The 57,671-nt window shown below is 32.0% G+C and carries 40 protein-coding genes and 1 pseudogene (2 of these 41 running past the window's edge); 19 read left to right on the top strand and 22 right to left on the bottom strand.

The genetic code is table 11. The annotated features are described in order from the left end of the window. Nucleotides 1-2,719, bottom strand: the 5' portion of a protein-coding gene (locus IM744_RS18940; protein ID WP_194509746.1) for a PAS domain-containing sensor histidine kinase. The gene continues 1,412 nt to the left of window position 1, outside the view; 2,719 of the gene's 4,131 nt are visible here — the first part of the coding sequence; the start codon lies at nt 2,717-2,719; its stop codon lies beyond the left edge, outside the window. Nucleotides 2,720-4,095: 1,376 nt separating this feature from the next. Here IM744_RS18940 and IM744_RS18935 point away from each other — a divergent pair. Beyond that, entirely contained in the window at nt 4,096-4,827 is a 732-nt protein-coding gene (locus IM744_RS18935) for an energy transducer TonB (RefSeq protein WP_194509745.1), read from the top strand. Nucleotides 4,828-5,119: 292 nt separating this feature from the next. Here IM744_RS18935 and IM744_RS18930 read toward each other — a convergent pair whose 3' ends face one another. Both IM744_RS18930 and IM744_RS18925 read right to left on the bottom strand, forming a co-directional pair. Further along, nucleotides 5,120-5,704, bottom strand: a complete 585-nt coding sequence (locus IM744_RS18930; protein ID WP_379660218.1) for a contractile injection system tape measure protein — start codon at nt 5,702-5,704, stop codon at nt 5,120-5,122. Nucleotides 5,705-5,963: 259 nt separating this feature from the next. Then, entirely contained in the window at nt 5,964-6,836 is an 873-nt protein-coding gene (locus IM744_RS18925; RefSeq protein WP_194509770.1) for an RluA family pseudouridine synthase, read from the bottom strand. Between the two features lie 164 nt (nt 6,837-7,000). On the opposite strand from IM744_RS18925, the gene IM744_RS18920 reads away from it, so the two are divergent. Next, nucleotides 7,001-8,068: a Rossmann-like fold-containing protein gene (locus IM744_RS18920; RefSeq protein WP_194509743.1), complete on the top strand. Its 1,068-nt coding sequence runs from the start codon at nt 7,001-7,003 to the stop codon at nt 8,066-8,068. 160 nt (nt 8,069-8,228) lie between these two features. Here the strand turns inward: IM744_RS18920 and IM744_RS18915 are convergent, their stop codons facing one another. Continuing rightward, nucleotides 8,229-8,903, bottom strand: coding sequence for a YceI family protein (locus IM744_RS18915; RefSeq protein WP_194509742.1), 675 nt, complete (start codon nt 8,901-8,903; stop codon nt 8,229-8,231). Between the two features lie 320 nt (nt 8,904-9,223). Here IM744_RS18915 and IM744_RS18910 point away from each other — a divergent pair, with 320 nt between their 5' ends. From IM744_RS18910 to IM744_RS18850, 13 genes are all read left to right on the top strand, one after another. Continuing rightward, complete coding sequence (locus tag IM744_RS18910) at nt 9,224-9,769, top strand: nucleotide exchange factor GrpE (RefSeq protein ID WP_194509741.1); 546 nt, start codon at nt 9,224-9,226, stop codon at nt 9,767-9,769. Nucleotides 9,770-9,822: 53 nt separating this feature from the next. Beyond that, the gene (dnaJ, locus tag IM744_RS18905; RefSeq protein WP_194509740.1) at nt 9,823-10,959 is read left to right on the top strand and encodes a molecular chaperone DnaJ; all 1,137 of its coding nucleotides are present in this window, start codon (nt 9,823-9,825) and stop codon (nt 10,957-10,959) included. Between the two features lie 279 nt (nt 10,960-11,238). After that, nucleotides 11,239-12,165: an ABC transporter ATP-binding protein gene (locus tag IM744_RS18900; RefSeq protein ID WP_194509739.1), complete on the top strand. Its 927-nt coding sequence runs from the start codon at nt 11,239-11,241 to the stop codon at nt 12,163-12,165. A 1-nt stretch (nt 12,166) separates the two neighbouring features. Further along, nucleotides 12,167-13,480, top strand: a complete 1,314-nt coding sequence (locus tag IM744_RS18895; protein ID WP_194509738.1) for an ABC transporter permease — start codon at nt 12,167-12,169, stop codon at nt 13,478-13,480. Nucleotides 13,481-13,482: 2 nt separating this feature from the next. Next, nucleotides 13,483-14,364 carry a mechanosensitive ion channel family protein gene (locus tag IM744_RS18890; RefSeq protein ID WP_194509769.1) on the top strand — a complete coding sequence of 294 codons (882 nt, stop codon included), beginning with the start codon at nt 13,483-13,485 and terminating at the stop codon, nt 14,362-14,364. Between the two features lie 76 nt (nt 14,365-14,440). Next, entirely contained in the window at nt 14,441-15,277 is an 837-nt protein-coding gene (locus tag IM744_RS18885) for a DUF6268 family outer membrane beta-barrel protein (RefSeq protein WP_241738373.1), read from the top strand. A gap of 2 nt (nt 15,278-15,279) precedes the next feature. Further along, nucleotides 15,280-16,443 (top strand): sigma-54-dependent transcriptional regulator, encoded by a 1,164-nt coding sequence (locus tag IM744_RS18880; RefSeq protein WP_194509736.1) that lies wholly within the window; start codon nt 15,280-15,282, stop codon nt 16,441-16,443. Between the two features lie 7 nt (nt 16,444-16,450). After that, complete coding sequence (locus tag IM744_RS18875; RefSeq protein WP_194509735.1) at nt 16,451-16,750, top strand: hypothetical protein; 300 nt, start codon at nt 16,451-16,453, stop codon at nt 16,748-16,750. A 31-nt stretch (nt 16,751-16,781) separates the two neighbouring features. Beyond that, nucleotides 16,782-17,663 carry a polyphosphate kinase 2 family protein gene (locus tag IM744_RS18870; protein WP_194509734.1) on the top strand — a complete coding sequence of 294 codons (882 nt, stop codon included), beginning with the start codon at nt 16,782-16,784 and terminating at the stop codon, nt 17,661-17,663. Nucleotides 17,664-17,740: 77 nt separating this feature from the next. Next, nucleotides 17,741-19,144 carry a M20/M25/M40 family metallo-hydrolase gene (locus tag IM744_RS18865; RefSeq protein WP_194509733.1) on the top strand — a complete coding sequence of 468 codons (1,404 nt, stop codon included), beginning with the start codon at nt 17,741-17,743 and terminating at the stop codon, nt 19,142-19,144. Between the two features lie 17 nt (nt 19,145-19,161). Then, nucleotides 19,162-19,638, top strand: coding sequence for a type II secretion system protein GspG (locus IM744_RS18860; RefSeq protein WP_194509732.1), 477 nt, complete (start codon nt 19,162-19,164; stop codon nt 19,636-19,638). Further along, nucleotides 19,635-20,210 (top strand): hypothetical protein, encoded by a 576-nt coding sequence (locus IM744_RS18855; RefSeq protein ID WP_194509731.1) that lies wholly within the window; start codon nt 19,635-19,637, stop codon nt 20,208-20,210. Before IM744_RS18860 ends, IM744_RS18855 begins: the two co-directional genes overlap by 4 nt. A gap of 65 nt (nt 20,211-20,275) precedes the next feature. Further along, nucleotides 20,276-21,814, top strand: coding sequence for a carboxypeptidase-like regulatory domain-containing protein (locus IM744_RS18850; protein WP_194509730.1), 1,539 nt, complete (start codon nt 20,276-20,278; stop codon nt 21,812-21,814). 51 nt (nt 21,815-21,865) lie between these two features. On the opposite strand, the gene IM744_RS18845 is transcribed toward IM744_RS18850, so the two are convergent. After that, entirely contained in the window at nt 21,866-22,903 is a 1,038-nt protein-coding gene (locus tag IM744_RS18845) for an AI-2E family transporter (protein ID WP_194509729.1), read from the bottom strand. Between the two features lie 147 nt (nt 22,904-23,050). Further along, nucleotides 23,051-24,256, bottom strand: a complete 1,206-nt coding sequence (gene lysA / locus IM744_RS18840) for a diaminopimelate decarboxylase (RefSeq protein WP_194509728.1) — start codon at nt 24,254-24,256, stop codon at nt 23,051-23,053. Between the two features lie 115 nt (nt 24,257-24,371). Here lysA and IM744_RS18835 point away from each other — a divergent pair, with 115 nt between their 5' ends. The 3 genes from IM744_RS18835 to IM744_RS18825 all read left to right on the top strand — a co-directional run bounded on the left by IM744_RS18835 (nt 24,372) and on the right by IM744_RS18825 (nt 26,960). Beyond that, nucleotides 24,372-25,028: a hypothetical protein gene (locus IM744_RS18835; RefSeq protein WP_194509727.1), complete on the top strand. Its 657-nt coding sequence runs from the start codon at nt 24,372-24,374 to the stop codon at nt 25,026-25,028. 185 nt (nt 25,029-25,213) lie between these two features. Then, on the top strand, nt 25,214-26,404 hold the full coding sequence (gene sucC / locus IM744_RS18830) for an ADP-forming succinate--CoA ligase subunit beta (protein WP_194509726.1): 1,191 nt from the start codon (nt 25,214-25,216) through the stop codon (nt 26,402-26,404). A gap of 154 nt (nt 26,405-26,558) precedes the next feature. Next, the gene (locus IM744_RS18825) at nt 26,559-26,960 is read left to right on the top strand and encodes a hypothetical protein (RefSeq protein WP_194509725.1); all 402 of its coding nucleotides are present in this window, start codon (nt 26,559-26,561) and stop codon (nt 26,958-26,960) included. A 14-nt stretch (nt 26,961-26,974) separates the two neighbouring features. Here IM744_RS18825 and IM744_RS18820 read toward each other — a convergent pair whose 3' ends face one another. The 3 genes from IM744_RS18820 to IM744_RS18810 are packed head-to-tail and all read right to left on the bottom strand — an operon-like array spanning nt 26,975 to nt 28,772. Further along, nucleotides 26,975-27,655: a hypothetical protein gene (locus tag IM744_RS18820; RefSeq protein WP_194509724.1), complete on the bottom strand. Its 681-nt coding sequence runs from the start codon at nt 27,653-27,655 to the stop codon at nt 26,975-26,977. A 44-nt stretch (nt 27,656-27,699) separates the two neighbouring features. Then, complete coding sequence (locus IM744_RS18815) at nt 27,700-27,945, bottom strand: DUF1456 family protein (RefSeq protein WP_194509723.1); 246 nt, start codon at nt 27,943-27,945, stop codon at nt 27,700-27,702. A gap of 23 nt (nt 27,946-27,968) precedes the next feature. Then, nucleotides 27,969-28,772 (bottom strand): alpha/beta hydrolase, encoded by an 804-nt coding sequence (locus IM744_RS18810; protein ID WP_194509722.1) that lies wholly within the window; start codon nt 28,770-28,772, stop codon nt 27,969-27,971. Between the two features lie 271 nt (nt 28,773-29,043). Here IM744_RS18810 and IM744_RS18805 point away from each other — a divergent pair, with 271 nt between their 5' ends. Further along, a complete protein-coding gene (locus IM744_RS18805) occupies nt 29,044-29,445 on the top strand; it encodes a TerB family tellurite resistance protein (RefSeq protein WP_194509721.1) in 402 nt (133 codons plus the stop codon). Nucleotides 29,446-29,528: 83 nt separating this feature from the next. On the opposite strand, the gene uvrB is transcribed toward IM744_RS18805, so the two are convergent. From uvrB to IM744_RS18745, 13 genes and pseudogenes are all read right to left on the bottom strand, one after another. After that, nucleotides 29,529-31,535 (bottom strand): excinuclease ABC subunit UvrB, encoded by a 2,007-nt coding sequence (gene uvrB, locus IM744_RS18800; protein WP_194509720.1) that lies wholly within the window; start codon nt 31,533-31,535, stop codon nt 29,529-29,531. A 35-nt stretch (nt 31,536-31,570) separates the two neighbouring features. Next, the gene (locus tag IM744_RS18795; RefSeq protein WP_194509719.1) at nt 31,571-34,282 is read right to left on the bottom strand and encodes a T9SS type B sorting domain-containing protein; all 2,712 of its coding nucleotides are present in this window, start codon (nt 34,280-34,282) and stop codon (nt 31,571-31,573) included. A gap of 140 nt (nt 34,283-34,422) precedes the next feature. Beyond that, entirely contained in the window at nt 34,423-36,501 is a 2,079-nt protein-coding gene (locus IM744_RS18790; RefSeq protein ID WP_241738372.1) for a T9SS type B sorting domain-containing protein, read from the bottom strand. A 208-nt stretch (nt 36,502-36,709) separates the two neighbouring features. Continuing rightward, nucleotides 36,710-36,850, bottom strand: coding sequence for a hypothetical protein (locus IM744_RS18785; RefSeq protein WP_194509718.1), 141 nt, complete (start codon nt 36,848-36,850; stop codon nt 36,710-36,712). Between the two features lie 78 nt (nt 36,851-36,928). Then, nucleotides 36,929-37,186 (bottom strand): annotated as a pseudogene (locus tag IM744_RS18780) (lipocalin family protein); the annotation flags it as partial. 21 nt (nt 37,187-37,207) lie between these two features. After that, a complete protein-coding gene (locus tag IM744_RS20820; protein ID WP_262893017.1) occupies nt 37,208-37,339 on the bottom strand; it encodes a hypothetical protein in 132 nt (43 codons plus the stop codon). Nucleotides 37,340-37,351: 12 nt separating this feature from the next. Further along, nucleotides 37,352-38,146 carry a T9SS type A sorting domain-containing protein gene (locus tag IM744_RS18775; RefSeq protein ID WP_194509716.1) on the bottom strand — a complete coding sequence of 265 codons (795 nt, stop codon included), beginning with the start codon at nt 38,144-38,146 and terminating at the stop codon, nt 37,352-37,354. A 5-nt stretch (nt 38,147-38,151) separates the two neighbouring features. After that, nucleotides 38,152-39,126, bottom strand: coding sequence for a hemagglutinin protein (locus IM744_RS18770; protein ID WP_194509715.1), 975 nt, complete (start codon nt 39,124-39,126; stop codon nt 38,152-38,154). 4 nt (nt 39,127-39,130) lie between these two features. Further along, complete coding sequence (locus IM744_RS18765) at nt 39,131-40,849, bottom strand: tail fiber domain-containing protein (protein ID WP_194509714.1); 1,719 nt, start codon at nt 40,847-40,849, stop codon at nt 39,131-39,133. A gap of 370 nt (nt 40,850-41,219) precedes the next feature. Beyond that, nucleotides 41,220-45,095, bottom strand: coding sequence for a hybrid sensor histidine kinase/response regulator transcription factor (locus IM744_RS18760; protein ID WP_194509713.1), 3,876 nt, complete (start codon nt 45,093-45,095; stop codon nt 41,220-41,222). A 64-nt stretch (nt 45,096-45,159) separates the two neighbouring features. Further along, nucleotides 45,160-47,493 carry a choice-of-anchor L domain-containing protein gene (locus tag IM744_RS18755; protein ID WP_194509712.1) on the bottom strand — a complete coding sequence of 778 codons (2,334 nt, stop codon included), beginning with the start codon at nt 47,491-47,493 and terminating at the stop codon, nt 45,160-45,162. Between the two features lie 70 nt (nt 47,494-47,563). Further along, complete coding sequence (locus IM744_RS18750) at nt 47,564-53,230, bottom strand: T9SS type B sorting domain-containing protein (protein ID WP_194509711.1); 5,667 nt, start codon at nt 53,228-53,230, stop codon at nt 47,564-47,566. A gap of 170 nt (nt 53,231-53,400) precedes the next feature. Further along, nucleotides 53,401-57,671: the 3' portion of a T9SS type B sorting domain-containing protein gene (locus tag IM744_RS18745; protein ID WP_194509710.1), read on the bottom strand. Its footprint extends 571 nt past the window's final position; the window shows 4,271 of its 4,842 coding nt (coding positions 572-4,842); its start codon lies off the right edge, out of view — the gene reads right to left on this strand; it ends in the stop codon at nt 53,401-53,403.

The following is a 57,671-nucleotide window of genomic DNA, read 5'->3' as shown; positions in this document are numbered from 1 at the left end:
CCATCAAAGTAATCTCTTCGGCAAAATTCAATAACTTATTTTTTCGTAACAGTTCATCTTGAGCAATTCTTTTTTCTGAAATATCTACTGCAATTCCTAAATAGCCAATAAGTTCACCTTTCTCATCTTTCATAGATGTTAAGGTTAATTGAGCTGGTAAAAGTGATCCATCTTTTCTAAGGTAATGCCATTCTCGGGTATCGAAAGCATTATGTTTTGACATTTCTTTTTGAGCACTAAATCCTACAGGACTTTTACCGTATTTCTTTGCCATATCAATTCTAAAATCGTCTAATTCTTCACGTAGATGAAAAGCAATGGGTCTTTGCAAGCCGACCATTTCAGATGCTGAATATCCTGTTAAAATTTCTGCACCACGATTAAATTGACTAATGATTCCATCAACTTGAGTAGCAACAATAGCTACAGATTCAGAATTAAATATCGCCTCTAATTCTGTATGCGCTTTGTTTAAAGCTAATTGAGAAAGCTTCTTGTCGTTTATATCCTGAAATACTCCAAAAAGGCGTATGCATTTACCATCTACAAATTCTGCTTGTCCAATAGCTCGTGTCCAAAGGATATTCCCATTTAAAGTTACAAGCTCTATTTCTATATCATAAGGCGTGCCATTCTCTATAGCTTTTTGAACGACTTTTTGAATGGTATTCCTGCTTTCTCCTTCTTTAAAAAAATTAATAGCTGTTTCTAAGTCGGGTTCATAATCTTCAGTGACTTCATGTATATCACGAACCATTTTACTCCAAAAAATTCTATCTTTTACCAAGTTTATTTCCCAAGCTCCAATACGTGCAACTTCATTTGTTTTATCTAGTATTTTTTGAATTTGAATTTTTTCCTGTTCATTTTCTTTTATATGAGTAATATCTCCTGTTTGCATTAATATGCCACCAATATTACCATCTGAATCATACCAAGGTCGTACATCCCAAGTTATCCATTGCAAAGACCCGTCTGTACGAATAAAAGGCTCTTCATTATTAATATCAATAGCACCATTTAAACATCTTTGATGCATTGCCTTCCAATCATCTCCAATTTCAGGGAAGAGCTCATAATGAGAACGTCCAATAAATTCCTGACCTTCCATGTCATAATCTGTAATCCAGCGCTGTGATACTGCTAAGTATCGCATATTATTATCAACCATAGCAATGGCCATTGGAGCTTGCTCAATAAAAATTTTGTTATGAGCTTGTTGAACCTTCAACTCGGCATTGGCTTTATTTAACTCTATTTCTGAATTTTTCTTACTACTTATATCTTGAAACACTCCAAAAAGGCGGATACATTGACCATCTACAATTTCTGCTTGTGCCATAGCTCGGACCCAAACGGAATTTCCTTTAAACGTTACAAGCTCTAATTCTACATCAAAAGAGCGACCTAGCTCTATGGCTTCATTAATTACCTTTTTAATTGTATTTCTGTTTTCTCCTTCCTTATAAAAATGAATACCTGTTTCTAAATCTGGCACAAAATCATCGGTCACTTCATGTATTTCGAAAATTATTTTACTCCAAAAAACGGTATTTTTTATCAGGTCTATATCCCATGTTCCTATTCGGGCAACTTCGTTCGTTTTATCTAATATTTTCTCGATACGAATCTTTTCTTCCTCTTTTTCTTTTATGTGAGTAATATCTCCTGTGTGCATTATTAGACCACCTACATTACCTTCTGAAATGTACCAAGGTCTTACATCCCAAAAAATCCATTGTGTGGTTCCATCAGCACGAACAAAAGGGGCTTCATCACAAATGTCAATAGCACCTCTAAGGCATTTTTGATGATTAGCTTTCCAGTCATCACCTATTTCTGGAAAGAGATCATAATGAGAACGACCAATAATGTCTTGTCTTTCCATTTTATAATCTGTTATCCAACGTTGAGAAGCTGCTATGTAACACATATTACTGTCAAGCATAGCAATAGCAGTTGGAGCTTGCTCAATAAAAACTTTGTTGTATGTCTCTCTTGTTTCTAAATCTGTTTTGAGATTTGTTAACTCTAATATATTAGCTTTTACCTTACTTTCAGATTTAGCTAAGTCTTTATTTGCCTTTGTAAGTTTATCGTTTTGTTTAAATAATTGTTTAAGAGCAGGCACTAAAATAAATAGGAACTCTCCCGTTAATATTAATCCAGCGATAAATGCAAGAAAGTACATCGTACTTTTTAAACTGTCAAGATTTTTTTCTGCAGCTTTTTGATATTCTCTAATAGCAGTCTGCATCGTCAAAAAATAAGGGGATTCCGTTTCTGCAATAATTTTAATATCTCGTGAAATTAACTGCGTGTTGGGATTATTTATAATGTTTTTGCTAGAAGTGACTATGGTTGTTAAATAGGTGTTACTACGTTTTAATAAGGAATCTAGAGTGTTATTCTCTCCTTTTTGTTTATTTATTGAATAAAGATAATTATGTGAATTTTCAAACGCATTGATAAGGTTTTTTAACGAACTTATGGAGTCTGAACTTATAGTATTGCTTGGATTATTCTCAAAAGAAAACACCAACCTGGTGATGCTCTCGCTTAGCATGCATTGATTTGATGCTTTATTAATTAATAACGAAGCATTTTTTTGCGTACTGACACTATTCTGGATAATAATCAAACCAAAAATAATTATTATTACAATTGTAGATATAAATAATAAATATCTTTTTTTAATAGATCTTTCTAGGTTTTTCATTTATAGTTTTTTCTATAATCAAATACTCATTCGTCTCCAAATCACTTAATTTGAGACAAGATTATTTATTTCGTTTTAGTATTATCTTTATAAAATAAGACACCTTAGTTTATAAAGTGTCACATGTTATTTTACCGAAAAACCACTTAAAATATTAATAGAAAGAGTGTTATTATGATTTGGGTTAATTTATGTATTGTAAACAAATATGCATAAAAAGTATAATGTAAAAAGAAAAAAATCATTTTTTTTCTTTTTACATTATACTTTTCGATGAAAATTCTCACATATTTTGAATTAAAAGTGGTTGTATTCTTTTATTTCACTATTAATCAATTAGTAATAATTGTTTTTATTCCATGTAATTTAAGTTCTCTAGTTTAACTATATTATTTTATTAAGCGTTGTAATGCATTTTTCGATTTTCCTGATAGACACAGAGCAAGCAATTATTTTCTCAATGATTCTGTTGGTTATTAATGGAGTAGAAAGGTAGTGTATAGAAAGTTGAGGATTTACGTGCTAGGAATTTCCGTAGGAAAATGAGAAGTTAGTAAGCAAACAACTAACTTTGGTCTAGCTAAAAATAGAAACCATTTAGATACTGCGTTGTTCGCTTGTTTTTATTTTCTTGAATATTTTTTCTTCAACGAGACTAATTTTATTTCGTGCTTTTTTTTTGCCAGTTTTTCCGTTCCTTTTGTTTAGATATTCTTCAATTATAACGTTGTGTATTCTAGCTCTACGTACTTCATAAATAGACGTTTTATCTTATTTGACTTGCTAAAAAAAACATCCACATAAAAGAAAAAACAGCACCTAAAACAAAGAGTGCATTTCGAATATTATTTCCGAAGAAAGAAGTTTTAAAATAATAGTTTAGCAATGCTTCAAAAGCCCAACCGCAAGTGTAAAAAATATTTGCTCCAAATAACCAGAATAATATGATTGTGAAATCTGAATAAGGTGAAATTCCATTTGGAACATCACCTCTAATGAAAATAACTAATAGCCCTCCAATAAGAGTTATAATGTTATAAATTAATCTTTTTCTTTCCCACCATTTAATGGCTGTACTAAAATTATTATGTACTTGCTCTGTTTCGATACTATTGTGTTTTTCTAAATTGAAGCTAATGCGCTAGGATGTTAACTGTTTTGATACTGAAATAAATTAAGTACAAGTTGTCAATATCCAAAGTTAAACGAAGTTCGACTATTTTTTTTATAAAGTCAAATTTTGAGATTTCAGGCTTATTTTGAACAAATAATAAGGATGGAATAAATAACCAATTGAAAAATCTTTAACATGATAATTGTCATTTTTTTTCAGACTGTTATTAAGTAATTTAGAGTAAATTTAAAATTACAAAGTTATGCAAGTCAAGAAAAATCCTGCAGTAGATGTTGGCAGAAATAGTAGTATATATTTTGCTATTGGTTTAAACTTAATGTTATTATCAACGTATTTGATGTTTGAGCATAAATCATATAAAAAAGACGATATAGTTATTGAAACACTTAATCTTGATGATTATGTTGATGAAGATATAAAAATTATAAATCTAAACATTCCACCACCTCCACCGCCTCCACCAGCTCTAGCAATTGTTTCTGAAGATATTAAAGTTGTTGAAGATATTGTTGAAATTGAAGAAACTGTTATTGAAAGTAGTGAGGTTAATCAAACAGATGTTATTGCTGAGGTAGTGAGAGTTGAAGATGTAGAAGTAGAAGAGGTCGAAGAAGATATTGAAGTGCCTTTTGCTGTTATTGAAAATATTCCAGTATTTCCAGGTTGCGAAAATGTTGCAAAAGCAGAGCAGTTAAAGTGTTTTGAAAACTCAATAAAATCGCATGTTAAAAATAATTTTAATTATCCAGAGACAGCTTCAGATCTTGGAATATATGGTAAAGTATATGTGTTATTCGTTATAGACAATACTGGACACGTAGCAAAGATTAAAAGTAGAGGTCCAGATAAAATATTAGAAAAAGAAGCTGAGCGTATTATTGGTTTGTTACCCAAAATGATACCTGGTAAGCAACGTGGTAGAGCTGTAAGTGTGCCTTACAGTGTGCCTATTAGTTTTGTGCTTAAAAATTAATTGTTATATTTTTAAGTATAAAAGTAGCAGTAAATCAATTGTACTGTTCTTTTTTGATGATTAGTCAGGATAGATCGGTTAACTAATTGGGTGGTTTGTAGGAGTGTTTTAAGTTGAGATCTAGAAGTTTTTCGGGAGGTTCGTTTAACGATTTGTATTTGGTTAGTTGTGTGTTTGAACAACTGATTTAGTAAATAAATCACAGATAGAATATTCCGTAGAAATATTCGTAAGTAGGCTAAAACCAGTAATTAATTATGCAAGGTGTTAGTTGCTGGCTTCTCGATTCGTTTCAAAGCCACTCTATGTAGATTGGTCTCGACATCCATGGTAATTTTACAATAGATATGCTCCAAGATATAGTGTCTAACAAAATATCAACCCCTTTCTTTTCAACTTTTAATACAATCTTGTCTTCACTCAGTTTGAGTAAACCTTCGCGCTGTAAAAAGGTTTCTTGTATAGCTTCTGGAGTCGATGATCTTACTTTTTCCCAATTACTGATTAAACCATTTAATAGACTCTGGGATGTCTCCTTTTCTTGCTCTGAGACATCTTCAATAAATGTAAGGTGCTCTTTTTTAGACATTCCAACGAGTAGCTTGTTGAGCAATAACTCATGCTCTGGGAAATTAACCTCATTGTACACTAAATACTGTAATAAATACACCGCTTTGTTTCTACTTTCTTTATCGATGAATTTTGCGTTTTCTATCAAGCTAAGACGGTCAAAGTATGATACCAAAAATGGCCAGAGTATTATTAACCCTGCATTATAAATCTTGAAATTTATATCACCTTCTGTATTCATATTACTATTTGACTTATGGGGCTTTGTTGAATCATAATGTAAAAGTGTATGGAATTGGCATTTTATTATTTTAAGTTACAAATTAGCTAAATCTATTTAAATTCAATCAAGTTTTTAATAATTAATCTCAAGATTTCTGCTTGCCACTAACGTGTTAGAATATCAAATGTTTCAATTGTCGATATTCACAGTTAGACGAAGTTAGTTGATTTTTTTTATAAAGTCAATACGTAGTTCTACGTATATTTTAAATAAAAATATCAAATGATAGTTTGAGATTTTATAAATTTACTTCAGTATGGATGAGTTCTATTTCAGTTAAAACTTATAACTGTTCTATTGATTCAAATATCTTTCTAAACCGTTTAGGAAGTTCATCTTTTAAACAGAGTTCTTCATTTGTAAAAGGATGTACAAACCTCAAAGAATAAGCATGTAAATACAAACCTTTGCCATTTAGAATTAGAGGTTCAATTCCGTAGACCTTATCTCCTAAAATTGGATGTCCAAGTTGCGAGAGATGTTTACGTAATTGATGTCTTCTACCTGTTTGAGGTTCTAATTGTACCAAGTTGAGTGTGCCAAATCTTGATGAAGTGACGGTTTCGCAAACGGTATAACGAGATTGTGATGGCTTGTCATCAATGTCATGAGTAATGTCTCCACGACGTTCCATCTCACCAATCGTAATGGCGAAATACGTTTTCTTAATGGCTTTATTTTTAAATAATTTATTTAATGCGCGAATGCTACTACTTGTTTTACCTATCAATAAAATACCTGTAGTTTCAAAATCTAATCGATGTACAGGCTGTGGTTTAGTTGTATCAGAACGATTACTTTTTTTGATATTGCTAACCAGTGCGTTAGCAATGGTTTTAAAACTATTGCCACTCACCAAAATGCCAGCAGGTTTATGGATGACAGCTAAATAATCATCTTCAAATAATACATCCAGTTGAAGGATTAATTTTTTCTTCGAAATAGTTTCTTCGGAAATAGATAAACTAATACACTCTCCACCCTTGATATAAGTCGCAGTAGTTGCAACAACATCATTAACCATTATGAGCTTTTTCTTAAGAGCTTTTTTTAATGCAGACTTTGTTAAAGCAGCATTAAAAATCCCTACACCATATTCTTGTAATCGAATAGGAGCGATTAGAGAGGGGACAATATGAGTTTCGGTTGTTTGGATATTGTGTTTTATTGCGATATATAGTCAAACGAAGTTCGACTATTTCTTTTAGAAAGTCAAGTTCTATCATGTCTTAGTCCCTAAATAATTATTTTGAATATTAAATCATAAATACAGTAATAGACATTAAGGTTTACCTACCTTATCAAAAAAGTAAACCAAACATGATTACTGCTCAAGAAGTAAATAAACCAAAACCAATTGTGGTTGGTAAACAACTTAAATCGTTTCAACGAAACTCAGATGTTAAGGCTACTATAGAGGCTTTGAAAAAAGGTGAGTATATATTAATAAGTGAATTTTATAGCGACGGACTAACACTTCTTGAAGAGGTGCAAAAAGACATCAACTTAAGGTTGCGTAATTCATCATTTAAAGAACAACATTCTTATCGTGCAGAATATCAAAAATTGTCTAATCTAGTACTTCTAGAAATTGTTGATCAAGAACTAAATGTCAAGAAATCTCCAAGTATTGGTTGGTTAGAAAAATTATATCCAGAACAGGATAGTTTCTTATTGACCTTTCCTCAAGTACAAGGCATGAATAGTGCTTGGCAATGGCATGATAAAGGAGTGTCTCTACCTGTGCTTAGAAATAAACTGAAACCATACTATGGTACATACTTTCCAACACGTTTTGAACATTTGATACTTTTTGAGAATTTCTTGAATCATTATAAAGGAGAAAAAAAGACAGCTATAGATGTTGGAGTGGGTTGTGGTGTATTATCGTTACAAATGATAAATCATAAGTTTCAAAAAGTATTTGCTACAGATATTAACCCTAATGCGATTTTTGGATTGCAAGAATATATGGGAACCACAAAACTATCAAGAAAGATAGAATTGGACTGTGCCAACCTCTTTGGTAAATGGGAAAAACAAACAGAGTTAATTGTTTTTAATCCGCCTTGGTTGCCAGAAACTCGAGAACTAGAAAATATGGATCAAGCCATTTATTATAATGACACATTATTTGAAGATTTTTTTACTGAGGCAAAACAAAGATTATTACCAGATGGACAAATAGTACTCATCTTTTCAAACTTAGCTCAAATTACTAAGATGGCGAAAGTGCATCCTATAGAATTAGAATTAGCTAAAGGCAATAGATTTCAATTAGAGAGTTGTTTTAAAAAACAAGTAAAATCTGCTTCTAGTAAAACAAAACGAGATCAACATTGGCGAGATTTAGAAGAAGTAGAACTTTGGGTGTTAAAGCATATTTAAATGCCAATTGCAGTCAAGAGATTGTCTGTAGCAATTGTGAATTATAAGGAAATATATTTTCAAGTTTTAAAATTTCCGAAGACAACAAAAAAAGCATCCACGTTTGTGAATGCTTTTTAATATTGTATAAGGTTTGATTTGCAGTTAGTAGGCTGTTAATCTATGCTTTTTTAGCTTTTACTACAATTTTTAATTCCATATCATCATTGATGAACTTGTCACCAAGATTGTCAAATACAGATTTTGATCCGTAGTTAATTCCCCATTTTGTTCTATCAATAGTAAATGCTTCACTTTCAATAGTCATCATGTCACCTTCATTAGAAATAGTAACTGGAAAAGATATATTGTGTTTTTGACCTTTAATTGATAAGTTACCAGAAAGTCTTGTTTTTCCTGCTGCTAAAGCTTCAGTACCTGTAATTTCAAATGCAGCACTTGGGAATTTTGTGACATCAAAAAAGTCACCTTCTTTACCTTCAACAGTTCCTTTTAAATGCGACTCTAAATTTTCTTTACCATCACCAGCTTCAAGGTCTACCACAGTAATTGACGTCATGTCAATTAAAAACGTACCACTTTGTAGTTTACCATCATCTGTTTTAAAGATTCCGCTTTCAATATTAATAGTTCCGTTATGTGTTCCTGTTGGTTTGTAACCTTTCCATGTTATGGTAGATTCTCCAATGTTTGCAACGTATTTTTGAGAGGTACTCTCACTTACAGCAGCAGCTTCTGCATCACTTGTATTAGCTTCTGCAGCTTTATCTTTACAGCTCGTAAAAGCAATGGCAAGAGCTATAATCATTGAAAATTTTAAAAATTTCGTTTTCATAATTCTGTTTTTGTTTTAGTGTTTAATTCTAACAAAAATACGCATTGCTTGGAGTCTCTGCAATTCCGAAGAAAATATTTTATGACATTTTGACATTTTAATAATAATGGCAGTACTTTTGCCATCTTAAAATCGAAGATTCGAACTCTTTTAAACTTTTTGGATTGTGGCAAAATTAGCAATTTTCTGACGATTTGGAATCATTTTAAGTTTCATAGTATAGCTACGGAAGTAAAAAAAAGATGAAAAACGGACAGAAAAGAATAATTTTTAGTCAATTAAAAAAGGTTAAGGAGCTCTTTATAAAAATAATCAAGAAAATGAATAATACAGATAAAGATCAAAACACAGAAGGTTCACAGGTTCAAGACGATATAAATGAGACTATAGAAGAATCTCAAGCGCAAGAATTAACAGTAGAAGAGCAGCTTGGAGAAGATTTAGTAAAAGAGAAAGATAAATTTATGCGTCTTTTTGCTGAATTTGAAAATTACAAAAAACGTACTACTAAAGAACGAATAGATTTATTTAAAACTGCGAGTGAAGAGGTTATATTATCTATGCTACCCGTTTTAGATGATTTTGAGCGTGCTTTATTGCACATTGAAGATGATAAAGAAGCAGAAGAATTAAGAAAAGGAGTTTTATTAATTTACAATAAATTATTAACGACTTTAGAGAAAAAAGGTTTAGCTAAAATTGATGTTCGTCAAGGCGATGCATTTAATGCAGACAACCACGAAGCAATAACTCAAATTCCTGCACCAACAGATGATCTAAAAGGAAAAATTATTGATGTTGTTGAAAAAGGATATAAACTTGGAGACAAAGTAGTTCGTTTTCCTAAAGTTGTAATAGGTCAATAATTAATAAAATAAACTAAAAATCTTTTCTTCGGAAATGGATAAGGTATAGGAGTATGGCAAAAAGAGATTATTACGAAATATTAAGTATTACTAAAAATGCAACTGCAGTAGAAATTAAAAAAGCCTACCGTAAGATGGCAATCAAATTTCATCCAGATAAAAATCCAGATGATGCAGAAGCTGAAGCAAAATTTAAAGAAGCTGCTGAGGCTTACGAAGTTTTAAGTGATGCCGACAAAAAAGCACGTTACGACCAGTTTGGTCACCAAGCCTTTGATGGTGCTGGTGGATTTGGTGGTGGTGGAGGTGGTATGAATATGGATGACATATTCAGCCAGTTCGGTGATATTTTTGGTGGTGGAGGCTTTGGAGGTGGAGGAGGTTTCTCTGGCTTTGGAGGCGGTTTTGGTGGAGGTCAAAGACGTGTTAAAGGTAGTAACTTGAGAATTAGAGTATCTTTAACCTTAGAGGAAATTGCAAATGGTGTTGAGAAGAAAATTAAAGTAAAACGTAAAGTTCAAGCACCAGGAACAACTTATAAAACATGTGCAACATGTAATGGTCAAGGTCAAGTCACGAGAGTTACTAATACTATTTTGGGTCGTATGCAAACAGCATCTGCTTGTCCAACATGTGGTGGAGCAGGACAGAGCATTGATAAAAAACCAGCTGATGCTGATGCACAAGGATTAAAAGTGCAAGAAGAAACAGTATCTGTAAAAATACCTGCAGGTGTTGTAGATTCTATGCAACTTAAAGTTACTGGTAAAGGTAATGAGGCTCCAGGAAATGGAATCTCTGGAGATTTATTAGTCGTTATAGAAGAGAAAGAGCATGAGACATTAAAGCGCGAAGGTGATAACTTACATTATGATTTATATGTGAGCTTGCCAGATGCTGTTCTTGGTTCATCTACAGAAATAGATACCGTTACAGGAAAAGTTAGAATTAAGATAGATGCAGGTGTGCAATCTGGTAAAATATTGCGTTTACGTGGTAAAGGAATCCCAAGTATTAATGGCTACGGAAGCGGAGATTTGTTAGTTCATGTTAATGTATGGACTCCTAAAACACTAAATAAAGATCAAAAAGACTTTTTTGAAAGCATGAGAAACGATGAGCATTTTGATCCTAAACCAGAAAGCTCAGATAAATCATTTTTTGAAAAAGTAAAGGATATGTTCTCCTAAAAAGTTAAATTTTAATAAAAAACACTATATTTGATTTATCACTAATTTCAAATTAGTGGTAATTTTTCTTTTTCATAGCAATTTTTTCCCATCCTTGATTTGTTTTAAGGGTGGGTTTTGTTTTTTAATATAAAAGCCAGATTATGTGTGAATTGGCACTGCTGTTTCTTTATATTATAAATTAGTCTTAGAGTTAAAAAATTAAGCGAATAAGCATGCAATACTTCGTTAACATTTTTATCTTTACTGTTATTAAAACCAATCAATTTATCAATTAATATGAATGACTTATTAGTCGCTGATTCGGTATCTAAAAACTTCGGAGATTTTAGAGCCCTTAACGATGTCTCTATTTCAGTTCCAAAAGGAAGTATTTTTGGATTATTAGGTCCAAATGGCGCGGGAAAAACAACGCTTATCAGGATCATTAACCAAATCACAATGCCAGATACAGGTCGCGTTTTACTAGACGGAGAACCATTACAGCCTGAGCATGTTAGAAATATTGGCTATTTGCCAGAAGAACGCGGACTATACAAATCAATGAAAGTTGGTGAGCAAGCATTATACCTTGCACAACTTAAAGGTTTATCAAAAACTGAAGCAAAGCAACGCTTAAAATACTGGTTTGATAAATTAGAAATAGGAGATTGGTGGAACAAAAAAATACAAGAACTTAGTAAAGGTCAAGCTCAAAAAATACAATTTATAGTCACAGTTTTACATCAACCTAAGTTGTTGATTTTTGATGAACCATTTTCTGGGTTTGATCCCATTAATGCAAATTTGATTAAGGATGAGATTCTCCAGCTTAGAGATGAAGGTGCTACTGTGATTTTTTCAACTCACCGTATGGAGTCTGTAGAAGAATTGTGTGACCACATTGCTTTAATTCATAAGTCTAACAAAGTCTTAGATGGTAAATTAACAGATATTAAGCGTCAGTTTAAAACCAATACGTTTGAAGTAGGCTTGCAAACAGATAGAGTGGATGAAGTAACAAAAATTATAAAAGAAAAGTTTGAAGTGTTTCCATCTACATTTAGAAATCTTAATGATGATGTGAAACTCAATATTAAACTCAACGCAACAGACACTTCTAACGATTTATTGTCTTTTCTAACATCTAAAGCCCAAGTACATCATTTTGTAGAAGTGGTGCCAAGTGCAAATGACATTTTTATTCAAACTGTAAAGAACAACTAAAATGAACCATTTACCACTCATAATAAAAAGAGAGTATATCACGAAGGTCAAGAACAAATCGTTCATTGTTATGACGTTTGTGAGTCCGTTAATTATGGTCGCTTTATTTGCAGTTGTTGCTTATTTGTCGCAATTAAATAATGATAAAGAACGTACCATCGCAGTATTAGATGAAACAGGCGTTTTAAGCGAAGAGTTTGTAAATACAGAGCATACAACGTATACTATTTTAACAGATACCAATCTGGAAACAGCAAAAGAGCTCACAAAGGCTAAAGAAGATTTTGGGTTGCTCTACATCTCAAAAAGTAATGATACTGTAAATGTTATTTCTAGTGTGCAATTTTTCTCAGATGAATCACCTTCACTAGGTATTATGACTAGTTTAGAGAAAAAAATAGAAAAGAAATTAGAAGATGCTAAGTTAATTAAAAACGGAGTAGATATTGAACAAATAGAAGCTTCAAAAACAGATATTACTATTGCTCAAGAAACATTCACAGGAGAAAAAACGTCTAAAATTGATAGCTATTTAAAATTAGCTTTTGGAGGTGCAGCAGGTTATTTATTGTTCATGTTTATTATTATCTACGGAAACATGATCATGCGAAGTGTCATCGAAGAAAAGACCAGTAGAATTATTGAAGTCATCATATCCTCTGTAAAACCTATTCAGTTAATGATGGGGAAAATTATAGGAACCTCTTTAGCAGGAATCACACAATTTGCAATTTGGGTGATTTTAGGAAGTATCTTGACACTAGTAGCATCTGCAGTTTTAGGTATTAACTTGTCAGAGTTACAAACACCACAGCAAGAGATGATGAATGAAGCGATGAAAAACCCTGAAATTGCCAATGAGATTCAATTAGGATTGCAATCCTTTTTTAACTTACCAATTGCGAATTTAGTTATTGCATTTATGTTCTTTTTTATTGGTGGCTTTTTACTCTATAGCTCATTGTATGCAGCAGTTGGAGCAGCAGTTGATAATGAAACAGATACTCAACAATTTATGATGCCAATTTTAATGCCATTAATTTTAGCTGTTTATGTTGGTATTTTTACGGTAATTGAAGATCCTCATGGTACAGTCTCTACCGTATTTTCGTTTATACCATTTACATCTCCAGTGGTGATGCTAATGCGTATTCCGTTTGGTGTACCAATATGGCAACAAGTTTTATCGTTTGCGATATTGCTATGTACATTTGTATTCACAGTATGGTTCGCAGCTAAAATTTACAGGGTAGGTATTTTAATGTATGGTAAAAAACCGAGTTATAAGGAATTATACAAATGGATTAAATATTAATGATGATTCAAGATCTATCCAAAATAGAAGAAACAATTATAGAGAGTTCTGCTTGGGGAAACATTAAAGAATTCATGGGTCAACATGTTGATTTTGGAAATGATATTAGCATCTCCATTTTTGATGTACTCATTGTTATTACAGTAATTTTTATAACCACTTTAATTCTTAGACTCGTTTTGAGAATTATTACAAGAAATTTACCGCCAGACGATAAAGGTAAATTTAATGTCGTTTTTGGGTATTTTAGATGGCTAATATATCTAGTGATTTTGTTAGTTACTCTAAATACAGTAGGTATTAATATAACCGCTGTTTTTGCTGCTTCTGCTGCCTTATTAATTGGTATTGGTTTAGCCTTACAGACGTTATTTCAAGATATTATTTCTGGTGTCTTTATTTTGGTAGATCAAACTGTTCATGTTGGAGATATTATTGAGATTGATGGTAAAGTGGGTCGTGTAGAAGAAATTAAATTAAGAACTACAAGAGCAGTAACCATAGATAATAAAGTATTGGTAATCCCTAATCATTTGTATTTAGAGAATAGTCTATATAATTGGACACAAAACGGAACCACTACAAGAGAAAACGTTGAAGTTGGAGTTGCTTATGGTAGCGATGTGCAATTAGTTAAAAAGTTGTTATTACAAGCAGCAAGAACACATCCAGATGTGATAAGCTCTCCAGAGCCAACAGTAGTTTTTACAAATTTTGGAGATAGTTCTTTAGATTTTAAATTAGTATTTACACTAGCCGATAGTTTTAAAGCACAATTTCCTAAGAGTGATATACGTTTTGAGATTGATAAGTTATTTAGAGAAAATAATGTTTCAATTCCTTTTCCTCAAAGAGATATTCATATCATTCAAAAGCCTAAATAAAAGTTTAAAACGAGTAATAAAAAGAAATATGATTATTAAATCTGGTAAATGTTTTTGTATTGTTTTGTTGTGTTTTATGTCACAATTCACAAATGCACAACTTACAGATTTAGCTCGATTAGAATATTCATTTATACCAAAGAGTAACTCAGAAGATCAATATACCAGATTAAGAGCATTAGTAAATTTCCCAATCGAAACTACTAAGGATTGTTATCTCATAATTGGTGCAGAGTATAACCGCGTCATATTAAATTTAGAAGATGAATATGCTTTTGATACATCGCTTTTTGAGACCATAAATATCATAGATTTAAATGTAGGTTATACATTTAAAACCAGTGAAAAATGGCGACTAGGTTTTAAATTCAATCCTAGAATAGCTTCTACATTGACTTCCAAAATTACTTCAGATGATTTTTTTATAAATGGAGGTGCTTTTGCTATTAATGATAGAACAAAGGATTCCACAGCAAAACGTCCTTATCGGTTAATTTTAGGATTGACTTATAATGCAACTACAGGTATTCCTTTCCCTTTACCGTTTGTGAGTTATTACAGACGAGTTAATGAGAAATGGTCATTTAGTGCAGGTGTTCCAAAATCTAATTTAAAGTATTTTTTTACTGAAAGTAGCATGCTACAAACCTTTGTAAGTTTAGATGGATATTTTGCACATCTACAAAGACCTCAGGAGATTAACGGAAAAGAAGTAGATAATATTTCTTTATCTGTTGTAATTGGAGGACTTGGGTACGAATATTGTTTTACTAAACATTTAGTAGCATACATGTATACAGGTTATACATTTAGATTAAATAATGTGTTGCGTGATGAAAATAGAGATGAAGTTTTTAAATTAGACGATGTAAACGCGTTTTATTTAAGAACAGGTATAAAATTTAAAATATAAAAATGGCGAAGATATTAGTAATAGAAGACGAAGCATCAATAAGAAGAGTATTGGTTAAAATTCTTTCCGAAGAAAATGATACCTATCAAGTAGATGAAGCAGAAGATGGACTTGTAGGAATAGAAAAAATTAAAAAGGAAGATTTTGATTTAGTGCTTTGCGATATCAAAATGCCAAAAATGGATGGTGTTGAAGTTTTAGAAGCAGTTAAAAAAATCAAACCAGAAATACCTATGGTTATGATTTCAGGTCATGGTGATTTGGACACAGCAGTGAACACAATGCGTTTAGGTGCTTTTGATTACATTTCAAAGCCACCGGATTTAAATAGATTACTTAACACAGTTAGAATAGCATTAGATACTAAAGTTTTAGTCGTAGAGAATAAAATGCTCAAAAAGAAAGTGAGCAAAAAATATGAGATGATTGGTGAGAGTGATGCCATTTCTCATATTAAAGACATGATTGAAAAAGTAGCAGCCACAGATGCAAGAGTTTTAATTACTGGACCAAATGGTACAGGAAAAGAACTCGTGGCACATTGGTTACACCAAAAAAGTGATCGCTCTAAAGGACCGTTAATTGAAGTGAATTGTGCTGCAATACCATCTGAGTTAATTGAAAGTGAGTTATTCGGTCATGTTAAAGGTGCTTTTACAAGTGCTGTAAAAGACAGAGCAGGAAAGTTTGAAGCTGCAAATGGTGGTACAATTTTTCTAGATGAAATTGGAGACATGAGTTTATCTGCTCAAGCTAAAGTATTGAGAGCTTTGCAAGAAAGTAGAATTCAACGTGTTGGTAACGATAAAGATATTAAAGTAGATGTTCGCGTTGTAGCAGCTACCAATAAGAACTTAAAAACAGAAATTGCCGAAGGTCGTTTTAGAGAAGATTTATACCATAGACTAGCAGTTATTTTAATTAAAGTACCAGCTTTAAATGATAGACGTGATGATATTCCGTTGTTGATTAATCATTTTTCAACTAAAATTTCCGAAGAACAAGGAACAGCTAAAAAGGAATTTTCTTCTAAAGCTATAAAATTACTTCAGGAGTATGATTGGACTGGAAATATTCGTGAATTACGAAATGTTATTGAACGTTTAATTATTTTGGGAGAGAAAGAAGTTAGTGAGAATGATGTGAAATTGTTTGCATCTAAATAATGAGATTTTGAAATATGCGGTAGCATCCATAATTTTGGCTGTCTTGGCACTCGTTATCATTGTTGTATGTAATCAGTCACTGTCTGAGCTCTATATTGAACAATTATCAAAAGAATCTATAGATCCATCTCCAAAACTATTTACGGTTAATTCGATTTACAAATTAGCTTTTGCATCTATTGGTTTAATAAGTTTTTTATTAGGTTTAAAGGCTTATAAAATCATTAAAAGTTGGTCTGTAGTAGCATTATGTTTAGCAATTTTTGTCATGATATTGGCATTCACTCCTTTATATATGTATTTTTAATTCTGAAATCTGATAATTTAAGAACTGTCTTATGAAAAACAATATCAATACAAACAAATTTAAAATTACAACTCCAATTCAGTTGAAAAATATTTCAACAACCTTTGATCTAGATGCTGATAAGGATACTATCGAAAACGAACTAGAAGACGTTTGTGAGGATTTGGCTAAAATCCAAAACAGGATGTATGCTCATGGTAAATATGCAGTTCTTATCTGTATTCAAGGCATGGATACTGCTGGGAAAGATAGTATGATTCGAGAAGTGTTTAAAGATCTTAATGCAAGAGGTGTTGTGGTGCATAGCTTTAAAGTTCCTACGGAATTAGAGCGCAAACACGATTATCTATGGCGTCATTATATTGCACTTCCTGCTCGCGGAAAATTTGGTGTTTTTAATAGAACACATTATGAAAATGTATTGGTAACTCGTGTGCATCCAGAATATATCTTGGGAGAAAACTTACCAGATGTCAATTCTGTATCAGATGTTGATGAAGCCTTTTGGGATAAACGTTTTGAACAAATCAATAATTTTGAAAAACATATTGCAGACAATGGAACCATCATTTTTAAATTCTTCTTGCATCTCTCAAAAGAAGAACAAAAAAACAGATTGTTAAGACGTTTACACAAACCTGAAAAAAACTGGAAATTCTCACCTGGAGATATTGAAGAACGAAAACTTTGGGATGATTATCAAGCGTGCTATAATGATGCCATAAATAGAACGTCTAAAGACCATGCACCTTGGTATACAATTCCTGCAGATGATAAACCTACTGCACGATTTATCGTTGCTAAAATTTTGCATGATACACTAGTTCAGTATAAAGATATTGTTGAACCAGAATTAGATGCTAAAGTAAAAGCTAATCTAGACGAGTATATCAAAGAATTAGAAAACGAGTAATCCATTTTTTAAGTTTTCTTTTTAATTGTTACTTGTATAAAATGCTATCTTTAAGCTTCAATGAAAAAAAAGGTCTCATGAAGCACATACTTATTGTTGTATTTCTTTTTACAACGGTTCAATTTTCAGCACAAACAGATGCAGAAAATCTTAAAAAAATCTATTCTAATTCTTTAACAAACGGAATGAGTTACCAATGGTTAGATCATTTGTCTAATCAAATTGGCGGACGACTCTCTGGCTCATTAAATGCCGAAAAAGCGGTTCAATACACCAAAGAAGAATTAGAGAAATTAGGTCTTGATAAAGTCTGGTTGCAACCTGTTATGGTGCCTCGTTGGGTTAGAGGAGCTCCAGAGTTTGCATACTTTGAAACATCTCCAGGCGTTACTACAAATGTAAATATTTGTGCTTTAGGTGGTTCTGTGGCAACACCAACTGGAGGTATAAAAGCTAAAATTATTGAAGTAGGAAGTTATACAGAATTAAAAGCTTTGGGTGAAGACAAAATTAAAGGTAAAATTGTTTTTATCAATAGACCAATGCAAGCAGATTTAATAAATACTTTTGAAGCTTATGGTGGCTGTTCTGTTGAGCGTTATGCTGGAGCTGCAGAAGCTGCAAAATATGGAGCTGTAGGAACAATCGTTAGATCTTTAAATTTACGATTGGATGATTATCCACATACAGGAAGCATGGGTTATGGTGATTTACCAAACAGTAAACGCATTCCGTCGGCTGCAATTAGTACTAATGATGCTGAATTATTAAGCGGAATGATAGCACTAAATAAAAACCTTAATTTCTTTTTCAGTCAGAATTGTAAACAACTTGCAGATGTGCAATCTTACAACGTTATTGGTGAAATCACAGGTAGTGAATTTCCTAATGAAATTATTGTTGTAGGTGGTCATTTAGATTCTTGGGACTTAGGTGATGGTTCTCATGATGATGGAGCAGGAGTTGTACAATCTATGGATGTGTTACGTTTGTTAAAAGAAAGTGGGATTCGTCCTAAGCGAACCATTAGAGCTGTGTTGTTTATGAATGAAGAAAACGGATTGCGTGGTGGAAAAAAATATGCTGAGGTCGCAAAATCAAAAAATGAAAAGCATGTATTTGCTTTAGAGAGTGATTCTGGCGGATTTTCACCTAGAGGTTTTAGTTTTCAATGTAGTGAAGCGATGTTAGCCAAAATTCAAAGTTGGAGGTCTTTATTCAAACCTTACTTGATTCATTCTTTTGAAGCAGGTTACAGTGGAGCAGATATTGGACCTTTAAAAGATGATAATATTGTTTTAGCAGGTTTGCGTCCAGACTCTCAACGTTATTTTGACCATCATCATGCAGCAAATGATACTTTTGAACATGTAAATAAAAGAGAATTAGAATTAGGAGCTGCATCTATGACTGCTTTGGTTTATCTCATGGATACCTATGGAACAGAGACCATTTCTAATGAGGTTGAACTTAGAGATTAATATTAAATTTATAATATTTGTTTGCTGAATTATTAGCTGAATTACTAGAGTGGTATCTTGATATCAAGTTCTGGTTTAAAAAGCGGAAACGACGAAAATTCGAGAAGGCGCATAACCTTCCGAAGAAAACAATGTGGTATCCTTCACAAAAGTTGAGTGTTATTTATTTGGTAGTCATCTTATTTTCTGGTTCTGTTTTCATGATTTTTAAATTCCCTAATATTCAAAATAATAGAACCGAAAAGCGACTGTTTAAAATAACTGATTTACTAGAAAAAGAGAAGAAAGATATAGGAGCATATCCATTAGAATTAAAAACTATTATTAGAAATAATCCTCTATTAAAAGGCATTACAAAAGATAACTGGAATAATGAGTTTAGCTACATTTTATCAGATGATGGTTTGACATATAATTTGTTTTCCCTCGGAAAAGATAATACTCCAAATACAGACGACGACATTAGATTAAAGAACAAAACTCAATTTAAATGAAACAAATCTATTCAATAATCGCAATACTGATATCAAGTTCTACATTTTCTCAAGAGGCTAAAAATGAAGACATCCCGTATTATGAAATTCCAGAATATTCTAAAGAATTTACAGCAGGAACAATGGCTGCACGTATGGTTGATGCTCTAGGTTTTAGATTCTATTGGTCTAGTGAAGGTTTGACAGGCGAAGATTTAGTATACAAACCAAATGAAGATGTGCGTTCTACTGGTGAAACGATAGATCATATTTTGGATTTGTCTTATATAATAGTGAATTCAACTTTGAATAAATCAAATGGAAAGGTGGATAATTCTAAAATGACTTATCCAGATAAACGAAAACAAGCCTTAATCAATTTAAAAACTGCTGCAGATATTTTAAGAACCAGTGATGATATTTCTAAATATAAAATGATTTTTGGTGAAAATGAGATTCCGTTTTGGAATCAAGTTAATGGTCCAATTGCAGATGCTATTTGGCATTGTGGACAGCTGGCATCTTTCCGAAGAACTTCTGGAAATCCAATCAATTCAAAAGTAAATCATTTTAGAGGCACTGTTAAGCAATAAACTTCTATTAGAATTTTTGGTTGTAGTTAAAATGTCTTATTTTTCTTATATAAATTATATTTTGTATGAAATTTGTAAAAGAGAAAATAATTTTAATTTCTTTTGTTTTGTTTCCTTTGTTCTGTATCTCCCAAAACGGTAAAGAGTTATTATGTAAGATAATAGATACAGAAACTGGTGAGCCTGTTATGTTTGCTTCTGTGGCTGTTAAAAATCAAAATGTTGGAGTTATATCTGATGATGATGGGAGTTTTAGATTACCATTGACGTACAAGAGAGATAATACCATAATTATAATATCATGTATTGGTTACGAAACTATAGAAGTTGAAGTTAAAACCTTATTAGTTAGTAGATTAAATATTTTAAAGTTGAAACCTAAAATGGAGTCGCTTGAAGTGGTAACAATAACAGCAAAAAAAAATAATTATATTTCTGCTAGAGATATTGTTCAAAAAGCATTAATTAATATCCCCTTAAATTATCCGAGAAATCCACATTCTTATATTGGTTATTATCGAGAATATCAAGTTTTGAATAAGCGTTATTTTAACCTTAATGAAGGTATCATGGAAGAGTTTGATGCAGGCTTTAATACCAATAAAATATTTTATAAAGATAACCAAGCAGCATTGTATAGTTTCAAGCAAAATAAAGAGTTTCCGCAAGATTCTGCTTTAGCTAAGTCTTATGATAACAAAAATTTAAAATTCATAGAACAAGCTACAATAACTGGTTTTGGTGGTAATGAATTATGTATTTTAAACCTTCATAATGTAATTAGATATAATGATAAAAAATCATTTTCTTTTATAGATGTTTTCAAAGATGATTTTATTTATAATCATATTTTCAGGTTGACAGATAAGACGTACTTAAATGATGAGCCCATTTACGTTATAAAATTTTATGCATTAGAAGAAGTTGCAGGTAATAAAAACACAGCAGAAGGGGTTATTTATATTTCTTATGATGATTTTGCTATTCATAAATTAGAATACAATGGTTACTATATAAATGACTCAAAGCCATTTTACTCTTTAACCGTTGAGTATGCTCCCAGAGGCGATAAAATGTATTTAAATTACGTATCATTTTATAATGCCTTTAAAGCAAAAAGTGGTGATGGTTTTAAGATTAATAGTTCAGAGTTTGATAGTGCAGAAAATGCTTTTTTAATTAACTTTAGTAATGATGTAGACGAAAAAACTATAGGAAAGAAAAGGCGTTTTAAATTAAAATATAACCAAGAGAGATTAATAATTGATAAAGTAGATTTGGTTTCTAAAAGACAAATTAAAATTACATTGGGTGAGGACTTATCTAGTGATGAGATTGAAGATTTTAAGTCAATGAAAGGTATAGATTTTAAAATCAAAAATGTAGCTGATGTAGCAGGACGAAAATTAAATCAGCTATCTTTTATTGATGCAGATCAATTTAGAGAATACTTTGTTCAAGAGGTCTTCAAAAATAAGGAGCTGCCAAATAATTTGATATTCGTAAATAAAATTATGTCACTAAGAAAATCTAAAATAAATAGTAATGTTTTAGATCTAGATAAATATTGGGTGAATTCTCCATTAAAATCTACTAAAAATTAAGAAGTTTATTTGGCATTAAGTATGTAAACGAGAAGTATCAATAACATCTAATTATAACTGCTCATTATCCAATCCATAAATTTGCTTACCATATTCTTCCTTATAGATTTTAACCAATGCCATAAATAAACTGACGAGTAAAGGACCAAAAATTAATCCTATAAAACCAAATAGAGGCACACCAATAATGACACCTATTAAAGTGATTAATGGGTGAACATTGTCTAATTTTTGAAGTACATATAATCTTATGAGATTATCTGTTGAGCCAACAACTACAAAGCCATAAATTAAAATTCCCCAAGCTTGAAAATCTTGTCCGCTAGATAGAGTTAAGACAAACACAGGTAAGATACCAATTAAGGTTCCTACAAATGGAATCATAGAACCAATGGTAACAATAACGAACCAAAAAAACGGATCTTCAATACCAAATATTAAAAAGCCAATTAGTGCTATAATTCCTTGTGCTAAAGCAACTAAAGGAATACCTATTGCATTAGATTTAACCATAGTTTGAACCTCTTTCCCAATTTGATTAAGACTATCATTATTCATTGGAATAAATTCTCTTAAAGAATGGCGTAACTCTTTACGATTAGTCAACATGAAATAAAGCATAAAATACATGAGTCCTATAGCAATAAAGACATTAAAAGTACTTCCAACCATGTTTTGGAGACTCTCAGTGAGCCAAGATGTAATAGATTCTGTATCTATTTGAGAATTCAAATCCATATGAGTTTTAGTTTCAATACGACTTATTTGTTGTTTAAAAGCCATAACGACTTTCTCACTATTGTTAGCAGCTTCACCTATTTTATTACCTAGCATAATTGCAAAACCAGTTAACGGTATTAATACAACAAAAAAGGAAGCTAACATTAATGTAATGGCAGCCAAAGCTGGTTTCCATTTTTTCTCTTTAACGAGTTTGCTCATATATTTCCGAAGTAAAATATAAAATGTAATAGCTCCTAAAACACCACTTAAATAAGGCAACATTTCACGAAAAATCATACTGCCAATGAGAATGATTAAAAGTAAAATAAAAATCTGGCGAATAACTTTTGGACTTATTTGTTTCATAGCGAATTTAGGTTATCAATAACCAAATAAATGTAATATCTATTTCTTAGGAAATAAACTCTGAAACAATAAATTGTTAACTCAATCACAATTTGAACTAAAGGTTGATTCATAAAAAAACGCAAGATGTAAATCTTGCGTTTTTTGCTATAAGTCTATTTCAACCTGATTATTTAAAATATCATCAAAAGTTTCTCGCTTTCTAATGAGATGCGCTTTTTTATTATGCCATAACACTTCTGCAGGACGATAGCGCGAATTATAATTAGAAGCCATTGAATAACAATAGGCTCCAGCATTTTTAAACGCAAGAATATCATCCTCTGTGATTTCATTAATTCGTCTGTTGTTTGCAAATGTATCTGTCTCACAGATATAACCTACAACAGAGTAAAAACGTTCACGTCCAGTTGGATTAGAAATATTAATAATTTCGTGTTGTGAGCCATAAAGCATAGGTCTAATTAAGTGATTAAAACCAGAGTCTACTTGAGCAAAGACAGTTGAGGTGGTCTGTTTGACAACATTTACTTTTGTTAAAAAATAACCAGCTTCACTCACCAAGAATTTTCCAGGTTCAAAAGCCAAGGTTAATGGTTTACCGTATGCTTTACAAAATTGATTAAAACGTTTTGATAGCTTTTCTCCTAATTCTTCAATATTGGTTTCAATATCTCTTTCTTTATATGGTACTTTAAATCCTGAACCAAAATCAATAAACTCTAAGTTTTTAAAGTTTTTTGCAGTGTCAAAAAGAATTTCACTTGCGTATAAAAAAACATCTATATCGAGAATGTCACTTCCTGTATGCATATGAATACCATTAATATTCATTTTTGTATTCTCAACGATTCTCAATAAATGCGGAATTTGATGAATAGAAATCCCAAACTTACTATCTATATGTCCTACGGAAATATTTGTGTTTCCACCAGCCATTACATGTGGATTAATCCTGATACAAACAGGTGTTTTTGGATGCTTTGTTCCAAATTGCTCCAAAACGGAAAGGTTATCAATATTAATTTGAACGCCAAGTTTTGCAGCTTTTTCAATTTCCGCTAGGGAAACTCCGTTAGGTGTAAAAATTATTTGTTCAGGTTTAAAACCCGCTTTTAGTCCCAATTGTACTTCTTGTATGGAAACCGTATCCAATCCAGAACCCAATTGATTAAACAATTTTAAAACCGAAATGTTAGACAATGCTTTCACTGCATAGTTTAACTTTAAGTGTTTAACCTTACTAAATGCAGATGTTAAACGTTTATACTGAGACTTGATTTTTTCAGCATCATAAACATAAACCGGACTTCCAAAGTCTGCAGCAATTTTTAATAAGGTATTGTTTTCCATAAGTATTGAATCTTGTCATTTATTTGAAGTTTCAAAAATAAATTTAATCTTTAGTTAAAACATAAAAATGTAAAATTATAGCTAATTTTACACAAAATGTTAAATAGTTAACAAATTGAAAACAATTGCCTCTTGTGTACAAGACATCATTATATCAAGTCCTTTTTTAGAAGAAGGCTTGTCTCGACAAATCATTAATTTTTCTGCTTTGGCAAAAGATTTGAATCAGCCAATTTCAGAAATGCTTAGAAAACCCGTAAAGGATGGAGCGATCATGATGGCTTTGCGACGTTATCATCAGCCTTTAAATCTTGAAAATTCTGTTCGTTTAAAAAAGGTGTTTAAAAACTTAGGAGATATTACTGTGCGTTCAAATTTGAGTGATTTTACATTTCAGAATTCAAAGACCTTGATACATAGTCATTCTCAAGTTTTAGAGAAAATTAGTGCGAATCATCAAATTTTCTATGCCTTTACTCGTGGTCTGTTTGAAAGCAATATGATTATATCATCTTCAGAAAAAGAGAGCATTTTAAGGGCTTTCAAGAAAGAAACACAAATTGGTTTTCAAGATAAATTGAGTGCCATTAGTATTTATTTACCAGATGGAAATTCTAAAATAGCTGGATTATATTATCAAATTTTTAAGCGTTTGGCTTGGGAGAATATCACTTTATATGAAGTGGTTTCTACAACTAATGAATTTACGATAGTGGTTGAAGATGAGTTAGTTGATAAAGCATTTTCTGTAATTAAACGTCTAAAGGACTAAATAAATAATAAGAAATAAAAATGATGTTTTGTTTAGTCAAAACATAAGAGTGAAATCAATATTAAAAACTATTGGTAAAAACCTTTAGTATGTTTATTTTTGTAGCTAATACAACTATTTAAATTACTTCGGTCCGGACAGCTTTCGGGATTAAAGCGAAGACGAATCATAAATTTCAAAATCAAATGAATTTACACGAATATCAAGGAAAAGAATTATTAAGCAGCTTTGGCGTACGTATTCAACGTGGTATTGTTGCACAAAATGCTGAAGAAGCAGTTGCTGCAGCTAAAAAATTAACCGAAGATACTGGTACAGGTTGGCACGTGATTAAAGCACAAGTTCATGCAGGTGGACGTGGAAAAGGTGGTGGAGTTAAACTCGCAAAGAACCTTGATGAAGTAAAAACAATAACAGAGCAGATTATTGGGATGGACTTAGTGACACCTCAAACATCTGCAGAAGGTAAACGTGTACACCAAGTATTGGTTACAGAAGATGTTTACTATCCTGGAGATTCTGAGCCAGAAGAATATTATATGTCTGTACTTTTAAATAGAGGAACTGGTCGTAATATGATCATGTATTCTACAGAAGGTGGAATGGATATTGAAACTGTTGCTGAGGAAACTCCGCATTTAATTTTCCATGAAGAAATAGATCCTGCAACAGGAATCTTACCGTTTCAAGCACGTAAAATTGCTTTTAACTTAGGATTATCTGGAGCAGCATTTAAAGACATGACAAAATTTGTTACTGCTTTATATACAGCTTACGATAAATCTGATTCTTCATTATTTGAAATTAACCCAGTGTTAAAAACAAGTGATGATAAAATTATGGCAGTTGATGCAAAAGTATCTATAGATGATAATGCATTATTTAGACATAAAGATTTAGCAGCAATGCGTGATTTACGTGAGGAAAATGCTATTGAAGTTGAAGCTGGAGAGCATGGATTAAACTATGTTGACCTTGACGGAAACGTTGGTTGTATGGTAAATGGTGCTGGTCTTGCAATGGCAACTATGGATTTAATTAAGCAAGCAGGTGGTGAGCCAGCTAACTTTTTAGATGTTGGTGGTACTGCAGATGCTGCAAGAGTAGAAATTGCTTTTGAACTTATTTTAAGAGATCCAGCTGTAAAAGCTATTTTGATTAACATTTTTGGTGGTATCGTTCGTTGTGATCGTGTAGCTCAAGGTGTAATTGATGCTTATAAAAATATGGGTAATATTGAAGTGCCAATTATTGTACGTTTACAAGGAACCAATGCAGATATCGCTAAGAAATTAATTGATGAATCTGGATTAGCAGTTATGAGTGCTACAGAATTTCAAGAAGCTGCAGATAAAGTTCAGGAAGTATTGGCTTAAAAATGATTGTCATTCTGAGTGACACACTAAGCTTAGTCAAAGTGTGAAAACAAAGAATCTAAATATATAGACCTATTATGTTTAAAAGCATAATAGGTCTTTTTTTACGCAACCTTTTCTAACTTTATGCATCTAATAATAAAATAATAAAGTCATGAGAAATTTAGCAGTATATATTGTAATGGTATTTTCTTTAATTGCTTGCTCAGATGATGACAAAGTAAAAAGCACTGATGCCGAATTATTAGGAACCTGGAAACTCTCACAAGTATATATGGATCCAGGTGATGGAAGTGGTGATTTTACAAGCGTAGACAGCGAAAAGACCATCTCATTTTTTTCTGATGGAACGTTAAATTCAAATACAGATTTATGTTTTATTTCTTCGGAAATTGGCCAACCCTCAACAGGAACTTTTTCCGAAACAGAAATGACGATTACGGTTTTAGATTGTGATGTTTCACCATTTGAAATGAATTTTGAGATTAATAACAATAATTTAATTATCTCTTATTTCTGTATTGAAGCTTGTCAGGAAAAGTATGTGAAACTTTAGATTAGAAGTCTTTATTAATGACGTTTCTGTTTAATCAAGTCTTCTAAACTGGTTTTGAATAAGTATCCTAGTCGCTCATTTTCTGCATTGACTAAAGGATAGATGTTGTCAAAAATTTCTTGGTTTAATTCGTTTTCAGGGTGAGAGCTGTCAAATATAAATCTAAAGACACTTTTAATTTCTGTTTCATTTCGTTGTAATAAAACAGTGCAGAGTGTTTTGGTATCTGTTTCAAGTCGTTCATAGATTTGAAATCCGTTTCTATTGTAGTCAGCTCCATAATAACCATCAACACAAATATTGATGTACTTATTATAATATTGATTGGGTTCTATAGATTTTAGTTTACTATAATAAGAAACAAACCGATGGATAAAATTATCAATTGGAGGTAATTCTCCTGTTTCTTGATATTTTTTTCTGTTATCCTCTTCGTCAACATATAAAACGTCAAGCATGTTTTCATAAGAGTTTGGCATAGCGCAAAAGAATTGACGCTCAAATTCAATTCTAGCTTTGCCTTTAGCATTTTGAGCTTTTTCTATGAGATTGTCAAGTAGCTCAATATGTTTTATGTCTAAGGTGATAAGAGACGAATCACAATAAACTGGATTTATTGTAGCGAGGATTTTTGATTGAGCGCCACACCACAATGGAAGTATAATAAATAATATGTGAACTTTTTTTAGATTCATTATCAATTACAAATACAATCCATCTTCTGTTTTAAAATTATGATTTAAGGCTTCTTTTTTTCTCCTTTTTTTGGCATTGGTCCACGCAAATGAATAATTAATGCATTAAGAAAATTTCTTAATACTTGATCACCACACTCCATATAATTAGGATGATCCTCACGTCTAAACATCGCATTAAGTTCACTTTTTGTAATTCTAAAATCTACGAGTTCTAATATTTTTACAATATCATCATCGCGTAGTTTGTGTGCGACTCTCAGTTTTTTAAATATATCGTTATTTGTCATATTATTTTTTTTAGCTATTAGTTTTATTGCAAGAGCCATTCAAAAGCTTTTGGGAAATTCTCACTCCAAAGCTTTTCATTATGTTCTCCTCCTTTTATTATTATGTTTTTAATATTATTTTCATCAACGCCTTTTTCTTTCAGCAAGTTGACCATTTTTTCCTGGTCTGGAACCATGGAGTCGCTTTCCTTACTGCCAACCAAAAAGTAAAATTTTGAGGTTTTAGGAATTTCCGAAGAAGAAGCCAATTCAAAAATTTTATCATTCACCCAAAATGAAGGCGAAAATACACCAGCTTTGCTAAATGTTTCAGGATATTTTATGGTAGCATAAAATGCCATAAGTCCGCCAAGTGATGCTCCAAAAATTGAAGTGTGCTCTGCTTCAGGTTGAGTTCTATAAGCAACATCAATATGTGGTTTTACAGTATTGATTATAAATTGCAAGAAAGTGTCACCTTGTCCGCCTCCATGCTTTTCATGAGGATATGGCGTCAATTCTTCTAGACGTTTTTCATTACCATGTTCTATACCTATAATAATAACATCTTTATTGGTTAGTGTATCTAAATATTCATCAACCTTCCATTCTCCAACGTAAGACGTTTCTTCATCAAACAAATTTTGTGCATCAAACATATAGATGACAGGATAATGTTTACTTGAAGCTTCATAAGATTTAGGTGTATATACCCAAATTGTTTTATAAGTATTAAGTTGTGGTGCTTCAATTTTAAAGGTAGATATCTGCTTAGAAGCAGTACTTTGAGCAGCGATTGTGATTGAAAAACCAAATAAAAAAAGAAAAGTGAATACTAGTGATTTCATAAATATATTGTTGCAAACGAAAGTACATAATTTTTAATAATTTATGAGTGTGCAGTTCATCGATAATGATTTTTGAAAGTCATAAAATCGATGAATGGCATTGATTTGTTAAAGACTTGATAATCAGTGTTCTGTAAAATAACACAGTAGAAGCGTAAGAAAAATTCGACGAACGACATCAATTTTTTCGATAACCTACTAGGTATCAACGATTATAACTTAAAGTTACTTGTTAAATTTATAAAAAGTAAAATTAATGAATCCCTCCAATATGATAAATCGCGTTGAAAAGTTGAGCTTACTATCTGAAATGATAGCTTTTGCTCAGGCAGACGAAAATATAAAATCCATTGAATATAAATTTTTGTTTAGCATTGCGAAGCAATTAGAGATTTCAAAAGATGATTTCGATTATTTATTTGAACATCCAGTAACTTATGTACATTTAAAATCTCATAGCGAACGAATCGTGCAGTTTCATAGATTAGTTTTATTAATGAATCTTGATAAAAATATCTCAAGTAAAGAATTAGTAAAGCTTCACAATTTTGGATTGCGAATGGGTTTAGGTCACGAAGCTATTAATCGTGTTTTAGACTTAATGGAAAGTTTTCCTAATAAAATGGTTCCACCAGATTTCTTGATTGATATCTTTAAGGTGCAGTATAATTAATATTCGGGATTCGAATTTTGAATAAAAAAAGGTCTATAATTATTAATTATAGACCTTTTTTTATTTTTAGTATTGATAACAAGTTAATTAACCTTCAATTTCTCTAATTTATCTTGATATCCTTTTAACTCATCCCTCAACTTCGCAGCAATAATAAAATCTAAGGCTTTAGCAGCTTGCTCCATTAATTTGCGTTTCTCACGGATTTTCTTTTCTAGTTCACCTTTGGTTAAGTATTCACTTTCAGGTTCTGCAGCTCTAGCAGCTTCTAATTCGTAACTATATGTACTCACCGAATTTTTAGACAAGGCACTATCCAAACTCTTGTTTAAAGCAGTTGGAACCATATTATGCTTTGTATTATATGCAATTTGTTTTTCTCGTCTATATTCCGTCTCATCAATTGTTTTTTGCATGCTCTTGGTAATCTTGTCTGCATACATAAGGGCTTTACCATTTAAATGTCGCGCAGCTCTACCTACCGTTTGAGTCAATGAGCGAGCAGAACGTAAAAAACCCTCTTTATCTGCATCTAAAATAGCAACTAATGAAACTTCAGGTAAATCTAATCCTTCACGAAGAAGGTTAACACCTACGAGCACATCAAATACACCTCTTCTTAAATCTTGCATGATTTCTACACGCTCTAAAGTATCTACATCACTATGGATATAACGACATCTTATTTGAATACGGTCTAAATATTTAGTCAATTCTTCTGCCATACGTTTGGTCAACGTCGTTACTAATGTACGCTCATCTTTCTCGATGCGTTGATGAATTTCTTCTATTAAATCATCAATTTGATTTAAACTTGGTCTAACCTCAATAATAGGATCTAATAGTCCAGTTGGCCTAATCAATTGCTCTACATAGACACCATCTGTTTTTTCTAATTCGTAATCTGCAGGAGTTGCACTTACATAAATCACTTGGTTTTGTAGTACTTCAAACTCCTCAAATTTTAAAGGTCTGTTATCCATTGCAGCAGGTAGTCTAAACCCATATTCAACAAGGTTTTCTTTTCTACTTCTATCACCACCATACATCGCATGAACTTGAGAAATAGTCACGTGACTTTCATCAACAACCATTAAAAAATCGTCTGGAAAATAATCTAATAAACAGAACGGTCGTGTTCCTGGAAGTCTTCCATCAAGATAACGAGAATAATTTTCAATCCCAGAGCAGTAGCCTAATTCTCTAATCATTTCTAGGTCAAATTCGGTACGTTCTTTTAAACGTTTTGCTTCCAGATGTTTTCCAATCTCTTTGAAATAATCATGTTGTTTTACCAAATCATCTTGAATCTCTCGAATGGCACCTTGCAAGACATCTGGAGAGGTTACAAACATATTTGCAGGATAGATAGTGAGTCGGTCATAGTGTTCAATCACCTCATTGGTTTGAATATTAAACTGCTCAATATCTTCAATTTCATCACCAAAAAAGTGAATTCTAAACGCATCATCTGCATAACTTGGAAAGATATCTACTGTATCTCCTTTTATTCGGAAATTTCCATGCTTGAAATCTGCTTCTGTTCTAGAATATAAGCTCTGAACGAGTTTATGTAGTAAATCTGTTCTTGAAATCTCTTGATTGGTTTCTAACGAAATCACATTTTTTTGAAATTCGACAGGATTTCCTATACCATATAAACAAGATACTGAAGCAACAACAATCACATCACGACGACCTGAGAGTAGGGAAGAGGTTGTACTCAAACGCATCTTCTCAATTTCTTCGTTTATAGATAAATCTTTCTCTATATAAACTCCAGAAGTAGGAATGTAAGCTTCCGGTTGGTAGTAATCATAATAGGATACAAAATACTCGACAGCATTCTCAGGGAAAAACTGTTTAAATTCAGAATATAACTGTGCAGCTAATGTTTTGTTATGTGCTAAAACCAATGTTGGTCGTTGTACTTCTTCAATGACATTGGCAACTGTAAAAGTTTTACCAGAACCTGTGACGCCTAATAAGGTTTGATATTTTTCATTGGAGTTTATGCCTTTAACTAATTGTTTTATGGCTTGTGGTTGATCTCCTGTAGGTTTGAAATCTGATTTTACTTTGAAACGCATTTTGCAAAGTTAATAAACAAATGTGGTTTTAAGTACTAACGTTTTAAAGTAAAGTGTCCTCGAAGTTGTTTAGAATTGCGTAATGTTATTAAATACCAATAATCATTCGTCTCAAGTATGTTACCATTATAAATACCGCTCCAACCAATAGATTGAGGAGATAATTGTTTTAAAAGTTTCCCATATCTGTTAAAAATAAAAATTTCTTTAACGATATTATCATGGTCAATGACTTTCCAGAAATCTTTGTAACCATCATCATTAGGTGTAAAGAAAAGAGGTATGATTAGGCTACGATTAATTTCAAAAGTGATTGATTTTAAGATACAACCATTACTGTCTTGAACATATAAAGTATGAGTGCCTTCAATCAAATTAGTAAAGACATTACTACTTTGAAAATTTAAATTGTCTAGAGCATATTCATAATTTATTGAAGTATCTGTCATTATTACTGTGATAGTATCTTCGTCAATTATTAGGTTAGACTCAGCAAGGTCAAAATCGATTGCTAGATTTACTGTAACCGTAAAACTAGACTCGTTAGAGCAAGTATTTGGAGGTGTTCCAATTTCGTTATAAATAAAAATAGTTTGCGTTGCTGAAATGTTATCACCAGCATTTAAGGCTGTTCCATTTCCATTTGTCTCTGTAAAATAATTTCCGTTTGTTAAAGTTGGAAGTGTAAACTCTGAGCAAACTGTTTGGTTAGCTATTGTGTCAACTGGAGGTGTTCCGCCTACGGTCACTGTGAAACTTGTTTCGTTTGAGCAAGTGTTTGGAGGTGTTCCAATTTCGTTATAAATAAAAATAGTTTGTGTTGCTGAAATGTTATCACCAGCATTTAAGGCTGTTCCATTTCCATTTGTCTCTGTAAAATAGTTCCCGTTTATTAAGGTTGGAAGTGTGTATTCTGAGCAAACAGTTTGGTTAACGATTGTGTCAACTGGAGGATTTCCGCCCACTGTAACGGTGAAACTTGTTTCGTTTGAGCAAGTGTTTGGAGGTGTTCCAATTTCAGAATAAATAAAAATAGTTTGCGTTGCTGAAATGTTATCACCAGCGTTTAATTGAGTTCCAGTACCATTTGTTTCTGTAAAATAGTTTCCGTTTGTTAAGGTTGGAAGTGTGTATTCTGAGCAAACAGTTTGGTTAACGATTGTGTCAACTGGAGGATTTCCACCCACGGTCACTGTAAAACTTGTTTCGTTTGAGCAAGTGTTTGGAGGTGTTCCAATTTCAGAATAAATAAAAATAGTTTGTGTTGCTGAAATGATATTACCAGCGTTTAATTGAGTTCCATTCCCATTTGTCTCTGTAAAATAGTTCCCGTTTGTTAGTGTTGGGAGTGTGTATTCTGAGCAAACAGTTTGGTTAGCGATTGTGTCAACTGGAGGTGTTCCGCTTACTGTTACTGTGAAACTTGTTTCGTTTGAGCAAGTGTTTGGAGGTGTTCCAATTTCAGAATAAATAAAAATAGTTTGTGTTGCTGAAATGATATTACCAGCGTTTAATTGAGTTCCAGTACCATTTGTTGCTGTAAAATAGTTCCCGTTTGTTAGTGTTGGCAGTGTGTATTCTGAACAGACTGTTTGGTTTGTTAATGTGTCAACTAGAGGTATTTCAATATTTAATTGTGCAGTATTTGAAATAAGATCACAAGATGTGGAAGTGATTTCACAGTAGTATTGATTGTCATCAAAACTAGCTGGAATATTATTGATTGTTAGCGTATTTGTGGTTGCTCCAGAATAGTTTGCGTTATTGATTATATTAACCCAATTCCCTGAAATATCAAGTGTTTTCCATTGGTAAGTATATGTGCCAGTATCTACAGAAGTTGAAAAAGTAGCAGATCCATTTTCACATGCATTTTGTGATATAGGATGAGTGATGTTTGGAGTAATAATAGGATCTGCAGTATGGATATCTAAATTTGAACAATCTTCATCTTCTAATAAAAGCCACTCTGTTATATCAAAAGTATTACTTGGAACGACAGCATCAGAATTTCTAATAAATGAAAAACCAATTTCATCATCAGTATACATAATGTCTATAGTTACTCCGTTTTTTAGTAGTCTAATTTCATCATCTGCATTAATACCTGCAGCGACAGTAATGTTAGGTGATAAGCCACTACACGTATTTCCTGTACTACCCATTTCAATAATAAATGTGTCTAAAGGATTTATTGAACCAGCTAATGGAATTGTAGCACTTGGTGTTGGATTACCAATATCACCATAACGTTCAATCTCATAAACTCCATCTAAATTGATAGTTGTATTTGAGGGATTATAAAGTTCAAAAACACCATAACTTCCTCCATTAGAATCATAAACTTCAGAAATGTAGATTTCAGCAGTTGTAATACAATCTGAAAGAATTAGAGTGAAATCTGTTGTTGAATTACCAGTACATCCTCCAGAGCTTGTTATCGAAATGACAGATGTAGGATTAGCTCCAGACGGAACTAAAGCAGTAATTTCATTGTCGTTAATTATATTGAAAGTCGCATTTATTCCATCAAAAGTAACAGTTGAAGCATCATTAAAATTACTACCAGTTATTGTGATTAATGTTTGTTCTGGTCCGTTTGATGGTGAAAAAGAGGTGAGTATTGGAGCAGGACAATCAATGGAAATTGTTGTGTTTTCTATGTTATTATTTGTGTTTAGAGCGATGCTTTGATTACACACAAAAAGAGTCCACATAAAAGTAAGTGAAAAAATAATACGTTTCATTAAGTCTTATTAGAGAGTAAAATAAATAATATTTAATTAGTCAAGTGTTAGGCAATTGTCATTTTAATGATTAGTGAAAAACAAATCTATTAAGCCTTTTATTGTTAATACTTTGCGTGTATTGTAACTGATTTTGAAAATTATTTATTGAGATAAACCCATCCGTTAAATGCGTTTGTACTAGCATTGGAATCATTGAGATGTAATATGTAAAAATAAGTTCCGGTAGGAAGAATTTTATCGGTTTTTAAGATCCCTTTATTAGCAACTCCGAACCATTTATTATCATTATTTCCTTTAAAAACTAAAGTTCCGTAACGATTATAGATTTCTAGATCGTGGTTTAAATAAATGTCATACAAACCTTGAATATTAAACCAGTCATTGTAACCATCATCGTTTGGTGAAAAACCATTAGGGATTATTAAGTCTTCTAAATCATTAAAAATATTAAATACTATGGATTTTATTATACAGCCATTAGTATCTCTTACATATAATGTGTAGTCTCCATTAGGTAGATTTGAAAATATGTTATCTGATTGAAAATCGCCATCATCTAAAGCGTATTCATAGTTTATAGTATCATCTGCCATAGTAACGGTAAGTGTGTCTTCATTTATGACTAGATTATCTTCAGTAAGAGAGAAATCTGTAGAAGGGTAAATTGTGATATCAAAACTAGATTCATTAGAACAACTTAAAGAAGATGTATTTACTCCATTATAAATATAGATTGTTTGTGATGTGTTAATGGTAGCTCCTGCGTTGAAAGTTGTTCCTGTACCATTAGGTCCAGTAAAATAATTACCATTGGTTAATATTGGCAATGTATATTCTGTACAAACCGTCTGATTTTCTATAGTATCTACTAGAGGTGTTTCTGTGATTGTAACTGTAAAGCTAGACTCGTTGGTACAAGTTCCAATACTATTAAAGATGTAGATGATTTGAGACGTAGAAATAATGTCGCCAGCATTTAATTGTGTTCCAGTTCCGTTAGTATCAGTAAAATATAAGCCATTAGTTATACTTGGTAATGTAAAGTTATCACAAACATTTTGGTCTGTTATTACATCTACTTCAGAAGTATTAACTTGTAGTAGAGCTGCATTACTAGCAAGATTACAGCTTGCAGATGTAATTTCGCAATAGTATTGGTTGCCATTAAAATTAGCAGGAACATTTGTTATGGTTAATGTACTTGTTGTAGCTCCAGAATAATTAGTATTGTTAGACACATTTACCCAATTGCCAGAAGCATTAAGTGTTTTCCATTGGTAAGAGAAAGTCCCACTATCTACTGTTACAGAAAATGTAGCAATCTCGTTAGCACAAATATTTTGAAATGTAGGATGTGTAATATTTGGTGTTTCAGATGATGTAGAATCAGCTGTATGTGTTTCTAAGTTAGAGCAATCTTCATCACTATCAATAAACCAGTCTGAAGCAATAAATGTATCGCTAGGAACAACTGCATCAGCATTTCTAACAATGGTATATCCATTTTCATCAGGAGCTTCAGTTACATCAATAACGATATTATTTTTAAGAAGTTTAAATTCGTCATTAGCATTAAATCCAGTAGCAGTTGTTATATCTGTAGCAACTCCACAATCTGTTCCTGTACTTCCCATTTGAATAATGTAGGTTTGTTCTGGACCTACAGTATTAATTAATGGAATCGTAATACTAGGATTAATAGTTCCAATATCACCATATCTTTCTACACTATAGATGCCATCTAAAGAAATTACAGCGTTTGTAGGATTATAAAGTTCGATGATACCGTAGCTTCCTGTTTCAGAATCAAATATTTCTGAAATATATAATTCGCCTGTCGTACACTCAGATGTGATTAAACTAAAACTAGTAGTTGCATTACCTATGCAACCACCCGAACTTGTAATAGATATAATAGAAGAATTAGATGTTCCTGCAGGAACAAGTGTTGTCATTTCAGAATCATTAATTATTGTAAATGAAGCATCAATACCATCAAATGTAACTGATGTAGCGTCATTAAAAAAGCTTCCTGTTATTGTAATTAAAGTGTTTTCTGGACCACTCATTGGTGAAAAAGAGGTGAGTATAGGAGCAGGACAAAAACTCTTGTTTTCAAGGTTGTTTGTTGAGTTTTTAATGCTATTAAAAGCAATGCTTACATTAAAAAATAGAATGGAAAAAAAAAGTGTAATTATTAAAGTAAAAAATTTCATACATAAAAATTGGATGGCTAAAATAGTAATATTTAGTGAATTTCATGTTATGAAAAGGTTACTTAAATTAACAACGAAGTGTGAATTTTACTCTATAGGTCTTACAATCAATTATGTCTATCCCTTAGGCGTTAACTCGAAAAATAGAAATGATACCATTTTATGTCAATGAATATAATTTATTTCAGATCAATTCGTATTTAGGATGCTATTTTTCTTTAATTCCCTCAAAATTATTTGGTCTAATTGAAAGTATAATCTTCATATTAATACCATCTGTTGTTGGTATGAATTTTGCTCTTGCAGGAAAATCTTTAACTATAAATAATGTTTCTGTTTCTGGGAACAACTTATTAGCAGGTTACCCATCCACAGAAATTGATAATTGCATACTTTATCAAAAAAACTTTAGCACTAAAACCTGCTTTTACCCTTCTGTTTTATTAAAAACTAAAGTTCCGTTTTCAGAAGTCAATAGCGTTAACTCTTGTATTGAGATTGCTATGATTTCTACGGAAAGCATTTCACCTTCAAAAGAAATTATAATAGTCGTGTTTTCAGAAAACGTGTATGTTGCTGTCATTAATCCCAACGACAAATAATCATCTCCATTATTTTCAAAGCTCTCAAGTAGAAAATTGTTATTGGTCATAAATTGTATATAACTCATTTTCTCACAATCTGTATAACTTCCAGGAGTTCGAGATTATTGATACCATTTACCTGAGGTTAATAGTTCTTGAGTAGATTGCTGCTGTTGACTGTTATCATCATCACTACCACAACTAAATATGAGAATAGTTAATAGTAGAATACTAAGTGTTTTAAATAATTTCATGATCTGATTAATTTATTCAATGATTACTTTTTTAGTTATATATCCTCGATTGGTTTCTATTTTTATAATGTAGTTACCAGCACTTAAGTGATCTACAGTTATTGAAGTAGTGTTTTTTGTAGATAGCACTTGTTTACCTAAAATATCATATAGAGTCAATTGAATGACTTCTAAATTGGTGTTAATATTCAGCATTTCTATTGTAGGATTTGGAAATACAGAAATGGTGTAATTTTCAAGCTCTATATCGTCTAGACTTAATGTTTCTAGCATGAAATTTTCTTGACCAGATACTAAACCATTAAAATAGTTTTGAGTTGTAGTCTCATCGATATTAGAATTGTAAAAGCTATCTGCTGCGTTACCAAGTCCTAATGCGATTGGATCTGTGTTGGTTAAAAACTCTAATAAACCAATAGTTGGCATATTGCTTACATCAAATGTTACAAGAATAAAGGGTGTATTTGTAGTATGGGATAAAATAGTTTGTCCTGGAGGTAGATTTATAACAAAAGCATCTCGAGTACCATCTCCTAAACCAAAATCTGTTAATTGACTAGCTGTTACTTGAGTTGCAGACCAATTTCTGCTATTAAATTGAGATATGTTAATAATATCTGCATCACCTGTAGGTAACATTAGAGCAAAGCCAATATCTGAAATATCTGTATTTGTTCCATTAAAATCAGGAACAGCGACTATAGAAAAATTGTAGTCTGAGTTATGTACGATGCCAAATTCATAGCCTTGGGAAAAGCTAGAAATGGTAAACAATAATGTGAAAAATAATATGTAAAAAGTTTTCATAATTTTTAATTTTTTGGTGGAACTGTTGCGTTTATTGTAAATGTTGGTAGGTTAGTGATATTACCTGGATGATTAAGAATATTATCCTTTATAAGGTTACTATCACTTGGTGATCCAGAAAATATAGTTGCACTATTTAAATCAAGATCTTGCATGAGATAACCTGATGATACGTATGTAATAAAATTTAAAATATTACTAGGATCTGCAAGGATATAATCTTTAATAGCATTAACGTCGTTATCACTTCCAGAGAATGTAATACTGTCATCTGTATTAGCATCACCAGCCCAAAGTGCGGTATTGCCAGAGTTTAAAATAGTTTGTGCATTGCTGCCAAATGTTGAGAAACTACTGTTTGTGAAATTTACTATAGTTGTCACATTATCAGATAAATTTACTGTTGCAGCACTCATTGCTCCTAAATGATTTCTATGTTTTACAACTACAAAATAATTGGTAGGAGCTGCATGCATCACAACAGATGATGTGCCATCAAAATCTACAACATCACCATCTCGTTGAACTAACGCAGAACGTGCATTGATGAGTTCTTGATTATCATTTGCAGCTCTTAACTCCAACCAAATCCAATCTACTATGGCATTATTTCCTGTAATATTAAATACAGAAGCATTGCATGTTGCATTATCTTCATAAGGGCTTGTAGTTGGTAGTAGTGCACTTTCTCTAAGCGTGTCATTCATTAATCCATTTGCAGATGGTACTAATGATGGTCCTTGTAAAAAGACAATTGGATCTATAATAATTCTAAAATCTGCATTTATAAATCCTTCGGAAATTGAAACACTCGCAGTACTCAACTCTTGTACATTAACCTCTCCAATGGTATATAGTATTTGAATACCTCCTTCAGAAGCTGATGCACCTCCAGAATCAATACTAAATTTTTCTATGCTTTGCGCATTTCCGAAGAAAACAAGAAAGAGTAAACTATATAAAGTTGTTATCGTTTTCATAATATTATTTTTTATTAATTAGGGTTGTTACTAAAGTTTTGAGCTCATCAATTTGTTTTTGTTGATTCTCAATAATCTCTTGTTGTTCTTGTATAGCTTTAATTGCAATGACACCAAAACTAGAGTAGTCAATTCCATATAGGTTGTCAGCTTCAGAAAAATGAACAACTTCTGGAAAAATTGATTCTACTTCTTGCGCTATTAGTCCTATGGTTTTTGTTTTTGTAGTATCATCTTTATAAAAATAAGTTGTAGGTCTTAGCTGACCTATACGACCTAAAACTGTATTTAAGTTTTGTATATTACTTTTAAGAGTAACATCTGAAGACTGTGTATAAGCTCCTGTATTTGCATTAATAAAACCTCTTAAATTACCTCCATAATGAAAGCGAAGTGAGAAACCATGAGTAATATCCCAATCAGAATTGGCTGTACCATCATCAAAACGTAAGCCAGTACCAACAGTCTGACTTTGTTGAAAAATCTCAAGTCTCGCTGTTGGATTCCCATTAATACCAACCTCTCCATCTCCAGTTATTGTCATTCTATCTGCTGCACCATTTTCATTTCTGAAATAAAAATTAAGACGAGCACTGGATGCTGTGGCAGAAGGAAATCCGGCTACATGCCAGAAAGCACCATTTGAGGCATCGTTAGTTAGTTCTAATCTGGCATAATCATTGCCAACTTCTTCGAGTTTAAGAAGTGGTTTGGTAAGTGTTGAATTATTTTTAACATGTAACCAAGCACTAGGCGTGCCGATATTACCTATTTGAAATTCTCCATCTTGTCTCATTCTAAATCTAGTAGTAGTAGAATTAATTCCATCAGCTTTATTTTGAAATTGTAAATCTGCTCCTTGTCCTGCTGTACTTAATTGCCATTGATTACCATTGTTTGGATAACCCATTACCAAATCTCCCAAATTGGTTTGTATAAATAAATCACCACCGACATGCATCTTCATTTCTGGTTCGTCTATACCAATCCCAACATTTCCTCTACCAGTTGTTAATGCTGCTACACCAGTAGTCGTTGTATAAAAATGACCTCCTACACCTCCTCCAAAACCATAGCCTTGTACGCCTACTCCTTCTGAGGAATTAGAAACACCTTGAACACCTGCCCAAAAGCTCGTTTCTGCATAACCGTATACACCATGTGCTCCAACTCCATTGCCCAGAACACCTGCATTGTTACTTGGTAAGTTTTCTGCATTAATTCCTGCTGAACCTGCAATTCCGTAGCGACCATTAATACCATCGTTTTGTATATGAAAGGTTGCACCATTTTCTACATTTCCTTCATCATAATAAGGCAATTCAATGTTTTTTGTTGTTAAGGATTTTTCTGCTAAAATTGCATATGGTACTGTTTTAAAGGCTGTGGTTTCTTCAATATCGTAGCTGCCATTTTGTTCTAGATCTATTTCTGTTCTCAATGAGAATGTACCATTTCCCCATACTAATAATGAAAATGTTCCTGATACTACATCACCTTCTCCAATATTTACAATGACTATTCCATTGCTATCAGTTGTAGTATCGTGCGTTTCCTGATAAGCGTTGATTGAACCTTGCAAGATTGTAAATCTTATATCAACGTTTTGGCCTGCAACAACGTTTCCTAAGTCATCTTTAATTACAGCTTTGTAATTAATTCCATTTTGGGCATATCCTATTAAACTTAGTAATAAGATGAATAATGTAATTTTTGTTTTCATAATTTGAATTTTAAAAAGAAAAGGAACCAACGCAAACTCCACGTTCATATTGGTTGATTCCTTTTCTCAATTGATTAATAGCTTCTTTACTATCGTTTGATAAATTGTATCGTTTTAATAATTTTATTCTTTAATAAAATATTGAGGTTATATGTTCCTTTTTTTAAATGATCGATACTTAGGTAGATCTTTTCATTATTATCTTTTGGATCATTATCCATCTTTAAATTGTGCTAAGGGATTTTCTGTGATGTAAAATTATACTGAAGATGAAAAAACAGATATAAGATATGTTTCAAACCATGAAACATATGTAACATGTGTTTAGGTTTGTATCTAAAAACCTGTAAATAAGTAGTTTGTGTGGTTTTTATGCTTTGGAAATATATTCCAATGGAGTGCAATTGTAAACTTCTTTAAAGCATTTGATAAAATAAGAAGGCGTATTGAATCCTACTTGATAGGCAATTTCTGAAACTGTCGCATCAGATTTTTTGAGCAATCCAATAGCTAGTTTTAAACGTTGTGATCTAATAAACTCTGAAGTTGTCATTCCTATAATGGCTTTCAATTTTCTGTGTAGTTGCGTCCTACTCATTGCCATTGTTTCTGCAAAGGCTTCACTTGTAAAATCTGAGTCTGTAATTTTTTTGTCTAGAACTACTTTTAAACGTTTTAAGAATTCACCTTCAGTTGAAGTGATAGGTAATTGCGGATTTATACTAAAGTCTTTACTAAAATGTTTTTGAAGTTGTTGTCTGTTTTCAATAAGTTTTCTAACTCTCAAAAGGAGTTTCTCTCTATTAAAAGGTTTGGTAACATAAGCGTCTGCACCAGTTTTAAATCCTTCAATTTCATTGATTTCACCAACTTTTGCTGTCAATAGAATGATTGGAATATGGCTTGTGAATTCGTTGTTTTTTAGGTTTTTACAAAGTGCAATACCATCTTTAACTGGCATCATAACATCACTAATTATAATATCTGGAATGTGTTGCAACGCCAAATCGATACCAGTTTGTCCATTTTCTGCTTCAATAATTTGATACTCATCTTTAAAAATTGAAGAAATAAAAGCTCTTATATCTTTATCATCTTCAACGATGAGTAAAAGAGGATCGTCAATAGATTTGTTGATTTTAGTATTTAAAATATCTAGAGGAGTTTGTACTTGTGTTTCGGTTTTAATTTCCGAAAAAATAAAAGCATTTTTATGAATTGGTAATGTCACAGTAAATTGCACTCTATCTTGATCTACAGTATTTGCAGTGATATTACCTTTTGATAATTGTACCAGTTCCTTAACAAGTGCTAAGCCAACACCAACACCATCTGACGCTTCATTGTTTTGGTAAAAACGTTGAAATAGTTTTTCAAAATCTTTTTTAGAAATACTAGTATTAACGTTAATAATGGATAGAACAAGTGACTCATCTTGAGCATTTGCATCTATTATAATTTCTGTTTGTTCTGGTGCATATTTTATGGCATTTGATAGTAGATTGGTGACTATTTTTTCAACTAAATCGACATCATACCATACCTTGGTAAGGTTTTCAATTTTACTCTTGATTTTTATATGTTTTTCATCTGCTTTGTATTGAAATGCAGCAACAATTTGTTTCAATAAAATATTAAGATTTCCTTCTTCAACGAGTAATCGTAATTGACCAGAGTCTATTAGAGATAAGTCTAACATTTGATTAACTAGATTGAGCAATCTATTTGCATTTTGCTTCACTAAATTAAGTTCTTTGCGGTCTTCGGGATTTAAATTATCTCTAGATAATTGATGGTCTATAGGTCCAGATATTAGAGTTAAAGGTGTACGGAATTCATGAGAAATATTAGTGTAAAGTTTGGTTTTGAACTCATCAATTTGTTTGAGTCGCTCAGTTTCTGCATGTTCTAATCTCACTTGTGTTTCTAGCTTCCATTTAAATTTGAAGTAACTGTATATTGCAAATAAGCCTAACCAGAATAAAATGCTATAAATGGCATAGGCTATACCACTTTTAAACCATGGTTTTGATATTTCAAAGGAATAGGAGGTAGGTGTTTTATTCCAAATACCTTCATAATTACTTGATGTAGCTAAGAAGGTATATTCATTAGGTGGTAAATTTGTGTAATGCGCTACATTGTTCTGACTTGGCGTTGTCCAATCTGCATCATGATTCACTAATTTATAACGATACAAATTTTTTGAAGGGTCAGAATAATGTAAACTAGCAAGCGTAAAAGTCATCGTATTTTGATTATACCGAAATGTGGATTCGGGAATCATCGTCTGTTCTTTATTAAAGATTTCAAAATTTGAAATCACAGTTTTAGGCTTTACTTGATTGCTGGTAATGTCATTTGGGGAAAACCAATTGACACCTTCTAATCCACCGAAAAAGAGTGTTCCATCTTGAGCTTTTAAATAAGCTCCCGTATTAAACTCGAAAGACTGTAAACCGCTGTTTTTAGCGTAATTTTTAACAAAATTAGATTGTTCATCGTTTGGGCTAAATTTGGAGAGCCCCTTATTTGTACTTAACCAAAGGTTGCCTTTTTGATCTGATAAAATTGCATAAATCACATTGTTAGATAGACCATGTTCAATAGTATATGTTTCTATATTTTTGCTTGTTGTATTATACGCTTTTAAGCCATTGCCATTTGTACCGATATATAGTGTCTTGTCATTAAAATATAAGGACTTAATTTTATCAGGAATTGCTTGAACAGGTGTCACTGCTTGCGTTTGGAAATCCAAAAGAAATAGTCCATTATTCTCACTACCAATCCAAATATCGTTATAATTTCCTTTTTCTATGGTTCTAATATTATTAGAAGTTAAACCAGAATTATCTATAGTGAACTGATTAATAACACCTTCATTCTTGTCAAATAAAATGATACCATTATCTCTAGTACATAACCAAAATTGATTTGGAGCGTGTTTATAGATTTTCCAAATGGTTTCATTATTTAGTGTTTCTATAGTTTTAAAATTACCATTAACATCTAATATTTGTAAACCTTCACCTTGATGACCAATCCATAAATTGCCATTATCTGATAATAAACTCATAATGCGATTGCTGGCAATTGCAGAGTTTTCTGTTGTGTACGATTTATAACTATTCTTATCTGAATCTATAGCAGTTAAACCTTTACCAGAAGTTCCTAACCACATTGTTTTGTTGGCATCATAAGCTATTGCTCTAACAACATCTACAGGTATGTCTTTTGGAGTTTGGTCATTAGTGATGACATTAAATTTAGTAAGATGTTCATCATAATAACTTAAACCTGCTCCATCTGTTCCTAACCAAACTGTTTCTGTGTAATCTTGATACAAACACAATACATCATTATATTGTAAACCATAAGGATTGTTTTTGTTTTCAGTAAAATGAGATATTTTAGTTTTTGTATGATTTAAAATATATAAACCATCTCCATAAGTCGCAATCCATAGATTATTGTTATTGTCAACTAATATATCCTGAATGTTTAATGCTGAAGGTAGTTGCGGATGATTAAATTTTTTAAATTCATTTGATTCTTGAGATTTATAAAAGAGTCCGTTGCCAAAACTCCCAAGCCAAACCGTTTGATCTTTAGACATGGTGAGCGCACTAAAATTTTCACCGTCATCTTCAACGTTTACTGTAGAAATATTAGAATCATTGATTTGAAATAAATGAGTTGAAGTTGCAACAAACAGTTTATTGTTGACTTCTAAAAGATCATAAATGTTACCATTTTTAATCTCATTTTTAAATATTCTAAGAGTGTCTTTTGTGGCATGGTTTATTTTGTATAGCCCATTTCCGAAGGTACCAATATAATAGTCTTTTTTTCTGTTCTGAAAAATGACACTCGCATTCTCAATCGTTTCAATGTGCTCAAATGTTTGAGTGTTTTGATTGAGTTTTTCGAGAATTCCAGAATTACTTATGATCCAAAGTTCACCTTGTCTGTCTACATAAATCTTACCTAATTTGCTATAAGTAGGTCTAGTAACATCTTCAAACTGCTTGTTGTAAAAAGTGAAATTTCTACCATCATATTTATTGAGTCCATCCTGTGTGGCAAACCACATATAACCAATAGAATCTTGTGCAATACTTACAACGCTATTTTGAGATAAACCATGAGATACTGATAATTCACGAAAAGATTTTTGCTTTGAATCCTGGGCAAAACAACTTAAACTTACAAAAAGAAGAAAGGCTGTAACAATACGATTCATCAATGGCTATTAATTTGAATCTAAAGTTAAGCAATATTAATGATTTGATAATTAAAAGTTTAGCTTATCGTCTCAACGCAAAGTGTCCAGTAAAAGTTCTACCATCAATTAGAGTGACTAAAAACCAATAATCATCGCTAGGTTGAGGATGACCGTTAAAAGTCCCGTTCCAACCTGCACTTTCATTAGTGAATTGGGTGAGCAATTTTCCGTAGCGATTAAAAATCTGAATACTTGTACCTTGATTAAAGTTTGAGTTTACACCATAAACTTGCCATCTATCATGAAATGTATCATCATTAGGCGTAAAATACTTTGGGAAACCTAAGACTGAAATCACTTGTTCTGTGATTCCGCAACCATTAGTATCACGAACAAAAACGGTATGAAAACCAGGTATGACATTAATGAATGTATTTTCGGTTTGGAAACCATCATCAGGATTATCTAGTGCATATTCAAATTCACCATCACCAGTAGCAATAATGGTAACCGTATTATTTTGTATGCCTTCAGTAACAATCACATCTTCAATTACTGGATCACTTGAAGGTAAAACGGTTAATGTTCTACTTGATGAGCATCCATTGGGATCTGTAACGATGACAGTGTAGGTTCCAACTTCATTGATGTCGTTGAAGGTGGTATTGTTTTCAGTAGAAGTTTCGTTGAATAACCATTCATAGTAATAGTTATTTGGCGCATCGTTGAGAACGCCTCCAAACAAAGTGATGGTTTCTGGAAAACTGTTTAAACAGTAAATGAACGTCTCGTCTTCTAATAAAACAGGCGTATATAAAACCTCTAATTCTACAGAAGAAATCGAGTAGCATTGATTATTGCTTTCTACTTTTACAAAGATCGTTTGTGTGTTTGGTATTGTATTCTGAAATGTGCCAGATATACCATTGGTTTCTGTAAAAGCATCTATTTCGCTTTCATAAAACGTAATGGTTGCATCCATTGGAATTTGATTTGCAATCGACATCGAGATATCATTTAAATTAAAATCTGCAAAACCATCTAAATCGTCTCCATCACAGGCTTCAAGCGTTGGAATAAAAACAGTATTGTTAGATATTTGAAGCTCTACTTCGGCAATACTATAACAGCTGGCTTGATTTACTACACGAGCGTAAACGGTTTGAAACGGAATGGTGTTTTCAAAATTATCGTAATTAGCAATAGCGTTTATGTCGTTTTCTGCATCATTTTCTGTTAAGAAAAAATTTGCTATAAAAATGGACTGATCATTATTGGTGACGCTATTTTCCGAAGAAAACAAATTATAAAATGTTAATCCGTCTTGGTTTTGATCACATTCAACTAAAACCGAGTCAAAAACGATGGGATTATCTGCATATTCAATAACGACTTCACCATAAGACAAGCAATTATTATCTAAAGTAACCTCAACATTATAAGTTCCTGCTTCGTCAATAACTAAAGTAGAATTGGTTTCTGTTAAAAGTTGAACACCGTCTTTAAACCATTTATAACTGTTGTTGATTCCAGGTTCGTTAGTTTGAATAGTATAAGTATCATCACCACAAATAGCATTACCACTATTAGCCAATAGGTTTGGACCTAAATCTGTTGAAAGTCTAAAACTACCTGCTTCTAAAAATACTGCAGAATCAAATCTGAAATTTTGTTCATCTGCAATCACCAGTTTTACATGGTAAGTTTCATTAGGTATTACTTGTGCTGTTGCAGTTAATATTTTCGTTTGTCCGTTAAAATTTATTGGAGATACAGCAGAATTGAAACTTTCAAAATAAGCTTCGTTTTCTGCAGGACAGCCTCCAGGAATTTCGGGATGTACAGTGGTTACTTTTACTGGTGTATCGGTTTCTGGTACTAATGCAATGTTTGTATATTGATTACCAGCTGTAGGTCGAATTAGGAATCCAAAAAGATCTGAGTAATTACATGTGTTTGAATCTCCTTCTTGATATTCTTCCGAAGCAAAAAGATATCTAAAACTAATTTCTGAGGCTACAGATGTAAAGTCAAATTCTAAAATGGTTGCATTGGTTGTATTATTTTCATTCAGAGCATTTTCTAAATCGATATCACCAGTCCAATTTGGAGCATCGTCATCACTAAGTGTTGTGTTAGGTCCTGGTACGTTTGACAATCGTCCAGTACTCATAACGATACCTGTTTCAAAAGGAAATGTTGTACCAGTAGCATCAAAAAAGCCATAGCTTTTATCTGATGAAGAAAAATCACCACCTACTACATTAGTAACATTCACATTATCAATACAATCACTATCAATGAGGATGTTTTCTATTAATTCTTGTGCTGTGTACGATTGACTATCTACTGTAATATTTTGGCTAAAAGCCATTACTGTAGATAGAAAGCATAAGATTTTAAGGGTTGTTTTCATTTACAATTTTAACAATTGCAAAGATAAGGATAGATAGAATTCTTAAACCTTAAAAAATGTTAAGATTATATTATAAACGCAAAGAGAAATGCCCTTTAACTTCAAAATTAATATCACCTTTTCTAACTTTTGCTAAAAACCAATAATCACTAGCTCTCATGAGATTTCCGTTGTAATAACCATCCCATCCTAAAGAAGCATGGGTTAATGTTTTTATCAATTTCCCGTAACGATCAAAGATGTAAACGATAGTGCCAGGTAAAGTTTCAACACCTATAATATGCCACGTGTCAAAATAGCCATCGTTATTTGGAGTGAAAAATTTTGGTGCATCAACAACAACAATTTCTTTAGTGACTTCTGCACAACCATTTAAATCTATAATTGTTATGGTATGATAGCCTAAAGTAACATTTTCGAAAAAGTTAGATTCTTGTGGTGGAAAATCATCTAATTGATATAAGTAATTACCAATACCACTAATTGTTACTGTTATGTTATTTGGGTCTGAAAAATCTACAGTTTCAGTAAAATTAATAGTTGCAGCTTCAGACTCTGTAACGTTGAATACGCTTGTGGTTTCGCAACCATATTCAGAAGTTACTGTTACCCAATACGTACCAATATCTGTAATATCTATTTCTGATGAGGTTTCACCAGTAGACCATAAATAAGAATCACCAAAAATAGTTGTATTAGCACTAACTAATAATGGTAAATTATCCAAACAAACCACTTGATCTGGAATTGCTACTTCTGGTTTACGTCTTACTAAGGTTATAAATTCTGTTAAATTATAACATCCAGTTATGTTGTTTTCTACACGTACATATATCGTCTCAAATAATTGAGCGTCATAGTTTGTAGGTAATGCATTAGTATTTGAGTTGGCATTCTCAATTGTAGAATGATAAGTCACTGTAAAGTTATTTGGATTTTGATTTCCAAGAATTTGACTATCCTGTTGCTCTAAATCGAAATTGAATAAGCCATCAAAATCATCATCACAAGCCTCTAATGGATCAGGTTGATTTGCAATTGGTAATGGTAAAATAGTTAGTTGAAAAGGGTAGATGTAGAAACATGTTGTCGTTTCATTTTCTATCCTAATATAAATAGTGTCACTTGTTGTTGCGTAAATGTAATTTGAGTCTAGAGTATTGGTACTATTTTGAGCATCATTTAAATTATCATAATAACTCAATAAAACGTTTGTATTACTATCAACTATGACTGAGTTTATTGTGTTTAAATCAAAACTACTTGTTGCATTATCGCAGATTTCAAAAGTTTCAAAATCATTGATTGCTGGTGGTAAATTAATTTGAAGCTCTAAAGGTACAGTGGCATAACAATTGGCAAGTGAGTTAAATGCCTTGATGTATATGGTTTGAGGATTTGAATTATTAGTATAATTCGTTGGGTTTAAAATTGGATTTGTATCTAAGTCTAGATTCTCTTGAGTTTCAAAGTATGAAATTGTGATGTAATCTGGCATAATGGAGTACAAATCACTTTCTGAAACCGTTAAATCAAATGTGGTACTCTCATCATAGTCTTCATCACATAAAATAATGGGTTGTGCAGGTTGTGGATGCTCATAAATGAGCACATCGAATTGAGTGGTATCATAACAGCCAGTTAAATTGTTTTCTAGTCTTACAAAAATAATTTCACCGTTACTAGCTATATAATCGTTGGGTAAACTATTATTACCATTATTAGCGTCTGCATCATTATTGTAATACGTTACAGTGTAAAGTGTACTAGATTGAGAACCTAATACTTCATTGTTTTGAAGTGTTAAGTCGATGTTTTCTTCACCATCATTGGCCATATCATCACAAGCTAAGAATGTGGATGGCATATTGGCAATAGGTAATGGATTGACAATCAAATCAAAATTATAAGTGGTCCAACATCCTGTAGTTGGATTTTCTAATCGTATAAATATTGTGTCATTATTACTGAGATATGTATAATTTGTATTTATAGAATTTGCGTTTGCTTGTGCATCTGTCAATGAATTATGATAGCTAATTAGGGTTCCTGTTTCGTTAGTAACTTCGGTATTTATAATACTCAGGTCAAACTCATTTAGTATGTTGTCACAAATTTGGAAGGTCTGAAAATCAATGATAGCAGGTGGAAGATTGACAATTAAATTAATAGGTAAGGTCACATAACAATCTGAAACCGTATTATTAATTTTGATGTAAACTGTCTGTGGATTTGATGTATTCGTATAATTCTCCGGATTATTAATAAGTTGAGAATCTGTTTCTGCACCATTAAAAGATTCGTGATATGTAATCACAATATCATCTTGTCTAACGTCTAAAATTTCAACTTCAACATCGGTAAGATTAAAACTCACAAAACCATCATAATCTGTATCGCATTGTATTAAATCTGATGGAGCATTCACATCTGGAACCTGGATTACATTGATGTCAAAATCTATAGTGGAGTGACAATATGTTCCGTTTTCAATTCTTGCATATACTCGTTGCGGATTTGTAAAATTATCAAAATCTAAAGAGAATTCATTAAGGTCTTGATCTGCTTCGTATTGAGATGGGTGAAATGAGATGCTTAATGTTTGAGTAATGCCTTCGGAAATTTCTAAAATTTTAAGATTGAGATCAAAATTTTCAATTCCGTCGTTAGAAATATCATCACAGACAAAAATATCTATAGGTTCGTTAAATGGTGGGAGAGAGCCAACTTCTAATTCAAACTGCGATGTTCCGAAGCAACTAATATCTGTGAAATTCTCAACACGAACATGCATTATTTGTGGACTTGACGTGTTTTGATATGGTGAATATTTATCAATGATATTTGTTCTGTCTATCGCATCTTGAGCAGTTTCAAAATACAAGACATCTTTTCCTGCTTGACCATTAAGGATTTCGGTATCTTTTAAATAAAAGTAAAAATCTGCTATACCATTACCATCTGCTTCGCAGTTTTCAAAATTAGTAATTGGTATAAAAGCAGGTTCAGTATTAATGTAAGTGTAGAACCAAACGATTGTAAAACAACTTGTAGATGCATTTTCAACTCTTATAAAAATATATTGTGATGTGGTATCATAACTCTCAGGTGTTGCAATCTCATTTTCAGCATTAAAAGCATTATTATAATCGTTATAAAATGTAATATTGAGATTGTTAGTATTTGATACAGCTTCTGTAATTTTTGGTGTTAAATCGACATTAAAAATCCCATCTTGATCATCATCACAAATTATAATATCTGTTGGATTGTTAGCAATTGGAGCATTTGAGATATTGATTGTTAAAGGAGCAATATCATAGCAACCTGTATTTGAATTTGTGACTTTAACCCAAACCACTTGCGGATTAGAAACATTAGCATAATAAGGTTCTAAGAAGTTTTCGTCATTAATCGCATCTTCTTCGGTTAAGAAATATTTTACATTAGCACCATTAACACCTGTACTAACATAGGTATTGAATGTTTCTAAAAAAATGGTGGTAAAACCATCTGTATCTTCATCACAATAATCAACTTCACCAAGTCCTTGAATATCAACTGGAGGATAGACTATTAAATTAATAGTTAAATTTGATGCACATTCTCCGTCTATTGCTGTAACGTAAATCGTAGTTGGACTCGTTGATACAGTATAAGGAATTGTTTTATCAATAGGATTTACACCATTAGTAAGGTCGTCTTCGCTTTCATAAAACGTTATTTCAAATTCGTCGTAGCCATTAAGTAAGTCCAGTTCAACTTCGTTTAAATCAAAATCTGCGATACCATCTGCAGAAATATCATCACACACGTTATAGAGGTCACCACCAAATCCGCTTTCAGGAATGTTACTATGTAATTCTAATGGCACAATAACAAAACAACCTGTATCTTCATCTACAATACGAATATAAATATCTTGTAAACCAGGAACAATATTTTGGTAAGTATCTGGATCTGCAATAGGATTATTTCCTGTTTGTGCATCTTCATTAGTTTCGTGGAAGGTTACTGTAACACCAGTTAAACCGTCTAAGAGATCCTCTATGATACTGGTTAGGTCAAAATCGGCTATGCCATTTTCGTTTTCCTCGCAAGCGTTAATGTATTGTGGATTAGTTGTATCTACCATAGGATTATCTAGTACAGAAATATCTACAAACGTAGTATTGGTACATCCTGTGGTAGCATCATACACTCTAATGTATAAGATTTCATTAGGATTAATATTGCTGTATGGAGAAAATAAAGCATTATCACCAGTATTAGCATCCTGTTGAGAATAGTGATAGCTTACATAAAGATTAGGGTTTCCGTTAGTGACTTCATTAGTCGTTTCATCTAGATTTATCATCGTAAATCCATCTGCAATCCCATCATCACAAACAATCAATGCTGTTGGTTCGTCAAGTACAGGAGGTTCACTAACAATGATATTAAATGACGCAAATGCCAAACATCCATTGTCTAAATCTTCTGTACGAACAAAAATTTGTTGAGGAGACGATGTGTTTTGATAATTATTAGGTAATGGGTTTTCTCCGCTCTGCGCATCTTGCGAAGAAATATGATACGTAATACTATAATTTGATGGAGGTAATAGGAATTCTATTTCAAAATCTTTGGTGGATAGGTCAAACGTTTCTAAACCATCATTTGAAGGATCATCACAAATTAAATAATCTGAAATCTCACCTGACGCTTGTTCAGAATTTAAGGTGACTTCAACTTCATCCTCTATAACACATGAGGTATTATTTAATGTAATACTAATTTCTACTCTATAGGTTCCAGTCTCAGTAACTTCTAAAGTTGGATTAGTTTCACCAGCAATTGGAGTTCCGTTTTGAAACCATTCGTAGCTTGCTTGACTATTTTCTATGTTTCCATTAAGCTCAACAGAATCTCCACAAGTCACAATATCTGGACCTAAATCAACCGCTGCGTTAAAACTATTTCCTTCAATAAATACTGCGGAATCATAAAACTCATCACCTTGATCTGCAATCACTAATTTGATACTGTATTGTACATTGGGTTGTATAGATGCAGTTGCAGTTAAAACGATTGTACGTCCATTATAATTAGTGTCTCCAAGATTGTAACCATCAAAAAAAGTGTCGTTTGATGCTGGACAAAACCCAACAATTTCATCATGAATAGTGTTTGTGTTTACAGGAATTGACGTGCCAGGAATAATAGCAATATTTGTAAAAGGTCCAGTAGAATTTGCTTCTCTAATTAAAAAAGCAAAACCATCTGAATAGGAGCAAGGGTTGGTGCCAAGGTATTCTTCGGAAGCTAGTAAATAATTAAATTGAATTTGGTTTGCTACGGAAATAAAGTCAAACTCAATTGCTGTAGCGTTTATAGTACCTGTTATTGCGAGTGCATTTTCCAAATCGGAATCTGTTCCCCAATTACTACCACCTTCATTTAACGGACTCGTATTAATTGTATTTCCTGCGGAATTTATATTACCTGTACTTAGTAGAATTCCATGTTCAAAAGGGAAATTAGAGGTTGCTTTATCAAAAGAACCATAACTTGAAAGCCCATTAATTGAACCATTAATTGATGATGAAATATTTGATATTTCAACACAACCTTGACCAAAGTTATTTTCTATAAGTGACAGAAGGGGTAGTGTGTCATCTGTTGTAATTTGCTGCGCATGAACTCCAGTAATTAAAACAAAAAACAGTATAAAAAAGCTATAGTAATCCCTTATCATTATTAGTAACTAATTGTGATATAGGTTAAGTCATTCTACATTTACTTTGGGAATAGTAAATGTAGAACGTAAAATTAACTATAAAATACCCATTACTGAGTATTTTTAGTTTAAGAGGTGCTTTTTTGGATAAACTACTTATTCAGATGTTTGTGCTGTTTTTAAGTGAATTATAGTCGTAAAGAAAAGTGTCCCTTCACTTGAAACTCAATATTACCTTTTTTGACATCTGCAACAAACCAATAATCACTAGATCTCATAAGGTTTCCGTTGTAGTAGCCATCCCAACCTCTAGACTGCGAGTCTAATGTGGTTAGCAATTTTCCGTAGCGATCATAGATGTAAACCATAGTTCCTGTTAAGTTTTCTACACCTGTAATATGCCATGTATCAAAGTAAGAGTCATTATTTGGTGTAAAGAATTTAGGAGCATCAATGACCACGATTTCTTTACTAACTTCTGAACATCCATTTAAATCTATAATTGTAATAGTGTGGTATCCTAAAGTTACGTTTTCAAAAAATCCAGATTCTTGAGGTGGAAAATTATCTAATTGATATAAGTAATTACCAATACCACTAATAGTCACTGTAATATTATTTGGGTCTGAAAAATCAACAGTTTCTGTAATTTCAATTGTTGCAGACTCAGATTCTATGACTTCAAAGACTTCTGTTGTTACACATCCATTTGGTGTGGTAACTGTGACAGAATAGGTGCCAATGTCTGTAATTTCAATTTCTGGTGTTGATTCATTAGTAGACCATTGGTATATGTCTCCTACGTTATTGGTGTTTGCACTTACAATAAGTGGTAGGTTATCTATACAAACAACTTGATCTCCTATATCTAAAATAGGTCTTTCATAAACAATAATCATAAATGAGGTCGTACTATAACAACCAGTTGTGTTGTTTTCTACTCTAACATAAATGGTTTCATTAGTCATAGAGTCATAAGAGTCTCCAAGAGCATCAACACCTTCTTCTGCTAATAGTTGATCTAAATAATAGCTTACTGTAAAGTCGTTTGCTTCTTGAGTACCTAATACTTGTGCGTTTTGTTGCGTTAAACTAAACTCTAAGAAACCATCAAAGTCATTATCACATGATTCTAAATCAATAGGTTGATTGGCCACTGGTAAGGGGTTTACAACCAAATTTAAAGAATGAATGATGAAACATTGTGTCGTAGAAAATGCTATACGAGCAAATAATAAATCGTTATTGGTAAGATATGCGTAATCGTTGTTTAAAGCGTTTTCTTGATTACGTGCATCTGCTTCCGAAGAAAAATATGTTACAATCACATTTTCAGTTTCATCTAATAAAGCTGCGTTTATTTGTGTTAAGTCTGTCGTATCTGTTTCAGTATCACAGATTTCAAAGCTGCTTATTGGATTAAATACAGGAGGAAGATTAACAATGAGTTCTAATGGTAGTGTAACGAAACAATCTGAAATAGTGTTAGTTACACGAATATAAACTGTTTGAGGATTTGTAAGGTTAGTGTAATTTGTTGGATCTGGTATTGCGTTTAATTGTGCTAAAGCATCATCAGCTGTTACATGGTATGTAATGACAATATTATCTTGTCTTACGTCTAAAATATCAAATTCTGTTTGTGTTAAATCAAATGTTGTTATCCCATCATAATCATCGTCACATTGCTCTAATGGAATTGACTCATTTACATCTGGAGCTGCAATAACATTTAGAACAAATGATGTGTAAGACTCACAAATAGAACCATTATTTATTCTCACATAAATTTGTTGTGGATTTACCGTATTGTCGAAACTAAGAGGTAATGAGTTTTCATTATTATGAGCATCTGACTGTGATGCATGAAACGTTACTTCTTGAATTTCTGGTAAGTTATCTATGATTTCATTTAATTGAACATTAAAATCAAAATTTACACTACCATCATTGGTTTGATCGTCACAAATGAAAATATCTGTTGGCTCATTAAATTCAGGATTTGTACCTACTTCAATTGGAAAAGATGAAGTAGAAAAACAGTCTGGATCTGTTATGTTCTCAACACGCAAATAGATAGTTTGTGGGTTTGATAAGTTAACATAAACAGCATCTTTATCAATTGGATTGGTATTGTTTGCTGCATCTGTAGCATTTTCAAAATAGAATACTTCTTTACCCGTTTGACCATTTAAAATTTCAGAATCTTGAGATGAAAAGATAAATTCACCAAAATCATCATCACCAATTTCACAAAATTTATAAAGACTTATATCATTAATTATTGGTAATGTATTTACAATCACTTCAAAACTTTCTATACTAGCACAACCCGAAATTGCATTTTCAACTCTCACAAAAATAGTATCTGTAGAAGCAGGATAAAAAGCTGTAGATGTGATAGCATTTATGTCATCTTCTGCATCATTAAATGTAGTATGAAAAGTGATATTTATATTGGTTTGATCATCTACTACTTCGCTAATTTTAGAATTCAAATTAATAATTGAAACTCCATCTTGATCATCATCACATATAATAATGCCTGTTGGCTCATTAGATAATGGAGCAGGCAAGACTTGAATATCAAAAGAGTTAACATCTGCGCAAGAAGTAGGTCCAAATGTAATTCTCGTATAAATGGTTTCAGTCGTATTTGTATTTGTATATACTACAGGTAATGCATTTTCATTGTTTTCTGCATCTTCTTCTGTAGCAAAATAGCGTACTGTGAAATCTGGTTGACCGTTAGTTATTAAAGTATTAAATTGATTTAAATAGATATTAGTGATACCATCTTGATCTTCATCACAAATAATTTGGGTGTCAATTGGATCAAATTCTGTAATTGGATTTAATATTAAATCAAATTCTGCATCCTCACCACATGAAGGACTCGAAATATGCATGTAAATTGTTTGAGGATTCTCTGTTGTTGTAAAAGATACAGTGGTATCAATTGCATTTGTTTGGTTGTCTCTATCTTCTTCGGTTAAGTAATATTCTATATTAATTTCGTAACCCATGATATCTTCAAGGTCATCTAAAAATGTATCTGTAATTTCATTAAAATCAAAAGCCTCTTCACCATTATTGTTTTCATCACAGAGACCAATATCTTTAATGTTTGTACCAGTTAATAATAAATTAGTATGTATTTCTATAGCTGCAATTGAAGCACAACCAGTGGTATTATCTTCTACTCTAATATATACAGTTTGTACATTATTATTGATGTTGGAGTAGTTGGTTTCATCTGCAATTGGATTAATGCCTAAATCTGCATCTTCTTGGGTTTCATAAAAAGTAACTGTGACTCCAGTTAAACCTTGTAAAATATCATCAATAGTTGAGCTTAAATCAAATGTTGCAAAACCATCTTCATCTGCATCACAAGCATCAATATAATGTTCTCCATTATTAATAACAGGCTTATTTATAACTTCGAAAGATAAAGTTGTAGTACTAGAGCAACCTGTAATACTGTTTGTTACATTAACAAAAATAGTTTCGTTAGTATTTGTATTTGCATATGGTAAAGGAATTGCGTTTATACCATTTGTAGCATCATTTTGTGTAAGGTGATAAGTAACTACTAAATCTAAATTACCGTTTGTGATTTCATCATCTTTCTCTGATAAATCGATGAGTGTAGTACCATCTGCTGCACTATCTGCACAAGCAATTAAATGTGTTGGAGCAGTTACAATTGGCAATGGATTTACAATTAAATCAAAACTTTGATATGCTAAACACCCATTGATAGTATCTTCTATTTTAATATATATGGTTTGTGGGTTTGATAAATTCTGAAATGTGCCAGATATAACACCACTATCACTTTGAGCATCACTAGCAGTTAAATGATAAGTAATATTATAACTAGAATTAGGTACAGAAGCTAATATTTCAGCATCTTTAGTCGATAAGTCAAAAATTTCTTGTTCATCACCACTTGTATCATCACATAACTCATAATCTGTAATTGCATCTGCAGCTTGTGTTGAACTCAAAATTACATTAACAGTATCCTCAATAACACAAGTTGAACCTGCCAAAGGAATTTCAACAAAAACAGTATAAACTCCCGTTTGTGTTGCATTCAATGTAGACTGTGTTTCTCCAGTTAGTACATTACTATCAAGAAACCATGTGTATGTTGCATCTATATTATCAATGTTACCATCTAATGTTACAGTACTAGCACATGTTTGAATATCATTACCTAAATCAACCGTAGCATTAAAACTGTTACCTTCTATAAATACAGCCGAATCGTAATTTTTATCAGTTTGATCTGCAATAACCAGTTTAATACTATATTGAACGTTTGGTAGAATATCTGCCATAGCTGTCATTACAACAGTTCTACCATTATAATTAGTGTCTCCAATGTTATACCCTTCAAAATATTCTCCATTTGATGCTGAACAAAATCCAACAATATCATCATGAATGG

The organism is Psychroserpens luteus (assembly GCF_015319355.1).
GTDB classification, from domain to species: domain Bacteria; phylum Bacteroidota; class Bacteroidia; order Flavobacteriales; family Flavobacteriaceae; genus Psychroserpens; species Psychroserpens luteus.
The sequence above is the reverse complement of the archived record's forward strand: the minus strand, read 5'-3'. Positions and strand labels throughout refer to the sequence as shown.

Excerpts from the sequence above, each read along its gene's own strand:
- IM744_RS18935 (WP_194509745.1), top strand. The coding sequence starts at position 4,096 with ATGCAAGTCAAGAAAAATCCTGCAGTAGATGTTGGCAGAAATAGTAGT.
- IM744_RS18920 (WP_194509743.1), top strand. The coding sequence starts at position 7,001 with ATGATTACTGCTCAAGAAGTAAATAAACCAAAACCAATTGTGGTTGGT.
- IM744_RS18915 (WP_194509742.1), bottom strand. The coding sequence starts at position 8,903 with ATGAAAACGAAATTTTTAAAATTTTCAATGATTATAGCTCTTGCCATT.
- IM744_RS18910 (WP_194509741.1), top strand. The coding sequence starts at position 9,224 with ATGAATAATACAGATAAAGATCAAAACACAGAAGGTTCACAGGTTCAA.
- dnaJ (WP_194509740.1), top strand. The coding sequence starts at position 9,823 with ATGGCAAAAAGAGATTATTACGAAATATTAAGTATTACTAAAAATGCA.
- IM744_RS18900 (WP_194509739.1), top strand. The coding sequence starts at position 11,239 with ATGAATGACTTATTAGTCGCTGATTCGGTATCTAAAAACTTCGGAGAT.
- IM744_RS18895 (WP_194509738.1), top strand. The coding sequence starts at position 12,167 with ATGAACCATTTACCACTCATAATAAAAAGAGAGTATATCACGAAGGTC.
- IM744_RS18890 (WP_194509769.1), top strand. The coding sequence starts at position 13,483 with ATGATTCAAGATCTATCCAAAATAGAAGAAACAATTATAGAGAGTTCT.
- IM744_RS18885 (WP_241738373.1), top strand. The coding sequence starts at position 14,441 with ATGTCACAATTCACAAATGCACAACTTACAGATTTAGCTCGATTAGAA.
- IM744_RS18880 (WP_194509736.1), top strand. The coding sequence starts at position 15,280 with ATGGCGAAGATATTAGTAATAGAAGACGAAGCATCAATAAGAAGAGTA.
- IM744_RS18870 (WP_194509734.1), top strand. The coding sequence starts at position 16,782 with ATGAAAAACAATATCAATACAAACAAATTTAAAATTACAACTCCAATT.
- IM744_RS18865 (WP_194509733.1), top strand. The coding sequence starts at position 17,741 with ATGAAGCACATACTTATTGTTGTATTTCTTTTTACAACGGTTCAATTT.
- IM744_RS18855 (WP_194509731.1), top strand. The coding sequence starts at position 19,635 with ATGAAACAAATCTATTCAATAATCGCAATACTGATATCAAGTTCTACA.
- IM744_RS18850 (WP_194509730.1), top strand. The coding sequence starts at position 20,276 with ATGAAATTTGTAAAAGAGAAAATAATTTTAATTTCTTTTGTTTTGTTT.
- IM744_RS18845 (WP_194509729.1), bottom strand. The coding sequence starts at position 22,903 with ATGAAACAAATAAGTCCAAAAGTTATTCGCCAGATTTTTATTTTACTT.
- lysA (WP_194509728.1), bottom strand. The coding sequence starts at position 24,256 with ATGGAAAACAATACCTTATTAAAAATTGCTGCAGACTTTGGAAGTCCG.
- sucC (WP_194509726.1), top strand. The coding sequence starts at position 25,214 with ATGAATTTACACGAATATCAAGGAAAAGAATTATTAAGCAGCTTTGGC.
- IM744_RS18825 (WP_194509725.1), top strand. The coding sequence starts at position 26,559 with ATGAGAAATTTAGCAGTATATATTGTAATGGTATTTTCTTTAATTGCT.
- IM744_RS18820 (WP_194509724.1), bottom strand. The coding sequence starts at position 27,655 with ATGAATCTAAAAAAAGTTCACATATTATTTATTATACTTCCATTGTGG.
- IM744_RS18815 (WP_194509723.1), bottom strand. The coding sequence starts at position 27,945 with ATGACAAATAACGATATATTTAAAAAACTGAGAGTCGCACACAAACTA.
- IM744_RS18810 (WP_194509722.1), bottom strand. The coding sequence starts at position 28,772 with ATGAAATCACTAGTATTCACTTTTCTTTTTTTATTTGGTTTTTCAATC.
- IM744_RS18805 (WP_194509721.1), top strand. The coding sequence starts at position 29,044 with ATGATAAATCGCGTTGAAAAGTTGAGCTTACTATCTGAAATGATAGCT.
- uvrB (WP_194509720.1), bottom strand. The coding sequence starts at position 31,535 with ATGCGTTTCAAAGTAAAATCAGATTTCAAACCTACAGGAGATCAACCA.
- IM744_RS18795 (WP_194509719.1), bottom strand. The coding sequence starts at position 34,282 with ATGAAACGTATTATTTTTTCACTTACTTTTATGTGGACTCTTTTTGTG.
- IM744_RS18790 (WP_241738372.1), bottom strand. The coding sequence starts at position 36,501 with ATGAAATTTTTTACTTTAATAATTACACTTTTTTTTTCCATTCTATTT.
- IM744_RS20820 (WP_262893017.1), bottom strand. The coding sequence starts at position 37,339 with ATGAAATTATTTAAAACACTTAGTATTCTACTATTAACTATTCTCATA.
- IM744_RS18775 (WP_194509716.1), bottom strand. The coding sequence starts at position 38,146 with ATGAAAACTTTTTACATATTATTTTTCACATTATTGTTTACCATTTCT.
- IM744_RS18770 (WP_194509715.1), bottom strand. The coding sequence starts at position 39,126 with ATGAAAACGATAACAACTTTATATAGTTTACTCTTTCTTGTTTTCTTC.
- IM744_RS18765 (WP_194509714.1), bottom strand. The coding sequence starts at position 40,849 with ATGAAAACAAAAATTACATTATTCATCTTATTACTAAGTTTAATAGGA.
- IM744_RS18760 (WP_194509713.1), bottom strand. The coding sequence starts at position 45,095 with ATGAATCGTATTGTTACAGCCTTTCTTCTTTTTGTAAGTTTAAGTTGT.
- IM744_RS18755 (WP_194509712.1), bottom strand. The coding sequence starts at position 47,493 with ATGAAAACAACCCTTAAAATCTTATGCTTTCTATCTACAGTAATGGCT.
- IM744_RS18750 (WP_194509711.1), bottom strand. The coding sequence starts at position 53,230 with ATGATAAGGGATTACTATAGCTTTTTTATACTGTTTTTTGTTTTAATT.